Consider the following 53,060-nt stretch of genomic DNA (forward strand, 5'->3'; position numbering starts at 1 on the left):
CCTTGCGGCCGCCGGGACCGAAATGGGTGATCTCGAAGGCGGCGTCGAGGATTTTCTTCGGGTCGTCGTTGCGCTTGAAGACGGTGATGGCCATCGAGCAGCAGATGTCGGCCGAATGGAAGCCGGGATGGATGGCGTTCCTGGTCGCCACGACGCCGCCTACCGGAATGGTGCCGGCCGGACATGCGTCAGGCATGACGACACCTGACACTACGGTCGGCGTACGCAGAAGCGCGTCCATCGCTTCCACGACCAGCCCAAGATTGTCTCGCTCGACATCATTTTCGGGTTCGAGGAAAACGCCGAACGGCAGCGCGTTGGTGCGCGGCATCATCTCGACCGGCATGAGCGTCTGGAGATGGGCGAATATCTCGTCCTGCGACCTGCCCTCGCCCTCCATGCGCTGGGCATCGGCGATCGCCCCGGGAAACCATTTCCCAGGCTTGAAACCCCACTGGATGAGATCCTTGCCGGTAATCACGGCCGTTCCCCGTCGCCAAAAAGGCGCGGTGAATACCACATCGCGCCGGCGCGAACCAGCCGGCACAATCGCCACCGCGCCGTAACGCGGCGATGCCATGATCAGATGACGACGCCGACGCGATCAGTTCGATGGAGATTTTTCGCGCGCGCGATCCAACTCTGCGCGCGCCTCCTCTTTCTGCTTCTCGGCATCGGCCTTGCGCTTCGGGCAGTCCTCGAAATTGTGGTCGCGGCCGCCGCAATAGGAGCAGCATTTCGCGGGCGCTTCCGGGTGGAGCATCCAAGCCATTCCCAAGAATGCACGAAAAGCTTTCCGGTTGCAGCAATTCGTGATGCGCCCGCAGCCGCCGGTTCAGCCAATGCTCCGATATTGCTGGAATTGCTTCTCTTTCACGCAATTCCGGACGGAAAACCGCTGCACACTTTTCCTGGAATTGCTTCTCTTTCACGCAATTCCAGACGGAAAACCGCTGCACACTTTTCCTGGAATTGCTTCTCTTTCACGCAATTCCAGACGGAAAACCGCTGCACACTTTTCCTGGAATTGCTTCTCTCTCATGCAATTCCAGACGGAAAACCGCTGCACACTTTTCCTGGAATTGCTTTAAGGAGCTCGCCGCTTGCGCGGCGGGCTCCCAGTTAATCACCCGTCACGCATGCGCGTGCGGATGATGGACATCCCAGACCGCCCAGGCCGATACGGCAACCACCAGAATGCCGAGGATAACATGGGTCGCCATCGCGTTGGCGTTTGCCATGAAGCCCAGCAGCCAGGGTGAAACGATCAGCCAAAGCCCGAGGACGAGATTGACCCATTCCTCCCACTCCGCGAACACCGAAAGCGTCGCCAAAGCCAACGCGCCGAGCGCAACGCCAACAATCCAGGCGTTCCACGCGGGCATCGTCTCAGCGGCGAAGCCGATGATCCAGGGGAGATGAACAGGCAGATCGCAAGGACCAGATTGATCCAATCCTGGCCCCTCTTTCCTTCCATCATCATTGCCATAGACAACCTCCATGAAGATGAAGCTTGACCAAAGCACTACGTTTCGCGTGCAGAGCACGCTTAGTCATTGATATAATTACGTTTCAAAATCCTTCAAGGTTCAGGCCACTTTACCGGCCCGCTGCCTCCATGCGACCGGGCCGCTGGCGGCAGCCATCTCTCCCCGGCGCCGGGCGCCGAGATGCGTCGCTTTTTCCAGGGAACCCCCGGGGCATCGGCGCGTTCGCCTAGGAACAGCTCGGCAAATAGCAGAAATTTGCCTTGGCAAACAAAGTTGCCATATTAGCTGACTAAACGAATTGTGGTGCCGTGAACCGATGGCCAAGAAGAAATCGAGACCTATGCTTTCCGCGATCTCGCCCGCCTCCGCGGCCGAGGCCTATGAGGCTGCCTACTTCGCCCGCAAATGCGGCCTGACCCGCGACGAAGCGCTGAAGATGATGCGCGAGGCGCAGGCCGGCGTGAGGGCCCCGTCCGAAGGCAAGCGCAAGGGTTAGGCCCCCTACCCCCACCTCTGGCAAGCCTCCTCTCAATAGCCGCCGACAATCGGCAGGATCTCGCCGGTGATGTAGCTGGAGCATTGCGGCGAAGCGAGGAACACATAGGCCGGCGCGATCTCTTCCGGTTGCGCCGGCCGCTTCATCGGCGTCTTGGCGCCGAACTGGGAAACGTCCTCGGCCTCCTTTTCCGACGGATTGAGCGGCGTCCAGACCGGGCCCGGCGCCACCGCGTTGACGCGGATGCCCTTGCCGATCAGGTTGCCCGACAGAGCGCGCGTGAAGGCGTGGATGCCGCCCTTGGTCATCGAATAGTCGACCAGATGCTTCGAACCCTCGATGCCGGTGACCGAACCGGTGTTGATGATGGCCGAGCCCGGCTTCATGTGCGGCACGGCTGCCTGCGCCATATGGAAATAGCCGTAGAGATTGGTCTTCAGCGTGGTGTCGAAATGCTCCTCGGTGAGGTCGGTGAAATCGGTCGAATGGATCTGGAAGGCGGCGTTGTTGACCAGCACATCGAGGCCACCCAATGCCTTCACCGTCTGCTCGACCGCCTTGCGGCAGAAGGCGCGCCTGGCGACATCGCCGCGCAGCGCCAGGCAGCGCCTGCCCTCGGCCTCGACTGCGCGCTTGGTCGTCTCGGCGTCGCGATCCTCACTGAGATAGGCGATGGCGATATCGGCGCCCTCGCGCGCGAACAGCACCGCCACGGCACGACCGATGCCGGAATCGCCGCCGGTGATCAGCGCCACCTTGCCGTCGAGCTTCTTCGAGCCCTGCCAGAACGGCGCGTCGTAGAGCGGCGCCGGCTCGATCGCCCACTCCTCGCCGGGTTTTGGATGATGCTGCTTCGGGAAAGGCGGCACGGGATATTCGCGCGCCCCGGCCTGCATGGCACCCGGCTCTTTCGCCTTGGCCTTGCGGCGGTCATCGGCGTCGACCTTGCGCTGCACGCGGCGCTGCCTGCCTGCCGCCTTCGATGTGTCGGATTTCGTCAGCATCGCTTCGTCTCCTGGTTTCGATAAGGACAACGTCTGCCGCTCGAAAAGGTTGGCAAAGTCGAAACACCGGACCGGCCGCCCGCGGGCCTCGGCGCCGGTCGCGGCATATCAAAGTTAAATGCGACGACCGGCGCGCGATGGTAGTCGATGCAATGAGGGACCTTGTGGAGGCATCTGATGAAACCGGTTCTTGCGAGCAGTCCCCTTCTGGCCCTGGGCGTCGTCGCCTTCACGATCGCGCCCTTCGCCGGATTGCTATGGCGAACCCGGGAGTGGTTCGCCTGGTGACCGGCCGTGAGTCTGTTCCTGCCCCTGACGATCCGGTTCGCCGATGGCGGCTCGATGGTCGTGTCGTCCATCGCCGATGCCAAGAAGGCGCTCGCCAGGACATGGAAGGATAAGGACGCCGCGACCTATGTCGTGGCGGTCCGCCTGGTGGACGACGCACTCGCAGGGATCTGCCGACCCGCTGTTGCCTTCGACGCGTTCAAGACGGCCGCGGCGGAGCAAGGGCTGCTGAGGCCCGGCGACCGGAGCGCCGCGCTCGTCATGCTCGACGAGCTGTGGGCGCCGGGCAGCGCCAAGTCGGCGGCCCCCAGAAAACCCGGCTGATCGCCCATGGCCTGGAACGTCAGCATCGGCGACGAGGTGATCGTGAACGCCACCATCCTGAAGCTGCTCGGCAGCGGCCGCGCGCGGGTGCGGATCCCGACCCACAACTATCCTTTCGCCATCGACCCGCCGGCCGGGGCCAAGGCCGGCGACCCGATAATGATCGCCGGTCACATTACCGAAGTCGACCAGGACAGAGGCCGGGTTACGTTCAAGGCCGGCGGCCTGGTCACCGTCGACATAGCGTCGGTCGCCGCCTGGAAGTCGGTGCTTCGCGATCCGCCGTGACGCCTATCTCGGTTCCCGGTTCATGCTGAGATAGGTGGGGTCGAACTCAGCCAACTCCACCAGCAGATCCCAGTCGAGGATGGTCACGGTATAGCTCGACCAGCTGACCAGGCCGATGTTGCGCAGCATGCCGATGACCCTGTTCATATGGACGACCGACAGCCCGAGCACATCGGCAAGCTCCGCTTGCGACAAGGGAAGCTGGAAGCTCATCCCGCTGGTGCGCTTGACCACCTGGAGGCGGACGAACAGCTCGCAAATGAGATGGGCGAGGTGCGATGTCTTGGAACGCCGGCCCATGGCCACGATCCACTCCCGGTGGATGGCGCCGTCGACGAGCGTGTCCAGCCACAAAAGCCGCGTCAGATGCGGCGCCTGCTCGGTAATGGCGCGCAGCTTGCCGTGCTCGGCGGCGGCCACGCGGCATGGCGACAGCGCGATGATGCCGTGGTCCATCGTCTTCAGGAGAAAGGCGTGAAGGTCGACGAAGTCACCCGGAACCTGCAAGGACGTGAACTGCCGGCCGCCATCCTCGAGCACCTTGTAGCGCGCGGCAATGCCGTCGAGGATCAGGGTGCTGTGGGTCGGTCTCGAGCCTTCCGAAACGATGTCCTGCCCCGTGGCGACATGCCTTTCGGTCGAGATGGCACCCGCCAGCAATTCCTTTTCCGCCTCCGAGAGGTCGTCGTGCTGGCCAAGGTTCAGATACAGGGATTCGAGCATTCGGTTCCGATCCTGCGTGCACCGCCAAGAGCAAACGCCGCAGCCGGCGTCCGGTTGCAGCCGGGCTGACTAGGCATGCGCGTCGGGAGACTTGCCGACAGGAGAGCCGTCCCGGCGATCCCGCGCGCCGCGCGCCGTCCACGACTTGGGTTCACGAAATATTTCGCAGGGAACATCCGTTCCCGGCCACGCTTATCGTGATGCAAGGAAGCGGCGCTTGCGATTTCACGGGCGCCGTTTCCTTTGCACCCTCAAGGCGCATCAACCGATGGAGCAAAGTGATGGCAAGGAAGAATTCGTCAGGCGCGGCGAACGGCCTGGAGAGCCTGTTCGTGGACGGCCTGAAGGACATTTACTATGCGGAAAAGAAGATCCTGAAGACGTTGCCCAAGCTGGCGAAGGCAGCCCAGTCAAAGGAACTGAGCGCGGCCTTCGAGAAGCATCGCATGGAAACGGAGGGACAGGTCGAGCGCCTGGAACAGGTGTTCGAACTGATGGGCAAGGCCGCAAGGGGCAAGACCTGTCCGGCGATCGACGGCATCCTTGAAGAAGGGTCGGAAATCCTCGAGGAGTACGAGGACGAGCCGGCGCTGGACGCGGGCCTGGTGGCGGCTGCCCAGGCCGTCGAGCATTATGAAATAGCCCGCTACGGCACGCTGGTCGCCTGGGCGGAGCAACTGGGCCTCAAGGACGCGGTGCCGTTGCTGCGCGAAACGCTGGCGCAGGAGTCCGCCACCGACGAGGCGCTGAGCGCGCTGGGCGAAAGTGGCGCGAACCAGCGGGCGTTGCAGGCGGCAGCCTGAGCCGCCGGGCACCCGCTCTGGTCGCCCGCAACCGCGGTCCCGGTCGAGGCCGGGGCCGCGCGCGATCACAAGGATTCCCCGAACAAAACAAACGGGCGTCTCGGCCGCAACACGCTGCCGACGGCTCTGGCTTTGGCACGACGCCATGGAGCATGGCGCATCAGGCGGAGGATTAGGGGTTGGAACGAATATTCAACCGTGTCGCGGAGGCGGTCGCCCATGCCGCGGGCCGCCCTTGGGCTTTCGTCTCATGCTTGGCCTGCGTGGTCGTCTGGGCCTTGTCCGGTCCGGTGTTCGCCTTTTCGGAGACCTGGCAACTCGTCATCAACACCGGGACCACAATCATCACCTTTCTGATGGTGTTCCTGATCCAGAACACCCAGAACCGCGACGGTGCGGCCATACAGGCGAAGCTCGACGAACTCATACGGTCCGGACAGGGAAAGAACGACTTCATCGGCATCGAGCATCTCACGGAAGCCGAGGTGCAGGAGTTCAGAAATCGGTGCGCCGAGGCCAAGCAGGCTCAACTGCGCCCGCAGCGCGCCTACTGATTTCTGGACGCTGCAGTCGACGGCGGGTTGGCGGGGTTCCCAGTCCTGAAACAAAACGCGGGCGGTTTGCACTTTGCCAGGGGCCACAGCCCTGGCTACTCCAGTAAGGCCTCTCCCGCTGGCTCCGGCCGGCGGGCTTTTTAGCAATCACTAACGGAACCGAAGCGACCATGCGATATTGAATCAAAGTTTCGCATGGGGAGTTCCAATGCCTAGGCTTGCCGGCGGCGACCGGTTGTCATTTATCGAGCCGTTGATGCCGACGCTCGTCGACAAGCCACCGGAAGGCGATGGCTGGATTCATGAAGTTAAATTCGACGGCTACCGCTCCCAAATTGTTCGGGACGTGGACGGTGTGCGCATTTTCAGCCGCCGCGGGCTCGACTGGACTGCAAAATATCGCGACCTTGCCAACGCCGCGAGCGAGCTCGAGGCCGAGGACGCGATCATCGACGGCGAAGTGATCGTCACGAATGAGGCTGGGCTGTCCGACTTCAAGGCGCTGCGTAAGGCCATTACCAGTCGGCAACAGGACCTCTATTTCGTCGCCTTCGATCTTCTCCACCTCAATGGCCACGACCTCCGCGACATCGCGCTGGAGGACCGGCGCGAGATTCTGGCCGAGATGATCCCGTCTGGCGGGCGCATCCAGTTCAGTCAAGCGTTGCCGGGCGATGCCAAGTCCATCTTTCATCTCATCGAGCAAGCCGGGCTTGAAGGCATGGTTTCGAAGCGCAAGGACAGCAAATATCGCTCCGGCAATTCTACGGCCTGGCTCAAGGCCAAGTGCTACACGATCGACGAATACGAGCTGCTCGGCGTCGAGCGCGAGGCGGGCAAGCCTGCCTTCGCCCTCATGGCCGAGCGCGGCACCGGGCGCTATGTCGGCAGCGCCTTCATCACTCTAAACCGCGAAATGCGAGAACGCTTGTGGCAGCGCGTCCAGGAGCACGCAGGCACGGCGCCGAACGGCATGAGGCGGGCGGCGACGCAATGGGTAAGGCCAGGGCTGATTGGCCGTGTAAAGCACCTCCGTGGCGAGGAAGACCTGCGCCACGCGTCCTTGCAGGACTTCCGCGAGGAAGGGTCACCCTGGAGGCGGTCATAGGGGAATAGGCTCTGAAGTATGGTGAGGCGACGTTGACCGCCGCCTCACCCGCCTAGACGTGCGAAGGCCGCGCCTTCCAATAAGGCGGCGGCATATTTCCTTCCTCGATAAGGATGTCCTTCTTCCGGGCAAAGGCGGCAAAGATTCCCCTGGCCGTCTCCGCGTCGATGTCTCCGACCAGTGCCGCCTTGCACGCGCGGATGGCAGCTTTCTGCTCGGGACTGTTGCCGCACCAATCGGTGGCAAACTGGTATGCGTCAACCACGGTGTTGAGCTGACGGGGAAAACCCATTCCAACCCAAACTCGGATCGGCTTTTCGAATGGCTTTGAGAGCATCGCGACCTCCATCGCGAGACTTCAAGCGGCTAGCCCACCGCGGCCGCCGACCCTGGCCATCCATGGCGGCGGTGCGCTCAGTTCTTCAAGAACCTTGGCTGATTTTGCGAAACCGCAGAAGGCCTCCCTTGCGGCGTTTCGCGGGTAATCGCTGTCGAATGCCTTTTGGCAGGCTCGCAGCGCAGTGTCGTAAATCGGGCCGCGCCTATTTTTCGGCCATTCGTAGAGAAATTCCAGGGCGTCCTCGATGCATGCGATTTCCTGGATCAGGCTCTTTCCGCTCTTGACGAAAACAGGGCTGTCGAACATCCGGTCGTTCATAAGATCCTCCAAATCGAACGAACAATTGAGTGTCAGGAGGGCCGAGACCTACGGCAGTATCCCTGGCCCAGCGGCGATATGGGTTTGAGGGCTTTTGTCGTCAAGAGTGCTCTGCAACCTCTATGAGCTTGGTGCATGGGCCTCGCCCGAATAAGACAGCCAGTATCACATCTGCCTATCCGCGCCGTTTTCCTATATTCGCCGCTTCTTTGCGCCCATACCGGGGCGAGCCGGCAGACCCGAGCCCAGAACCTGGCCGCCACACACGATCCCTCGGGCTTTTCGGGAACCGTTCGCGTGTTTTCCTCTTTTGGAAATCGAAGGGACCGCCTCGTAAGGAGACAACGATGAACCGGCTACTTTTCGCGTTACCTATCTTGGCCCTGTCCACTGGGCTTGCCATTGCGCAGTCAACCAGCACCACGAGCGGATCTTCCACGACAACCACGACGACGACAACGATGCCGAGCACCACCAATCAGGGTACAGACTCGACCACCACGAGCGACACCAATCCGAATTCGGCGAAGGATTGCGCGCCCGGCCAGCAGACCGGCAGTGCCAAGCAGGCGGCTCCGGGGCAGCAGGATACCGATGCAAAGACGGCTGCTCCAGGCCAGTTGAAAACGACGACCGAAGGCTGTTGATGCGAGCGAGGGCCGACGCAGATTGGCCGGCGCCCAAGAGCACAGGCCGATCGCGTTTTCAAACTTAGAGATATCCGCGTCGCCGGCAGTAGCTCGGCGGCGCGGTAGGCCCGGTTCCCGCCGCACCCGACGGAACCAAAGCTACCGAGGGTGGTTGATACCAGTCGTCCGCACCAGGCAGCGGCACGCGGACGCTTGGAAGAGTCCATCGCGCTTTCGCCCCAGGGAAGGAGAGCGTCATGCGCTTTTCAGAACGCGCGCGTCCGTCTGTGGACGCACCAGCTTCCGCCACCTTGCAGCTAGGACAACGGGTAATCCGCAAGGACACTACCGAGCGTGGGATTGTGGTCGCTACCACCGACCAAACAATAAAGGTGAAGTGGGATCGCGGTAGGACCAGCTACTTCCGCCGTGGCGCGGAAGGTAATGTTCTCCACGCGCCGCCCTCAGGATGACGGAGCTCGCGTATGGCTTCCCCGACCTGTGTCAAATCGGATGATCTCGACATGCTGATCCAGGCATTGACGGACCATTGCCACGACTTTGGCATTTCCGCCGACGCCGAACGAGATGATGTCGCGCGGCTTATGGTGGTGCTCTTCGTCAGCGGGATAGATGATGCCGCTGACATGAAGTTGGCTCTGGCCGCGTCTAGGCTTGTCCACTAGTTCACTGGCCTGTCCCCGTGGCGTTCTTACGAGACCGCCCTGATCGCCAGCGCAAAGCAAATCGCCAGTGGAAAGATCAAGCAGACAGCCATTATGACAACCACGACATTGCCAAGGCGCTCCGTTCGCTGCTTGGCAAGGTCAGCGGCATCATCGTCACTCGAAATGAGATCAAGGATCGAAAAATCATCAGGGGTGGGAGCGTCGTTGGCGAGCCGACCTGCGATGTCAGGTAGGTCCGCTCTGCTCTGGACAAGGGTCACATTCGCCTCGCTGTCAAACGCCGCTTGCTGTTGGCAAAGCCAGGCGCCCACCATGTTCGAAAGGTAAGCATGGCAGGCACCCAGGATGACCGACGACGGAGGGGGTCGAAATAATCGGCGGCCCCGCATCAATGTATTGGCAGTTTGTTGGTTGCCGCCTCCAGCCCTTTGCTGTTGTCGCTGCGACTTCAGTCGCAGCAGGCTTGCGACTGCAGTCCGCTGCCGGAACGAAAAGACATCAAGCCTCGTTTGCGGAGCATTCGGAGGATTTGCATCATGAACCGGCGAGGTGTCTCCTCATCCGACTGCGAGGTCCTTCGGTGTGCCTTCGTAAAATCGGTCATCGAAGACGGAATTCCTGAAGATAAATGGGTGGCCCACGCCGCGTTTTTGATCCGCAGGCTTACCGGCAAAAACGATGTCGACCCGCGCGTGCTGGATTGGGTTTTGCGAAGCAGCAGCGTTCCCCAGCCCCGGGCGAAATGGCTCGAGGCTTAGACCTGGCGCTCGGGCCACGGTCGAAGGGTTTCAGAGGGGGTCGAAAAAGCCCGCCAGCAAGACCCAATGTCGGGGAACCGTGCAACGGGTCGTGCGTTTAGTCAGGTCCCAAAATCCCGTTGCCACCCATCCTTCAGATGGCAGCGGGCTTGCTGGATAGCCCGGTTCCCTAAACCCTGTCACTCCGTGCGAAACCGGGCTATTCGGTTCGACGCCGAATCGACTCGCTAACGTGACATTGCAGGAATACAATTAACTTCGTCATCCGCACCCGACCGAGGCAAGCGGATGCTTGAAAGAGCAGATCACGCTTTCGCCCGGGTGGGGGAGGAAAGCGTCATGGCTTTCAAAAAATACAGCAGCATATTCACGCCTGTCGATCTGGAGATCATCCAGAACGTTTTTGACCAGCTTTGCAGCGAGCGCCGTCTGGCCCTTAAGGACCGGGAACAGAGGGAGCAGCTTGCCAACGAAGTCATCCAAGCGTTCGAGAACGGCATCTCAGACGAAGTGGCGTTGCGCCGGTTGTTTTCAAAACGCCGCAGGGCCATGGCCGAGTGAATGCTCGGAGGCGGCGGCGTCACCGACCTCGTCCCGGGCTGGGAGCCAATACGCGTCGCCGCAATAGCTCGGCGGTGCGGTAGGCTCGTACCCGACGCCCCACGGAACCAAAGCCGCCCGCTAGCGGTTAACACCAGTCGTCCGCACCCAACCGAGGCACACGGACGCTTGGAAGAGTAGATCGCGCTTTCCCCCGACTGAGGAAGAAGAGAGTCATGCGCTCACGACACTGGAGTCGCCAGAAGGACGCGCCAGCCTCCACCTCCTTGCAGCCAGGACTGCGGGTAATCCGCAAAAAGGGCGTAGAGAACGGCACGGTCGTCGAGGCTAATCCCGGCCAAATCGACCGAGGCGCGCCGGCTTCCTCGACTTACATCAGTTCGGACGATCGTCACATGCTGACCCAGGCATTGACGAAGCATTGCCACGACTATGGCATTTCCGCCGACGCCGAGCGTAACGATGTCGCCCGGCTGATGATGGTGCTTTTCGTCAGAGGGATCGTCAATGCCGCTGACATGGAAGCGGCTCTGGCCGCTTCGAGGCGGCTCGTTCACTAGGCCTACTTCACCGGCCCCGTCCCGTTCCACCGGATGAACGCCACTTCCTTGCCGGTGACCTCTCGCACGTCTTCAACAGCGCCTCATGCAAAAGCTGGAGCGAGCGGTAGTGATCGCATTGCGGCGAGATCAGCGGGCCGACGATGCTCTTGTGCAGCGCCTCCGCCGCCTGCAGGAAGAGCTCCAAATCCGAACCGGATAGCTGCCTGGGTTTTTTGCGCCTGACCATTGCGATCCCTCCGAGCATCGCCGCATCTAGGATAATAATCCTATATGACTCAATGGCTGTAAAGAGGGCGGATATGGCGGAGCGGTTACGCTGCGGAATGCCCCAGCTCAGGTCGCCCAGCTCGGGCGCAGCCTCGCTGCAGGATTTCAAGGAAGACCATCAGAATTCGCGCTTGAGAAGTTGAAGAAGGGACTCCTCGTCCGATACGCCGCTGGCGAAAATATCCATTATCTGCGCGGCCAAAGTATTCGCCTCGCGGGTGCCCGGCAAAATATCGAGGTCCTGGCAGCTGCGATCATAGACCCTCTGCAGGAGGGCCATATCCTCCGGGTAAGCAACGCCGCTGGTTTTGAACATCGCTCCTCCCGCATGCTGGGGCGGAAGCGCGCTTTTCGCTTACTGTCGGCGATGCCCTTGTCAATTACCGCCGATGATAGAGCATAGGTCGGCTGAGGGCCGCAGCACTACAACAAATGATAGAGCAGACCGGACATCGGCCCTCTGCGCAGTCCGGTCAGACTTCAGTCCAACTTCCGGATTCCCTTGGCCCCGAGTTGCCCCGCTGACCTTGCGCCGGCGATGCCCGTTCTCGAAGGGTTGGCGATCCGGCTGGCAGAGGTCTGTGCAGCCGCGATGGCCGAGCGCAATGCCTCCATGGAACCAGTTCCGTCTCCCTCAGTTCCATTAGGACATCCCTGCGGGTTGGCGGCCAATGGCCTGGCTGTCCAGGATCTGCAGGACAGACTTGCCGGAGGAACCGATGTCGCTGCATAGCCTTCATCCCGAACATGTCGATGAAACCCGCATGAATGCCTATTCGACCTTCGCCCCTGCCCTCCTCAATTCGCTGGCGCAGCGGCTGGCCCGTTGCCAGGGAGCGAAGGAACTGGCGGAAGTGGAGAAGTCGCTCATCCGCCTTGTCGAGGACGCCGCCGTCGCCGCGCCGCAGGCCGAGGCGATGAAGGAGTTCGCGATCGAACTGGTGGTTTCGACGATGAAGAATGTCCGCGACCACCCCGACTCCAAAAGCGATCTTGAGGAGATCGGCGGCCGCCGCACGCAGGGCCGTTCCGAAAATCCGGACACGCTCGACGAGCAGTTGGATGCCGGCTTGGAAGACAGTTTTCCAGCCAGCGATCCGCCGGCCGTGGTCTCAACCGCCATTTCCGGCGGCGCCAAGGAGATCGTCGGCACCGACGAGGTGCTGCGGCGCAAGAAGGAGGCTGCCGCCCGGAAGACGGAGAACAACGAATAGCCTCTCCGGAATTGGGTCAAGACGAAGCGATACGGCGGTTCAGCGTTGCTTGCCGGCTCGGTCGACCTGCCGGGCCTCGTTGCAATAAGCCGGCGCGGGCAAAGTTCCGGGAACCTGACGCTTCGCGAAGGGTTCTCCTCCTAACAGGAAGGAGCACGCAATGAACAAGGACACTCGCGACACTGGCGCCGTTCCGCGGCGGCCCGGCGCGGGCCATGCTCCCGAGGCGACGGCCGGGTTACCCACCAAAGGCGGCGACGACCCACTGGTGCGGTTCCTGGCGGAGAACACCGACCTCTCTCCGAAACAGGCTCGGGAACTCATCCGCGAGCACGGCCACGACCGTGAGCAGCTTCTGAAAATCGCGCGCACGATGAAGGCCGAGGGCTGAGATCGGGCGAGATCAAGCAATGCAAGGAAACACGAAAATGAGCATGCTGTACCGCGCGGCCAGGATCGCGGAAGAGGCGCATCGGTCTCAAACCGACAAGACCGGCCGCCCCTATATCGAGCATTGCCGGCGCGTCGCCGATCAGGTCGAGACGCTCGATCAGAAGATAGTTGCCTATCTGCATGACGTCGTCGAAAAGGGCGAAGGCTGGACCTTCGGCAGGCTGCGGACGGCGGGCTTCGGCCCACCTGTCGTCGCCGCCGTCGATGCCCTGACGCGAAGGCTTGACGAAACAGAGCACGGGTTTCTGTGCCGCGCCGCCTCGAACCGGCTTGCCCTGCCGGTCAAGCGCGCCGACTTGAACGACAATCTCTGGCAAGCGCGCGAAGCCGGTGTCTCGACCGCGAAATATGAAAGCGGCCTGCGCGCGCTCAACCGGCTTCGAACAGGTGAGTCGCCGAGCAGACGTGGCGGGACAAGGGCGACCGCCGCGAGGCACAGCGCCAGCCGTTCCCTTTGACCAACTGCGAATGGAGAAGAAAAATGCCACGCGGAGACAAGTCGAAATACACCGACAAGCAGGAGCGCAAGGCGGATCATATCGCCGAAGGATACGAGCACCGCGGCGTGTCCGAGAAGGAGGCCGAGCGCCGCGCCTGGGCGACCGTCAACAAGGACGATGGCGGCGGCAAGAAGGAAGGCGGCTCGGGGCACGGCAAGCACACCGGCAACCCGGCCGCGCACAAGGGCGGCAGGATGGGCGGCAAGGCCTCGGCCTCACGGTCCGCGGCCAGCCGGTCGGCATCGGCGAAGAAGGCGGCGGCGACCCGCAAGAGCCACACGCATCATTGAGTGACGCGGGCCTCTTCCTTCTCCCCTTGTGGGAGAAGGGGGAGGCACTAAAGCGGCATCTCCGAGGTCTGCTTGATGGTCTGGCTGGGAACCTCGGTCTTGACGTTCTGCACGCCCTTGATGCGGCTCAGATGCTCCGACTGGAAGCGGCGGTATTCGTCGATGCCGGCGGCCACCACGCGCACCATGGCGTCGCAGTCGCCGAGCATCAGATAGCACTCCATCACCTCTGGCAGCTTGGCCGCCTCGGCGGCGAAATGCTCGATCGTGTCCTCGTCCTGCTGCTTCAGCCAGATGCGGGTGAAGAAGGTGTGGCCGCGGCCGACCTTGGCCGGGTTGAGCACGGCAACGTAGCGGTCGATGACGCCGGCCTCTTCCAGAAGCTTGACCCTTCTCAGGCATGGCGACGGCGACAGGCCGATTTCCCGCGCCAGATCGTTGTTGGCCATGCGCCCGTCGCGCTGCAGGGCGCGCAGGATGCGCTTGTCGATCTCATCCAGCTTCATGGCTCAAGATTCCATCTTTCTTTCTGATTTCGATATCCAATGCCAATTTCTCTCAGAAATGGCGAATCTTCGCAACCAAATTGCTTGGCATTTCGCCTATGCTTACCGGCAGATAAGTCATCGACAGCGAATGGTTCGGACGCAGGCGGCCGCAAGGCGCGCCCGACCTCGTTCGCCCAAAGGAGACCCATGAGCATCTCGCAAGCAAGCCTGACCCTGGACGAGGCGCCCTACCGTCGGCCGTCCGAATTCCGGCGTGGCGTGGCCGCGTCGACGCCGGTGCTGCTCGGCATCATTCCCTATGCGTTGGTGCTCGGCGCACAGGCTGCGCAGAAGGGCCTCAGCGTCGTCGAGGTTCCGCTGATGACCGGCATGAACTTCGCCGGCGGCTCCGAGTTCGCGGCGATCCAGCTCTGGACCTCGCCGCCGCACATCCTGTTGATCGCTGCCATCACCCTGCTGGTCAACAGCCGCCATTTCCTGATGGGGGCCGCGCTTGCACCGTTCCTCGGTCACTTGCCGCGGCGCAAGGTGTTTCCGGCGCTGTTCGTGATGTGCGACGAGAGCTGGGCGCTGGGGCTGGCGGATGCGAGGCAACGCGCCGCGGCCGGCCTGAACCCGGCCTTCAGCCTGCCCTATTATGCCGGCGCCGCCCTGCCCTTCTACCTCGCCTGGGTGGTGTTCACCACCGCCGGCGCGGCACTCGGCCCAGTGCTCGGCAATGTCGAGGATTACGGCTTCGCCATGGCCTTCCCGGCCGTTTTCCTGGTGCTGATGCGCGGCATGTGGACGGGTTTTGCCGCGGCGCGGCCGTGGCTGGTCAGCCTGGTGGTGGCCGCCTTGACCTACCTCATCGTTCCCGGCGCCTGGTATGTGGCGGCCGGCGCGCTCTCCGGGCTGGTCTCGGCCTGGCTGTTTTCGGGAGACGAAGCATGATCGATCCGGCAAACGTGTTGGCCATCGTGCTGATGGCCAGCGTCACTTATCTGACCAGGATCGGCGGCTATGTCGTGCTGCGCAACCGAACGCTTAGCCGCCGCGCCACGGCGGTGATGGAAGCCGCGCCCGGCTGCGTGCTTATCTCGGTCATCGCGCCGGACTTCGTCTCCAAAAATCCGGCCGACCTGGCGGCGCTCGCCATCACCGTGCTCGCGGCGACGAGGCTGTCGATGCTGCCGACCGTGGTGATCGGCGTGGCTTCGGCCGGAGTGCTGCGGCATTGGATAGGGTAGGATGGGTGCCGGCGTCGGAGCTGCCGATCTCCCCCGCGCGGGGGAGATCGCGGTGTCAGCGCGGCGGCTCAGTCGTCACCGCCTTCGCCTTCGCCACCGCCATCGCCACCTTCGCCGCCGCCCTCGCCGCCACCGTCACCGCCGCCACTGTCTCCGCCATCATGGTCGCCGCTGCTCGCGCTCTCGTGATCGCCGCTCTCGTGATCACCCTCGCCCCTGCCCTGGTCGCCGTCATGCTCGCCACTGTCGACCCCGTCGCCCTCATGATCACCTTCGTCATTTTCGGCCACATCATGGTCGCGCTCATCGCCGGCGGTGGCGCCCTGGTCGTCATTGTCGGGCAGCGTCGCTGCCACCTCGCCGCCATGGTCCGAGAACTCGCCCGCAAGGCACTGCTGCGTTGCAAGACTGCCGAACAGGCCGACCGAAGCCGCCAGCAGCAGAGGAACAGCCTTCATCGTCGTCTCCCATCCGGCAAGCGGGCCGCCATTGTCGATGGCGGATCATTGTCCGGCCCGATTACGGCGCGCTTAAATGAGTATAAGCAATTTTAGCAGCTGCTTATTTTCGTAACGACCCGACGGGAGCCGGCCCGGGCCTGCCGCTTGCGGCGGTCAGCGGCCGTAAAGCCCGATCTCGTCCGGCTGGATCGGGCCGGCGGCTTTCGACTTGACGTCGTCGCCCAGCTGCTGCTTCAGGGCCGCGTCCAGCCTGTCGCTGTCACTGCCGATCGGATCGATGATCGCATTGACGAACGTATCGAGCGAAACGCCGAGTTGGTCCAACCCCAGCTTCTTCTCGATCGCGATGATCTCGGAAGCAGATCTCTGTTTCAACGCCTCGACCGCGTTCTTGACGGCCGTGCCGTAGGACAACAGCGAAGCGTAGTCGCCCTGGTCGACGCCGAACTCCTTGCCGACGCGCTCCATCAGCCGGACCTTGATGGCCGTGATGTTGAGGCTGTTCACGCTGAACATGGTCCCGGAGATCTTGGCCTGCGCCTGTTTCAGGGGCGAGCCCGAGCCAGCGGGGCTGGAGACGCCATTGGCACTCTCGGCGAGGCTGTCCTCCGCCGCAGGTTGCGGGCGTTGCTGCTGCAGGATCAGCAGGGCGGCGTTGTTCAGTGCGGAGAGTGAAGACATTGCCGGTCTCGCGGGCCGGCCCGCTCGTCATGGAGGGCCGCGCCGGACATTCGAGCCAAGACATCATGCCTTGAGCGCAACAAGTCGGTTCGGCAAAGCGATAACCTGATGTCGATTAAGAATTTCCTAGGCCGATCGGCTCAACCAACGCGCCTGGCCGGCAAGTCAACCTCGCCGACCGCCCTGGCGACGATCGCCTCCAGTGGCTCGGGCCGGTGCAGCAGATAGCCCTGGCCGTAGGCGACGCCCATGTCACTCAGGATATCCAGCGCCACCCGCTGCTCGATCTTTTCGGCCACCACGCCGCAGCCGAGGCTCCTGGCGATGCCGGATATCGCCGAGACGATCTCGCGGTCGAAGCGGCTCTCGGCGATGTGCTCGACGAAGGAGCCGTCTATCTTGATGGCGTCGACGGGAAAGCGCCGCAGATATTCGAACGAGCTCATGCCGGCGCCGAAATCGTCGAGGCTGACACGACAGCGCCGTTCCCGCGCCTTGCGCACGAACGCCTCGGCGGCATCGAAATTGGTGACGGCCGCGGTCTCGGTGATCTCGAAGCCGATGCCGGCGGGCGGCGCGCCGGTCTCGGCGATGACGGTGTCGACGAACTCCCACAGCTGCGGGTCGCTCAGCGTCTGCGCCGACAGGTTGAAGTCGAGCGAGATGGCGCCCGAGCGCATCGCCGCCCCGTGCAGTTCCAGCGCCGCCCTGACGATCCAGCGGTCGAGCCTGGCGGCGATGCCGAAGCGCTCCGCCACGGAGATGAACTCGCCGGGCGGGATCATCTTGCCGTTGCGGGCAGAAAGCCGCGCCAGCACCTCGACCTGGCGGCTGTCGCGCCAAGGCCGGCCGAGCCGGTGGATCTGCTGGCCGAACAGTTTCAGCCTGCCGTCCTCCATGGCATCGACCAGGTCGGCGGCGAGCCGCGCGGCATTGAGGCCGCCGGAACCGGAGGCCGTCTCCACCGAGAACACCGCAAAACGGTTGCGCCCGGCGGCCTTGGCCGCGTAGCAGGCATCGTCGGCGCAGGCCAGCGCATCGGCGACCCTGGTGTCACTGTCGCTGACAAAGGCGATGCCGATGCTGGCCGCGAGCTTTCGCGTCGTCGCCGCCAGCTCGGCATTGCGCACGGCGGCAAGGACGGCGTCGGCAAGGCGCTCGGCCTCGGCCTGACCGCAGTTCGGCACCAGCAGCGCGAATTCGTCGCCGCCAAGCCGCGCCGCGTGCGCCGAGGACGGCAGGCTGGCGAGGATGCCGGCGGCGATGCTTTTCAGCGCGAGGTCGCCGGCGGCATGGCCGGCGAAGTCGTTCAGCGCCTTGAAGTAGTCGAGGTCGACATAGAAGACGGCGAGCGGCAGCCGGCGCTGCGTGGCGATGTGGTCAGCCAGCAGCCGGTCGAAGGCGGCGCGGTTGAGCAGGCCGGTCAGGGCGTCGTGGTTGGCGGCGTAGGTGAGTTCCTGCGAGCGCTTCTTGTCCTCGGTGATGTCGCGCACGGTGCCGAGGATCTGGCCGGCGCCACCGGCGCAGGCAATGAAGCGGACCAGCGATTCCAGATGGCGGATCTCGCCGTCGCGCCTGATGATGCGATATTGCGAGGCGGTTACGGCGTCGGAGCCGGGCGGCGGCAGGTGCGCCCGCTCGGTGGCTTCCTTGTCGTCGGGATGCAGATAGGTGTGCCAGAGGCCGGCCGAAACCTCGTCGGTATCGCTGACCAGGCCGAAGATCTCCCGGCTGCGGGCATCCCAGAAGCTCTTGTTGGTGGCGATGTCATAGTGCCAGATACCGGTGCCGCTGGCGGCGAGCGCCAGGCGGAAGCGCACATTGACCTCATCGAGTGCCGCCTCGGCCTGTTTTCGCCGGGTGATGTCGGTCTGCACGCCCATCAGCCGCAGCGCCCGGCCCTCGGCGTCGCGCTCGACGATGCCGCCGCGGTCGAGCACCCAGACCCAGTGGCCATCCTTGTGCCTGAGGCGCAGCTCCGTCTCGATGGACTCCGTCAGGCCGGCGATGTGGCGCTCGCCGCTGGCCAGTGCCCGCTCGCGGTCGTCGGGATGGGTGAGCGTCAGCCAGAGATCCGCCGTGGCGGCAAGCTCGCCCTCGGCGTAGCCGAGCATCTTCAACCAGGTCGGCGAGTAGTAGCAATCGCCGCTCGCGACGTTCCAGTCCCAGACGCCGAGATGAGCACGTTCCAGCGCCAGCGCCCAGAACTCCCCCTTGCGTGTCTTGTCGTCCGCCATGCCCGGTTTTTGTCCGCCCTGTTGGAGACAGTGTGCACAAAACCAGACAAGAAACCGTTACCGGCGGGTCAGGTGGGGCGCCGCCAGCGATAGGCTTCGTCGACGATGCGAAGCGTGCCGGGCAGGGCCGCAAGCGCCGACAGCAGCGCGCTGTTGTCGAAACCGTAGACGCTGGGCTGCACCAGCACGGCGCGATCGATGCCAAAGGCGTCCATGACCCGGCGGTAGTCCTGGACCGTGACCATGGCCGGCGTGTAGCCGCGCGCCGGGTCGAGCGGACAGGCCGAGGCGAAGACATGGTCATGCGCGTCGCAGCTGCCCTCGGGCAGGCGCAACGCCGTGCGTCGCGCCGGCGCCAGCGGCGGCAGGCACCGCCGGGGCTCCGTTTCCGCCGGGAGGTGCGCCGCGCTCATTGCGCCTCCTCCTTGTCGGCGGCCCCGGAAGCGGTCAGGAAATCGAAGTCGCAGCCCTGGTCGGCCTGCAGCACATGGTCGTAGTAGAGCCGGGCATAGCCTCGCGCCGGCTGCTCCACCGCCGGGCGGGCAATCGCCGCCCGGCGCGCCAGCTCGGCCTCGTCGACCAGCATGTCGATGCGGCGCGCCGGCACATCGAGGCGGATCATGTCGCCGCTCCTCACCAGAGCGAGCGGACCGCCCGCGGCGGCTTCCGGCGAGACATGCAGCACCACCGTGCCGAAGGCGGTGCCGCTCATCCTGGCATCCGACAGGCGCACCATGTCCTTGACGCCGAGCGCGGCCAGCTTCTTCGGGATCGGGATATAGCCGGCCTCGGGCATGCCGGGCGCGCCGCGCGGCCCGGCATTGCGCAGCACCAGCACGTCCTCGGCGCTGACGTCGAGCGCCGGATCGTCGATGCGCATGGCAAGGTCGGCGACGGATTCGAAGACGACGGCGCGCCCGATGTGCCGCATCAGCGCCGGCGAGGCTGCGGAATGCTTGATCACCGCGCCGCGCGGACAGAGATTGCCCGACAGCACGGCCATGGCGCCCTGCCCCGTCACCGGCCGACCGAGCGGCCGGATGACGTCTTGCGCATGCATCTCCTCGGGCTTCATGACGCGGTCGCCGAGCGTGCCGCCGTCGACCACCGGCGTCGTCAGGTCGAGGACACCGGAGAGTTCGGCCAGCAGCCTCGGCACGCCGCCGGCGTGATGGAAATGCTCCATATAGTGTTCGCCCGACGGCTTGAGGTCGACCAGCACCGGCACCTCGCGGCCGATCCTGTCGAACTCGGCGAGGTCGACCGGATGCCCGGCCCGGCCGGCGATCGCGGCGAGATGGATGATGCCGTTGGTCGAGCCACCGATCGACTGCATGACGACCATGGCGTTGCGGATCGATGCCGGCGTGACGATGGCGCCGGGCAGCGGCGCGCCGGAGACTGCAAGCGCGGCGGCGACGCGGCCCGAGGCTTCCGCCGAGCGGACCCGCTCGGCATGGGGCGCCGGGATGGACGCGGCGAACGGCAGCGAGAAACCCATCACCTCGGCAATGATCGCCATGGTGCTGGCGGTGCCCATGACCATGCAGGTGCCGACCGAAGGCGCCAGCCTGCCGTTGACGAGGTCGATCTCGGCGGCATCGATGTCGCCGGCGCGGTGGCTCGACCACAGGCGGCGGCAGTCGGTGCAGGCGCCCAGTGTCTCGCCCTTGTGGTGGCCGACGACCATCGAGCCGACCGGCACAACGACCGTCGGCAGGTCGGCGCTGATGGCGCCCATGATCTGCGCCGGCAATGTCTTGTCGCAGCCGCCGATGACGACCACCGCGTCCATCGGCTGCGCGCGGATCATCTCCTCGGTGTCCATCGCCATCAGATTGCGCAGCACCATCGAGGTCGGGTGGGCGAAGGATTCGTGGATGGAGATGGTCGGGAACACCATCGGCAGCGCGCCCGAGAGCATGACGCCGCGCTTGACCGCCTCGATCAGCTGCGGCGCGTTGCCGTGGCAGGGATTGTAGTCGCTCGCGGTGTCGACAATGCCGACGATCGGCCGCTCCAGCGCATCGTCCGAATAGCCGGCCGCCTTGATGAAGGCCTTGCGCAGGAACAGCGAGAAGGCGGCGTCGCCGTAGCTGGTCAGTCCCTTCCTGAGGCCGCGATACGCCAATCGACACCTTGGGGCTGGATTTCACCCTGACTGCAGGCGCCCTGGTGGAGCAACCGCTGATCGTCACCATAGGCAAATGGCTCAGATTGTCAATAATTCTAATCTGGTTCCAGCAGAAATACCTACAATGTGGCGATCATAACTTGTCACTCATGGTCGTATTATCGATTATCAAGACCATGCGCTGCAGTTGCGGAAAGGCTCTCTCTGCGGCTAGAGTGACCGCAAAGGACGCGGCAAGGACAAGAAAATGCTCCACGTGGCAGACTATGGCGGCAAGGAAGCCGACGTCGTTAAGGCGCTGGAGGAGGACATCATCTTCGGCCGCCTCGCGCCCGGCACACGGCTGGTCGAAGATGTGCTGCTCGGACGCTTCCCGGTGTCGCGCCACACCATCCGCCAGGCGCTCTACCAGCTGGAGAAACTGGGCGTCGTCACCCGCGAACGCAACAAGGGCGCGATGGTGAGAAGGCTGTCACCCGACGAGGTCAGGCAGATCTACGAGGTGCGCGAGCTCTTGCAGCGGCAGGCGGCGCTGATGATCCCGTTGCCGGCCAGCGATGCACTGATTGCGGAGCTGATGGAGATCCAACGGGTCTACAGCGCCCATGTCGACGCCCACTATCTGCGCGGCATCCACGAGGCCAATGACCGTTTCCACCTCACCATGTTCTCGGCCTGCGGCAACGACTACCTGGTGTCGTCGATCGACCACTACATGCGGCTCAGCCTGCCGGTGCGGGCGAACTCACTCGCCGATCCGCAGAAGCTGGAAGTCTCGCGCCAGCACCACTGGTTCATGATCGAGGCGATGAAGCGCCGGGACAACTGGGTGCTGGCGCAGCTCTGCGTCGACCATCTGCAGCCAAGCAAGATGTTCTATCTCGAGGCGATCGAGAAGGCGGGGATGGGGTTTAGGGGCCCTCTTACCCCGCCGCCAGCCGCCGCCGCACCACTGCCGCATGGAACCGCGCGCCATGGACCAGGCCTTCATCATTGAAATCATAGGACGGATTGTGCAGCGGTGCGGAGGCGCCGTTGCCGAGGAAGATGAAGCAGCCCGGCACATGGGCGAGGAAGCGGGCGAAATCCTCCGAGCCGGTCATCGGCTCGGCCGCGACGCCGACGGCATCGCCGGCCAGCACGCTCCGGGCCGCAGCAAAAGCTTCGTCGACCAGGCTTGCGTCGTTGACCAGCGGCACGAACTCGCGCGTGTAAGTGACTTCGGCGGCGACGTCATAGGCCTGCGCCGTGCCCTCGGCGATGCGGCGCATCTCCTTCTCGATCGCGGCACTCACCTCGGGCCGGAAACTCCTGGCGTCGCCGAGGATGCGGGCAAGGCCCGGCAGCGCGTTGCGGGTGCCGTCGGTGATCAGCTCGGTGACCGAAACGACGCCGATATCGGCGGGGCTCAGGCGCCGCGAGACGATGGTCTGCAGGTTGACGACCAGCGCGCAGGCGGCGACCAGCGTCTCCTGGCCGGCATGTGGACGCGCGGCATGGCCGCCGACGCCTTTCAGCACGATCTCGAAATTGTCCTCGGCCGACATGATCGGCCCGACGCGGGTCTCGAAATGGCCAATGGGCAGGCCCGGCATGTTGTGCAGGCCGAATATCTCCTCGAAGGGGAAGCGCTCGAGCAGTCCGTCGTCCAGCATGGCGAGCGCGCCCCTGCCCCATTCCTCGGCCGGCTGGAAGATGAAGCGCACAGTGCCGTCGAAGCCGCCTTCGGCGGCAAGCAGCTTTGCCGCGCCGAGCAGCATCGAGGTGTGGCCGTCATGGCCGCAGGCATGCATGGTGCCGGGTGTCTGGGAGCGGTAGGCCATCGTGCCCTGCTCGGCGATGCGCAGCGCGTCCATGTCGGCGCGCAGTGCGATCGCCCGGTTGCCGCTGCCCCTGGTCAGCGTGCCGACGACGCCGGTGCCGCCGATGCCTTCGGCGACCTCGAGCCCGAACGCGCGGAGTTTTTCGGCAACGAAGGCCGAGGTGCGCTTCTCCTCGAAGCCGAATTCGGGATGGGCGTGGAGATCGTGCCGCCACGCCGTCATCTCGCGGTGCAGTGCCTGCTGGTCGAGTTTGGCCATCGTCGCCCCTAAGCCTCTTCTTTACGCACTCGGACCGAAAGCTACGGCGAAGTCGCCGAGCCTGCTACGGCGAAGTCGCCGAGCCTGCTACGGCCCAAGTCGCCGAGCCTGACCGTCATATACTTTCCGGACTTGTTTCAGGCAGGCTGCATCAGCACGTCGTCCGGCGCCACGCCGACCAGTTCGGCATAGCGGCCGGGGTCGGTCGCCCCCTCGGAGTTGATGACGAGCACGCGCGAATGGGTGTCGAGGTCGAGTGCCGCGCGCATCTGCTTGTCGCCTGCCGCGCGGATCAGTCCGGCGAGCCCCGCACCGCCGCTTTCGCCGGAGATGATTGCCGGATCGTTGCCCAAGGGTCGCGCCAGCCGCTTCATCACGGCGACCGCATCCTCTTCCTCCACCGTCATGAAGGCATCGCCGACGCGCGCCAGCACGCGCCAGGCGACCAGTGACGGTTCAGCGCATTCGAGCATCGCCATCACCGTCGACTGCTGATGCGCGATCGTTGCCGGACGTCCGGCCTCAGCCGAGGCGTAGACGCAGGCCGAGCGCCCCGGCTCGACCACTACGGCCTTCGGCCGCCGCCCGCCGAGCATAATCGCCATATGGCCGGCGATCGCCGCGGCGAAGCCGCCGACGCCGGCCTGCAGGAAGACATGCGTGGGCGGCTCGGCCACCTGCCGCAGCGTCTCGCGCACGATCACCGTGTAGCCCTGCATGACCAGGCCGGGGACGCGCTCATAGCCCGGCCAGGACGTGTTGGAGACGATCTTCCAGCCGCGCTCGGCGCCGACGCGGGCGACTTCGCGCACCGCATGATCGTAGCCGCCCTCGACCTGCACGATCTCGGCGCCGAAGCGGGCGATGGCCGCGACACGCTCACGGCTTACGCCAGCATGGACGAAGATCACCGAGCGCGCGCCGACCAGGCCGGCGCCCTGCGCGACCGAGCGGCCATGATTGCCGTCGGTGGCGCAGACAAAGATCATGCTGGACGCGATCTCGCGCACCTTGGCGTCGTTGATCTCGCCGATATCGACGGTGCGGCCGAGCCACTTGCCTGCCTCCTCCAGCACCAGCCGTATGACCGCATAGGCGCCGCCCAGCGCCTTGAAGGAGCCGAGGCCGAGACGCTGGCCTTCATCTTTGACGTAAAGTGCGGCGATGCCGAGTTCATCGGCCAACGCCGGCAAGGCGTGCAGCGGCGTTTCGACATGGTTGTGCCGCGCCTTGAGATAGTGCTCGGCCCGCTCGCCTCCCGCCATGCCGAGGGACTCGGCATCGGCCGCAACCAACGGCTGGTTGTGTTCGGGACGTTGATTGAGCAGCAGCATGGCATTCTTTCTTCGAGGCACTGAACTTATTGGCGCGCGCGAAAATTCGCCGTCTAAACTCGCTGAATGATTGATTTTTGTTTCGGCCCGATGTCGCCGGATGCCAACCTCTGCAAGACTCGACGCCTTCGACGTGACTATTTTTGGTGGTGTCATGGCTTGGCAACACTGTGCCGCAGAAGCCGGCGATCCGCGTTTTCTGCTGCCGCGGTCAGTCGGCCGCCAATCTCGCGGCGACGCCGAGCAGGATGTTGGCTCCGGCAACCAGTTCGCCGGCGGCGGTGAACTCTGCCGGGTTGTGGCTGATGCCGCCCCGGCTCGGCACGAAGATCATCGCGGACGGCGCGATGCGCGCGATCATCTGAGCGTCGTGGCCGGCGCCCGAGGTGATGCGCCGGCAGGAAAGGCCGGCGGCTCCGGCAACCTCCTCGACCAGCGAGACGATGCGGGCATCGAAGGTTACCGGCTCGAAACGCGCCAGGCTTTCAGCCTGGACGGTGACGCCGGCGCTCGCGGCAAGGTGGTCGAGAAAGGCGGCGAGCGCCGCTTCCTCCTCGCGAAGGTGCGTTTCGTCGGGATCGCGGAGGTCGACGGTGAAGGTCGCCCGCGACGGGATGACGTTGATGGCGTTGGGCTCGAAGGCGATGGTGCCGACGGTGGCGACCGTCGGCGTCGGCGAGGCGCCGGCGCGGTCCGCCAGGAAGCCGATCACCCGCGCGGCGGCGACGCCGGCATCGCGGCGCATCGACATCGGCGTTGTGCCGGCATGGTTGGCCTCGCCCTCGATCGTGATGCGCTGCCAGGAAATGCCCTGCAGGTTTTCGACCGCGCCGACGGCGATGCCCTCGCGTTCCAGCACCGGCCCCTGCTCGACATGCAGTTCGACATAGGCCCGCGGCTTGAGGAAGCCGGGCTCGTGCCTGCCGGCATAGCCGATGCGCTCCAACTCCTTGCCCAGCACCGAGCCGTCGGTGCCGACCGAGGCCAGCGCCTCGTCAAGATCCCGGCCGCCGGCGAAGACCAGCGAGCCCATCATGTCAGGCGAAAACCGCACGCCCTCCTCGTTGGTGAAGGCCGCTACCACAAGCGGGCGCGCCGGCGTAAAGCCGGCCTCCTTCAAACTCTCGATCGCTTCGAGGCCGGCAAGGACGCCATAGCAGCCGTCATAGATGCCAGCGTCGATCACTGTGTCGATATGCGAGCCGAGCATGACCGACGGCTGGCCGGCATTGGCATCATCCTGCCAGATGCCGAAGATGTTGCCGATGCGGTCGACGGCGACTGCGAGCCCTGCGTCCTGCAGCCAGCTGACGAGGCGGTCGCGGCCGAGCTTGTCCATGTCGGAAGCGGCGACACGCACCAGCCTGCCCTGCGCATCGCGGCCAAGGCTGCCGAGCTCTTCGATGCGGCCAAGAAGACGGTCGGCGTTGATCGTCAGATTGCTCATGCCGGCTGCCTCGCCCGCGCAACCTCTTGCGGCGCCATCCCGACCAGGTCGGCATAGCGGCCGGGATCGGTCGCGCCTTCGGAGTTGATGATGAGCACGCGCGAATGGCTATCGAGGTGAAGCGCCGCCCGCATCTTGCTGTCACCGGCAGCGCGGATCAACCCGGCGAGCCCCGCCCCGCCGCTCTCGCCGGAGACGATCGCCGGATCATCGCCTGAAGGCCGGGCCAGGCGGTTCATCACCGAAACCGCGTCTTCCTCGTCCACAGTCATGAAAGCATCGCCGATCCGCGACAGCACGCGCCAGGCGACGAGCGAGGGCTCGTAGCATTCGAGCATCGCCATCACCGTGGGCTTGGTGTGCGCAATCGCGACCGGCCGTCCGGCCTTTGCGGTGGCGTAGACGCAGGCCGCCCGCGCGGGCTCGACAACGACTACCCTCGGGCGATGCTCGCCAAGCACGATGGCGAGATGGCCGGCCACCGCCGCCGCAAAGCCGCCGACGCCGGCCTGCAGGAAGACATGGGTGGGCGACTTGGGCAAGCGCCTCAGCGCTTCGCGCACGATCACGGTGTAGCCCTGCATCACCAGCCCCGGTATCCGTTCGTAGCCCGGCCAGGACGTGTCGGAGACGACGGACCAGCCGCGCTCGGCGGCGACGCGCGCGGCTTCCCTGACCGACTGGTCGTAGTCGCCGGCGATGCGCACGATCTCGGCGCCGAAGCGGGCGATGGCCGCCACGCGTTCGTTGCTGACACCTGAATGGACGAAGATGACGGACCGCGCGCCGACAAGGCCGGCGCCCTGCGCCACCGAACGTCCGTGATTGCCGTCGGTCGCGCAGGCGAAAGTCATGCCGGCGGCAATCGCCTTGACGTCAGCGCCATGCAGTTCGGCGACATCGACCGAACGGCCGAGCCGGTTGCCGGCCTCCTCCAGCACCAGATGCATGACGGCATAGGCGCCACCCAGCGCCTTGAAGCTGCCGAGGCCGAGGCGCTTGCCCTCATCCTTGATGTGGAGCGCACCAATGCCGAGTTCGCCCGCCAGCGCCGGCAGGGCGTGCAGCGGCGTCTCGGCCTGGCTGTCACGCGCGGCAAGGAAGCGCTCGGCCGCCTCGACGCCGGCGAGCCCAAGCATAGCGGCATCCTGCGGGGTCAGCGGATGGCGATGGTCCGGGTGGCGGTTGAGCAGGAACATGGATCGGCGTTTCTCCGTCTTGATGGCTGAAATTTATTGCAAAGCCGAGCGAGAAAGGCGCTCTATTTTGCCGCTTTAGATGCAAGTTTGTTTCGTTTTGGACCTCGCTATGTCCGTTTTGCCCGACCTCGACGCTTTCGACCGCGCCATCCTGGCCATCCTGCAGAAGGACAACACCACGCCGCAGCGGGTCATCGGCGCGACGGTCAACCTGTCGGCGCCGGCCGTGCAGCGACGCATCAAGCGCATGGAGGAGACCGGCGTCATCCGCGCCAATGTCGCGCTGGTCGACCCGGCCAAGGTCGGCCACCCGATCACGATCTTCGTCGAGGTGGAGGTCGAGAGCGAGCGCGCCGAGCTGATCGACGCCGCCAAGCGCGGCTTCGCCGAGGTGCCTGAAGTGCAGCAGTGCTATTACGTGACCGGCGAGGCCGACTTCATCCTGGTCGTCACCGTGGCGACGATGGCCGACTACGAGGCGCTGACGAGAAAACTGTTCTTCGAGAACAACAACGTCAAGCGCTTCCGCACGTTCGTCGCCATGGATCGGGTGAAGGTGGGGCTGGAGGTGCCGGTGGGGTGAGCAGATCCGCTCACCACGGCAGCCTTTTGACGTTGCGGAACAAGCCGCCGGTCGGGCCATCGTCCGGCAAGGTCGCGGCCCAGACGATGCCGGCCGCCCCTGGCGCGACCGGGCGGCCGTCAGGCTTGCCCTTGTCGGCCTCCACCCAGTCAGGGCTGATGGCGTTGACCAGGACACCGGCGCCGCGCAGTTCGGCCGCGAGGATGCGGGTGAGCGCATTGAGCGTCGCCCTTCCGGTCGCGTAGGCCGGCGCGCCGGCGTTCATCGAGGCCAGCGAACCAGCCTCGGGAGAAACGATGACCAGCCGGCCATGACCGGAGGCGCTGAGCAGCGGCACGAAGGCGAAGGCCATCCGCCAGGCGCCCACGACATAGGTCTCGAAGGTCTTGCCGCCCAACGTGCGGTCAGGCCTCAGCGCCCGAGCGGATAGGGCGTAATGGACGGCGCCGTTGTTGACGAGTACGTCGAGCCGACCGAAACGGCGCTCCACCTCGGCTGCGGCGAGGGCCGGTCCATCAGGCGCGGCGAGATCCAGCGCGATGGCTTCGACATTGCCGCCGAGCTTCCTCGCCGCCGCCTCGCCCTTGGCGAGGTCGCGCACACCGACGAGTACGGTGAAGCCGAGCGCCGCGAGCCGGCGGGCTGTCTCAAACGCGATGCGGCCGTTGCCGCCGGTGACGAGGGCGACCTTGCCGGAGTGATCTGTCGTGCCGGTCATGTTGTTCTCTCAAGCTCTTCGCAATCAGAATGCGACATTCCCTCTGCCGCGCCCAGTCGATTTGCTGGAATAGAATCCTTTCGTTGCACGATGCGGCACAGGAATGGACCCGCCAGTTCCCTTTGGGCGGCCCGGAACACCGCAGCCAGCAACGGCCCTCCCCGCCAGACACAATCCAGAAACAAGATTCAACAGTCGGGAAAAACTCGCGAAAAGACCGGGTGGCATAACCCGTTCCCGAAGCAGCCGAGTGCGGCCAGCGACAACCCGATATCGATCTTCGAAAAAGGAAATGCCGATTTTGAAAAAGACCCTCCTCTCCGTTCTCGGCCTGGCCGTCGCGCTCGCTTTCGCGGTGCCGGCACTCGGCACCACCGAAGCCAGCGCCGCTGCGACCACGGCTGCCGCAACCACCACGACCGCTGCTCCGGCCGCGGCCACCGCGACGGCGAAGCCCGCAGCCAAGGTCGCTCATCACAAGAAGCACAAGAAGCACCACAAGCATCACGCCCGCAAGCATCACCTGAAGAAGCACCGCAAGCATCACGTCAAGAAGCATCACGTGAAGAAGCACGTCGCCAAGAAGGCGGCCTAAGTCCCGACCCCTCCCATCGGGATGGTTTCTTCATGCCGGATGATCCCGCTCCCCTCGGGATCATCCCTCCCCCGGAAACGCCGCCCCTCACCGGGCGGCGTTTTCGTTGGTTCGCTCGACACGGGCTGCTGCCGGCCTCAGCAGCAGCCTGGCCAAGAAAGGCACTCATCAGATGATGCGATGATCCGATTGATACTTATCAGGCACGCTTTAGTGTCGCTCGACGCCCTTTGCCGCCAGGATGCCATCGACGGCTGGCGACATCAGAAATTCCGACAGTTGCCTGGCAGCTTCTGCGTCCGTTGAATGGGCGCTGATGCCGATGGCGAAATCAATGTAACTTTGGAGTTCTGCCGGAAACCGCCCGACAAGCATGACCTCGGGAGCGGCGGCGAGAATCGAAGTCACAGGCACCACCCCCAGCTCGGCTTCCCCTCGGCCTACGGCCGGCGCTGTCTGCCCTCCTGGTATGGCCACCAACTTGGGCTTCACCTCATCGGATATTCCCAAGCGTTCCAGCAGACCGGAGAAGTAGCCACCGCTGGTCCCGTCACTGGCGTAAGCGATTGATCTGGCGCTCTTCAACGCATGTCCGAATGCTTGCACGGACCCAATATCGAGCGCTCGACTGCCTGCCTTGGCCGCCACCCCCATTGCTATCCGGCCAAACGCGACCTGGCTTCCCGCCCTGACCTTTCCCAGGGCGATCAGATCCTCAACCAGGTGCGGATTGGTGATGACGAGGTCAAAAGGCTCCCCCGCCTCAATCTGCTTCTTTACCGTCGGATTGAGTTCCCACTTGACTGCAACGTTGAATCCTGTGGCCGTTTCGAACCGGGATATGAGAGAAAGGACGGCGGGGCGAACCGCAATTGCGCCAAAAAGCCGGATGTCCTGGTTCATGGCCTAACCTGAAATCGCTCGAGACGACCTTCCTTATAGTACGCATCCAAGCCTGCGCTCCAGGATCCGGCAATTCCATGCTCTGCCTTCGTGCCGACCTCCACTTTGGCGTGACGCGCTCTAAGCCCGCTTTTGCGGATGGATCGTCTCGCCGCGCTTCAGCATCTCGACGAGGTCGGCGATTTTCTTCCGGCGGCCGGCCTCGGTCTTCATGTTGTGGGTCCGGAAGGTGAGCGCGAAGCGGTTCTGGGCGCTGAGCCCAGCCAGCATCGCCTTCGCCTTCGGCTCGGCGTCGATGGCGGCCTGCAGATCCGGCGGGATGGTCATTTCCTTGGCCGAATAGGCGCGCGCCCAGCGGCCGTCGGCCTTGGCCGCCTCGACTTGCCTTAGCCCATGTTCGGTCATGCGGCCCTCCTCGACCAGGCGGGCGACATTGTCGACGTTGATCCTGCTCCAGGTGCTCTTTTTGCCGCGCGGCGTATAGCGCTGCAGGTAGCTCTTGTCGTCCAGGCTCTTGCGCACCGCGTCGATCCAGCCGAAGCACAGCACGACGTCGATGGCCTGCTTCGGCGTGATCGAGGGCAGGCCGGAACCGACCTTGTGTATCTTGATCCAGACCTCGGTCTCGCTGGCGTGGTGACGGGCGAGCCAGGCACGGAAGCGCTCGGGATCGGCGAATTCATGCACCTTGCCGGGATCGACTTTCACGGGCGGCATCAGACGGATCCTCGTTGCGCAGCGCCGAAACTGCCGATCTCCCCCCTTCTGGAGGAGATCGGCAGCTTCAACCTCACTGCAGATGCGGCTTCCTGAGAAAGCTGTTGCGGTCGGCGGATTTCACGCGGAGCCAGGTTTCGCGGCCGTCGCGCACCACCCTGAGCGGGATTTCGGAGCCGGCCGGGTTCTGCCAGAGCTTGCGGTAGAAGTCTGCCAGCCCGTCGACCTCGCCGTCCCTGACATCGGAGATGATGTCGCCCTGGCGCAGGCCGGCCTCGGCGGCGGGGCCGCCTTCGGTGACGCTCATCACCACCACCACGCCATTCGACTCAGCCGAGAAGGCGCCAAGCCACGGGCGCGGCGGTTTCGCCACCTGGCCGCGGGTCAGGAGATCGTCGAGGATCGGCGGCAGAAGGTTTATCGGCACGATCATGTTGATGTCGGCAACCTCGCCGGCACGGCTCATCTGCAGGCGCAGCGACCCGACCCCGAGCAGGTTGCCGACCTTGTCGAACAGCGCCGCCCCGCCCCAGGAAGGATGAGCCGGCGCGATGAAGATCGCCTCGTCGAGCAGGTATTCCCAATAGCCGGCGAATTCCTGCTTGGTGACGATATGGGCGCGCACGCTCTGGCCGATGCCGTCGACCAGCGACACGGCATCGCCAACGCTGGCCTTGTGGGCATCGCCCAACGCCACCGCAGGCAGGCCGAGCGGCGACAGCGCCTGCACCAGGCCGAAACCCGATTCCTGGTCGTAGGCTAGCGCATGCGCGGGCACGACGCGGCCGTCCTGGTCGGTCAGCCAGACCTCCTCGGCCTCAGTGATGAGATAGCCGATGGTCAGCACCAGCCCATCGTCGCGGATGACGACGCCGCTGCCCTCGCGGCGCGTGCCCAGCGTGTTGGCGGTGAAGGCATCGTCCGGAACCGTGGCGCGGACGGCCACGACGGAGCGCGAGATTTGTTCGAGGGTCATCGGTTCATCCTGGGGGGCGGTTTCTTCTATAGGTATGGCGGATGGGGTGAGGCGCAAGGGTTGCCTTTCCCTCTTCCCTTGCGAGGGAAGAGCTCAGCAGCGCTGGCCCAGATAATAGTTCAACAAATTTTGGACTTCCCTATTTGACGCGCGCCCGGTCGCACCTAAGTTTAGCTCGAACCGACCGATCAACCCGCGCCCCCGCCAAACCCTCAAGGCTCCCCCATGAACCAATACACCCCGCCGAAAGTCTGGACCTGGAACAAGCCGAATGGCGGCACTTTCGCCAGCATCAACCGGCCAATCGCCGGCCCGACGCATGACAAGGAACTGCCGGTCGGCAAGCACCCTCTGCAGCTCTATTCGCTGGCCACGCCCAACGGCCAGAAGGTGACGATCATGCTGGAGGAGCTTCTGGCGCTTGGCCACAAGGGTGCCGAGTACGACGCCTGGCTGATCCGGATCAACGAAGGCGACCAGTTCGCCAGCGGCTTCGTCGAGGTCAATCCCAACTCCAAGATCCCGGCGCTGATGGACCGCAGCGGCGAGAAGCCGATCCGTGTCTTCGAATCCGGCTCGATCCTGACCTATCTGGCGGAAAAGTTTGGCGCATTCTTACCGAAGGATCCGGCGGCACGGGCCGAAACCTTCTCCTGGCTGTTCTGGCAGATGGGCTCGGCGCCCTACCTCGGCGGCGGCTTCGGCCATTTCTACGCCTATGCGCCGGAAAAGATCGAGTATGCGATCGACCGCTTCGCTATGGAGACCAAGCGGCAGATGGACGTGCTCGACCGCAGGCTGGCGGAGAGCGAGTACCTCGCCGGACCGGACTACACGATTGCCGACATGGCGGTGTGGCCCTGGTATGGCGGGCTCGCCAAGGGCCGCATTTACAACGATTCCGGGGAGTTCCTGGCCGTGCAGGAATACAAGCACGTCCAGCGCTGGGCCGACGCCATCGACGCCAGGCCGGCGGTGAAGCGCGGCCGTATGGTCAACCGCCTCTCCGGCGACCCGGCCTACCAGCTGCACGAGCGCCACGACGCCAGCGACTTCGAGACGAAGACGCAGGACAAGCTGCTGGCGGCGGAATAGCTGAAGCTGCCGATCTCCCCGCGAGGGGGAGATCGGCAGCCTCTAGCGCTCATATGTATAGGTCACCGTTGCCGTGCCGAGCGACTGCGCCTTCGCGGCGGCCGCCACCGTCGCGGGAGAAGCGCTCGCCTTGGCGTGGAGCTTCGCCGCCTTGAGGGCATAGAGCGTGAAGACATAATGATGCGCGCCGCTGCCGGGCGGCGGGCACGGGCCGAAATAGCCGGCGCGGCCGATGTCGCCCTTGCCGAGCATGGCGCCCTTGGGTAAGCCCTTGCCGCCCTTCGAGCCGGCGCCTTCGGGCAATCCATTGGCGCTCGCCGGAATGTTCCAGGCCAGCCAGTGCCACCAGCCCTTGCCGCCGCCGGCATCGGGGTCGAACATGGTGAGCGCGTAGCTTTTGGTGCCGGCCGGCGGATCCTTCCAGTTCAAGGCGATCGAGACGCTGCCGCCAGTGCATCCGCCGGCGCTGTCGCCGATGTATCTGTTGTCCCACTTGCCGTCCGAGACGGATGAGCTGGAAATCTCGAAAGCCGATGCCTGGCTGGCGAAGCCTGACAGGGCAAGGGCGATGAGGCCAAAGCGTAGGGTCATGGCTTTCCTCTCCTTCTGGCTGATCCGCCCGCATTTTAGCCGAGAGGATCGGCTGAAGGCGTGCAACTTTGCGTGACGAGGATGGTGAATCGCCGAAGCTGCCGATCTCGGCGGCTTTGTCCTAGCGGCGATGGAGTTGGCGGCTTAAAGCACTGCCGCCGACAACAGCATGACGACGCCCACGCCTATCATCAGCAGGCCCGGCCAGTTCGGCGATAAGCCAAGGAAGCCCATCCCGCGCCGTCGCGGTTCGAGCGTCGGTCCAGGCGTTGCCAACCTTGAGGCGGAGCGGTCGGCGGGGGTGCCGAGCGGCGCCGGTTCGCTGAGCCGACCACGCCAGAGCGCCGCGCCAGCCATATAGACAACGCCGGCGACAACGAGCAACGCGCCGATGAGAATGACAGCCATCTCACCTCCAACTGTTTGAACGCTCTGCAATGAAACGGCCGGCATGCCCGGCGGGTTCCGGCGGCGGCATCCGAGCGCCCCTTCGTGGGAGATAGCGAGGCGTGCTACCCCAGCAGCTTCGCCAGCCTCGGGATCCCCTCGCCGACGGCGCGGCTGTCGGCCAGGGTGAAGCTCAACCGCAGTGTGTTGCGGCCGGTGCCGTCGGCATGGAAAGCATTGCCCGGCACGAAGGCGACGCGCGCTTCCCTGACCGAGCGGGCAAGCAGCGCCGTGGCGTCAGCGCCCTCGGGCAGCGTCACCCAGACGAACATGCCGCCATCCGGCCGGCTCCAGGTCACGCCCTCCGGCATGTTGGCCTCGAGCGCGCCGAGCAGGCCGTCGCGGCGGGCGCGGTAGGCGCCGATCAACTTTTCCACCTGCTGGTCGAAGATCGCCTCGGCGGCGCGATGCATGGCCACCTGGTTGATCGAGGGGCTGTGCAGGTCGGAGGCCTGCTTCATCAGCACCAGGCGCTCCACCACGCGGCGCGGCGCGCAGACCCAGCCGACGCGCATGCCCGGCGACAGGATCTTCGAGAAGGAGCCGCAATAAAGGGTGCGGGCATTGTCGATGCCGCCGGAGCGCTGGCAGTCCAGCGCCAGGATCGGCGGCACGCTTTCGCCGTCATAGCGCAGCGCGCGGTAGGCCGCGTCCTCGATGATCGCGATGTCGAGATCACCGGCAAGGTCGAGCACCGCCTCGCGCTGCTTGACACCCAGCGTCTCGCCGGTCGGGTTGGCGAAATCCGGCACCAGATAGGCGAATTTGACCCGCCCGCCGGCGGCCGCCGCGGCTGCGTGATAGGCCGCCGGCGTCATGTTGCCGCCGTCCGGCGTCAGCCGATCGTAGCGTGGCTCATAGGCGTTGAAGGCCTGCAGCGCACCAAGATAAGTCGGCCAGGTGACGAGTGCCGTGTCGCCCGGCGAGAGAAAGAGCTTGCCGAGATAGTCCAGCGCCTGCTGAGAGCCGGAGGTGATGAAGATGTTGCCCTCGTCGCAGGCGACGCCGAGCTTGCCCATCTGGCCGGCCAGCCATTTCCTGAGCGGCAGGTAGCCCTCGCTGACCTGGTACTGCAGGGCCGCGCCCGCCTCCGCGCCGCCGAGCACCGAGGCATAGGCTGCACTGATGGCGTCCGCCGGAAACAGCGCGGGGTCCGGAATGCCGCCGGCAAAGGAGATGATGTCCGGCTGGTCGAGCAGTTTCAGCAGCTCGCGGATTTCCGACGCCTTCATACGCGAAGCGCGCGACGCCAACAGGTTCATCAGGGTCAAGGCCCACCTCCCCGTGGATGGTCAATCTTGCTCGGGCACGATCTCGTCCAAAAGCGGTTCACGCTTTGCGAGATCATGCGCATTTAGGTCAATGTGGCTGACCTATTATCAGGCTCCCTCGCCGGTTGGAATAGCCAGAATGCCATTCCGCCAGGGAGAAAAGCACATTTTGGCGACCGCCGATGGAAGACTGTTGTGCCGCATGAGGCCCATTGCAACCGCGTCCACGGCGGGATTGTCGTCATATTAGAATAGGCGCATATTACTGCAACCGAAGCGAAGCTCCGGTTATGCACCGCCGTTGGCCTTGGCTGCCCAAGGCGGTCCACGGGCCACGTCAAATGTCAGTGAAAGGACAAGCAACCCGGTGCTGCTCAAACGATTGAGCGGCCCGAGACATTGTTATCTGGAGGAGATTCCCATGAAGGTCACCGTGTTGGCAAATTATGCACCCCACGCCGCCAAAGGACTGATGCAGGGCTCGGACCGGCAAGCTGCAGTCAATGCGCTGTTTGAAAGCGTCGGCGGCAAGATGACCGGCTTGATGTTCACGCGTGGCGCTTATGACGTCGTCGTCAATGGTGAGGTGCCGGACCAGGCTGCCGGGATGGGCATAGCCCTTGCGGTGCGGGCAAGCGGTTCGTTGAGCGACTTTGTCATCCTCGAAGAACTCGACATGAAGGCCGTGCTCGCGGCCGCCAACAAGGCCGCGGGCGTCTACAAGCCCGCCGGCTGATCGCAAACCGATCGGAGGAAACCATGACCGCCTACAATGTCGTGCGCTTTCGCACCAAGCCAGGCAAGGAACAGGCCTTCGTCGAGAAGCACAAGACCATCGCGCTCAACGCCGCGGGCTTTCGCAAGGGCGCCCTCATCAAGACCGGCGAGCGCACATTCTGCTTTGTCGGCGAGTGGAACGACATGGACAGCCTCGCCGCCGCGCGGCCGTCGATGATCGGCATTCTCGACGGGTTCCGCGACATGCTTGAAGATCTCGGCGGCGATCTCGGCGTGACCGACCCTGTATCGGGGGAAGTTGTTGCGGACATAAGCTAGGACGCCGCCAGATCGGCGATGGCCGGGCCGCCAGGCGCCCCGCCGGCATCGTTCGGCTGGACGCGCGGCGGCATGTCGTTCGCTGCGCGTAGACCTCGCAGCCTTAGAGCGGTTCAGCCTTTTGCTGCAACCACCGAACCGCTCCAAGCATTTGTTCTCACGGACGGTAGACCGCTGTTCCTGGAACTGCTTCAGAAGGGCAACCGTATCTCGTATGGCTGGACCGGTTCCGGACAGCTTTGGGCCGAGTGCGGCCAGTTGATGTCCTTCCGGGTTTCCGGGGGCAAGTCGTTCAATGCACGCATTGTGTGTTTGTGCCTGGAGGCGCGCTTGAGAGCGGCTACAAGCCTGCGAAGGCTTTTCAACATTGATATCCTCCGTATCGTAGCGGCGGAACGGGCAGTGTTGCCCTGTCACGCGACGCCAGTTTTGCGCCGCATGTGTATCCGACCGATTTCACGAGAACGGTGAAAGGCTTCACAAAAAGGCGCCGAGACGAAACATTTGCATGCAAATTAATTTGCGGCATCCGGCCGCGGCTGGCGTGCCACTTGGGATATCCAACACTTAGGCCGTCGGTTGAAGCGTTGATTCACCTGCTGGCGGGCGCGCCCTCATATCTCCGGTGCCTGCACATCCGAGCCGGTTTGCCGGTGGTCTGGTAGCCAATCATGTTGGCCGGGTTCGGCATGTCGTTTCTTGATGGCGCCGCAACCGGCGATCGCCATTTTCGCGCCAAGGTGGCAACTCTGGAGCTCGAATCCGCAAAATCACGCCAGCCTATTCCGCTATCGCGGAAGTTCCGCTTCGTTGCCGATATGCGATGGTGTTTTCGCGGCGGTACGAGCCGCCCTGGTCGACGCGGGCCCGAAAGCACCCCAACATGCGCCCCCGCGGCCCCGTCGACCACGGCCGGCTCTCTCCAGAACGACCCTGCGCCATCGGCATGGCGCGGTTCGTGAAGGTTTTGGTTGCGCTTGGTTCCCGGAATGTCCACTGGACGTTCCGCAATATTATCCAATTCGAAAATGCCAAGGGCAACAGTGACGGCATTAAGTGGTGGCAGCCCCCCGCTCCGCCGGCTGAGATATTGATAACATGCCCTCAGCCGGCGGAGCCGCCCGTTGCGAAGGAGCCCGTCGTGAAGGCTTGGGCAAACTCGGCCGTCAGTTCGCCATACTCCTCCATCGCAGGCAGCGCCGCGTAGCTGTGCACCGCGGGCGTCTTCGCCCAGGGCAGTTTCTCGCTGGTCCAGGTCTCGACGAAGGGCGTGAACCAGCCTGGATCGTCGAGCATGGTCGGGCGCAGATTGACGAACCAGTCGAGCCCCTCAGGCCGGGTGAACATCCAGCTCATGCAATGCGGGCAGAAATAGTGCCGCGAGGCGATGTGCAGCCCGCCGATCACTGGCTCGCCTTGGGTAACTTCGAAGGCCTCGTCGGGGATCGCCGCGCTCAGCGAATAGGCGCTGGCCGACATACGCTGGCAGCCGGTGCAATGGCAGGCCATGGTCAGCAGCGGCGGCGCGGTGATCTTCAGGCGAACACGACCACAGCGGCATCCACCTACGGCGGGCAGGTTGAGGCTTGGCATGGTGAGGTCTCCCCGGGTTGGCTGAGGGGCGCTTCCCTTCCGGGAGAGGGTTCAGCGTCCGCTCAGCGCCTCCGCCGTCGCCAGTTTCGCGCCGGCCTCTTCGAAAGCCACATTGTGGCGGGCAATGATTTCGGCCGCGCTCTCGGCAGGGGTGTCGAGCGTCGAGTGCGCGTCGGACACCACGGTCACGCCGAGGCCGCGCGCCATCGCGCCCTTCACGGTCGCCGCAACGCAGAAGTCGCTCTGCGCGCCGAGCAGGATGACCGCGCCCGCGCCCTGGCCGGCTACCCATTCGCCAAGCGCGGCATTGGAGAAGGCATCGCCGACCGTCTTGCCGAAGGTCGGTTCGTCGCCGGCCTGGCCGAGCCCCGGCCATACCGGCCAGCCGCTGGCGCCCGGCGCCAGCGGATCGCCTTGCGGGCCGTCATGGCGGATGAAGGCGACCTTGCGGCCGGATTCTCGCGCCCAGTCGATCACCGCGCGGGCGCGGGCGACGATGCCTTCGGCATCATGGATCGGCGGCTCGAAGCGGCCGTCGAACATGCCGGTCTGGAGATCGATGACAATGAGCGGGGCGAGGCTGGATTCTGGCATGGGCGCGAAGATAGCGTGAGGGTTCGGAGGGTCAAGGATGGATGCTTCACCCGAAGGCGGAGATTGGCGAAAGCGGCGGTGCCAACTGATCTCCCCCACAAGGGGGAAGATTGGCAGCTTCAGCCCTCATCCTATCCCGCCGGTCACCGCATGGGCCCCGGCGGTGCGCCCATCCGGCAGCCGCACCACGGCCGTGACGATCGAGCCGTAGGAGCCGCGCCAGACGCTGTGGATACCCTGATGCGTGGCGGCGGGCACGGACACGCGGCCGATGTAACGATTGCCGTCATGCCGCATCGCCACCGGCTCGCCGTTGACGTGAACCTTGACGTTTGCCCCATCGGCAGCGCCGGCATCCAGCGTGACGACGATCTCGTCGGTGTCGCCGGCAGGAATGGTCTCGGCGGTGAGGTTCACGGCGAATGGCGTCTCACCGGGCTGGGCCGAAGCGGCGTTGCCCTTCCCGCCCGCTAAAACATCATCCGCCAGCGCCGGCGTGCGCGGCGGGACGGTGCGGCGCTGCGTGGCGCGCTCGTAGTCGCCGGCCATCGAGAGCAGCGCCACATCGTCATAGGCCTTGCCGGCGAAGGTCAGCCCGACCGGCATGCCGATGTCGGCCATGGTGCCCATCGGCACGGTGACGGTCGGGATGCCGAGATGTCGCCACACCAGATTGCCATTGGCGACCCAGGTGCCGTTGCGCCAGGCCAGCAGCGCAGAGGCTTCGTTGACGTCGGCATCGGCCGGGCCGACATCGGCAGCGGCGGGCAGCACCACGGCGTCGAGGCTGTTGGCGTCCAGCCAGTCCTCGAAATCGACGCACCGCGTTTGCTCCAGCCCCTCGAGGCCGGCCTGCATTGTCGGGATGCGCTCGAACGGCGTCACACCCTGCTTCGCCCGCTCGACATATTCGGCGAGGTCGAAGCCGTCGTCGCCATAGCGGTCGGGCAGCGCGCCCGGCGGCTGCGGGAAGATTTTTGCGCCGTCGACCGAGGCGAGATCGGGAATCGCCGGATCGGCGTTGGCGCGCAAAAAATCGTCCCAGGACCAGATGCAAAGGTCCCAGATCTCGCGGGCGGGGAAATCCTCAGGCACCAGCCCGCGCTCAACCATGGCCTTCGCGCCGGGACGGTCGCGCTCATAGTTGGAGACGACGGGGAAGTCGACCTCGACCACCTCGGCGCCGAGTGCTTCGAGGTCGGCCGCGGCCTGCCGCCAGAGGTCGAGCACCGAGGCGCGCGTCTCGATCGGCTTTGCTGCTTGCGCGTCGCGGCCGACATACATTCTGGGCACGCCGAGCCGCTTGCCCTCGAGCGCACCCGCCAGTGCCAACCCGGCGTAGCTCGCCGGCCTCAGCGCCGAGGCTTTCGGGATCGGCACCCAGGGCTGCATGCGCCAGAGGTCGCCGCGCGTTTCGGCATCGTCGGCGACGATCACGTCGAGCAGTTCCAGCATGTCGGCGACGGAGCGCGTATGCGGCACCACCACGTCCATGGTCGGCACCAATGGCCAGTTGCCGCGCACCGAAATAATGCCGCGCGAGGGCGTGTAGGCGACCAGCGCGTTGTTGGAGGCCGGCGCGCGGCCGGACGACCAGGTTTCCTCGCCGAGGCCGAAAGCGGCGAAGCTGGCGGCCGTCGCTGTGCCCGAGCCATTGGAGGAACCGGAGCCGAAAGCAGCGGTCAGATAATCCGCATTGTAAGGGCTCTCGGCGCGGCCATAGACGCCGCGCTGCATGCCGCCATTGGCCATCGGCGGCATGTTGGTGAGACCGACCAGCACCGCGCCCGCCGCGCGCAGGCGCGCTATGGTGAAGGCGTCTTCATTGGCGACGAGTTGTTCGAAGGCGGGCGAGCCGGCGGCGACCGTCAGGCCCCTCACCTTGTAGCTGTCCTTGGCGGTGTAGGAGATGCCGTCGAGCGGCCCGAGTGTTTTGCCCTCACGCCGCCGTCGGTCGGAAGCCGCCGCGTCCGCGAACAGGTCGGGGTTGAGCACCGGTACGGCGTTGAGCGCGATGCCGTGGCGGTCGTAGCGCGCGATACGCCGCAAGTAAGCGCCGACCAGTTCGACGCTGGTGACGGTGCCGTCCTCCAGCGCGCGGCGCAGGTCGGCGATCGAGGCTTCGACGAGGTGGAGGTCGGGCATGGTGAATTGCGGCTCGTCATGTTCATTGCTGCATAGCAGGCATACATATGCAGGTCGCGTTCCGTCACACCAGAGGGGGTGCCTAGGCGCCGAGCTGCGAAGCGATCACTCCGGCGCGCCCGCGAACAGCACCACCCCCTCGCCGCCGGCCGCCGGCCAGTCGCGGATGGTGCGGTCGTAGCCGCCGGTGAGCAGCGTGCCGTCGGCGGCGAAGGCGACCGCGTAGATCGGGCCGGTGCCGGGGTCGAACTCGGCGATCTGGTCGCCGGTGTCCATGTTCCAGATGCGCGCCGTGCCGTCGAGCGAGACCGATGCAAGCCGCTTGCCGTCGGGGGACAGCGCGATTTCATAGACGGTGCCGGAATGGCCTTCGAAGCGGCGCACTTCCCTGAAGCTGTCGAGGTCCCAGAGCTTGATCGTGTAGTCGCCGCTGCCGGTCACCGCATGGTGCCCGTCAGCGGTGAAGACGGCGCCATAGGCGCCCTGCTCGTGCCCGTGCCAGCTGCGCAGTTGCTTGCCCGAAACAATGTCCCAGAGTTTCAGCTCGCCATCGATGCTGCCCGACAGGGCTTTCGTGCCGTCGGGCGAGACGGCGACCGCGCTCACCGACCAGTCATGGCCGGGCAGTACATGCAGCACACCACCCTTTTCGAGATTCCAGACGATGACGGCACCGGTGTCGTGGCCGCTGACGGCCAGCCTGCCGTCGGAGCTGATCGCCAGGTTCCTGGCACCGCCGTTCTGGCCCGCGGAAAAGACGTGCAGCACAGCGCCGTCGGCAAGCTTCCGCAGCACGATCTCGCCGTCGTCGCTGGCGGTCAGCGCGCTTTTGCCGTCGGGCATGAACAGCGCCGTGCGCGCCATGTCCTTGTGCTCACCCAGATTGCGGATCAGCCGCTTGCCGTCGATGTCCCAGAGCTTGATCATGCGGTCGGTGCTGGCGCTCATGATCTCGCGCCCGTCTTGCGAGACCGCCAGCCAGACAACGGCGTCGCGATGGCCCTCAGCCTGGGTCGGCAGCGGCGGCGGCGCGGGCGGCAGCGGAGCTACGGTCTCGGGCGGCGGGGCCGTCGCGGGTGGCGGTGCCAGTTGCGGTGGCGAAGGAGCCTCGGGTGGGGCGGCGGGAGGCGCCAGCGCGGTCTTCGGCGGCTCGGCCGGCGCGGCAGGCGGCGAAGCCGGCACGGCCGGACTTGCCGGCGTTGGCTCAGCCGCAGGCGGCGTCTTTACCGCCTGCTCCGGTGGCGCCGGCGCTAGAACCAGCTCCGCCGGCGGCGTTGCGAGGGCCGGCGGAGCGCTGGCGACATCCTGTCCGCCCTTCGGTTCGTTCGCCACCTCGCCGCCCCGCCAAGGCTGGTCGGCGAGCAGCGCCAGCACAGTGACCGCCGGCAGGACCTGGAAGACGCGCCTGAGATGCGGCCGGCCCAGATCCCGCACCTCCGCCGCGCGGCCGAACAGCGGCGCTCCGGCCTGATGCGCCGGCCGTCCCGGCAAAAGACCGGCAAGGAACAGCAACGCGCCGACCACCAGAGCGAGCGCCGCCACCAGGAAGCCGGTCAGCCGCATCGAGGCGGAATCGGCCAGCGGATGAGCGAGGCTCTCGGCTCCGGTGGCCAGAAACGGCCAGGCATGCATCACGCAGGCGATGGCCGCCGCCAGTAGGAGGAGCGAGAGCAGCCTGTCGATCGTTCTGTTCATAGGATGCCCCCACCCTTCTTCTCATATCGGTATCCTAGCCCAGCTTCCCGCGCTGGCTAAGTGTCGGAAATCACACGCGCGGGAATAAATCCGTGATCCCCTCGGCAAAGCAGTGCGCTTATCCGGCAGACCTTCGCGCCAGGGATGTGACTATCCGGATGCACGCAGTGTACATCAGCCGTCATGGTTGACAGGAGACGAGGGTCTGACATCATCCTTCGTGGATTAATGGAGAGTTGGATATGAAGAAGACCTACGAGAGGCTGGCCCTGCTCAAGAAGGACAGGCTTTCGGCGGTGACGGCGCGCAACGGCGGATCCACTCCCCTCCCGCGGTGATTTCAGCCCGGCTGGCGCCTTGAGCATCATGGCGTTGGCCGGATTTGACATTGTATCGGAGCCCCTGAAATGAAGAAAACCTATGAGAAGCCGGTTCTGGTGAAGAAGGACAGGCTTTCGGCGATCACCGCCAACGGCGCGGGCTCGAACAACCTGATCTGATCCCTCGCCGGCTCTCCTGGAGCGGTTCAGCGTTTCATGGAATCGCTTAACCGCTCTAGTATTGTTTTGACGCAATTCCGGACGGAAAACCGCTACGCACTTTTCCCGGAATTGCTCCTAGTATTTGTTTTGACGCAATTCCGGACGGAAAACCGCTACGCACTTTTCCTGGAATTGCTCCTAGTATTGTTTTGACGCAATTCCGGACGGAAAACCGCTACGCACTTTTCCTGGAATTGCTCCTAGAGCACCAGCACCAGGTCATCCACCACAAGCTGCCAATGGTGCTTCGTCGACAGGCGAACACGCGTGACGGCCTTCAGCATCGGCGCATAGTGGCACGGCGCCAGCGCCGACAGCGTGATCTCATCGCGCGCGACCGGCACCTCCCCCAGCCAGCTCTCGATCAGCGCGGTCTCTCCCTCCGAGGCCAGCCAGGCCGCGGTCAGCATCATCGAATGCAGCCCGAAAGGCTGGTGCCGGCCGAATTCGGCCGCATGGCCGCTGCTCGTATAGGCGATGTGATCGCCCGAGACATTGCCGTTGACGTAGCCCTCGCTGTTCTTGGTGTGGTCGCCCGCCATGGCGTTGAGATTGCGCCAGGAGAGCCCGGCATGGCCCGTCGGAAGCTTGCGCAGGCCGCGCGTGGTGACGTCGTCGAAGCCGATGACGCTCAGCGCCGCATCGGCCACGATGACGGCGGGCGTCAGCAGGCCAAGATCGGTCGGATAGGCCGACAACGCGAGCTGCCGCTCGAGGCCGCCGCCGGAGATCGCCACCGTGTCGGCCCCTGCGGCGAGAGGAAAGCGGAAGGCGGCGCCCGCGCCAGCGTCCGGCTGTCGAGGATCTGGCCCTTGCCCATCACCGACAGCGTCGCCTCCGTCGCGGCGGGCATCCTGCCGCTCAGGACGCGAACCGGCGCGAGGCCGACCGGTTTCGGCAAGTCCTCCCCGACGAGGCCAGCGACAGAGCCGGGCGCGGCCAGCAAGCGTATCGACTGGTCCTCGTTCCCGCTGCTGGCGCGCCAGCCGGGCGGCACAGAGACCGAAAAGCGGTAGGTGCCGGGCGCGCGTATCCTGGCCCGGCGTCGCCTGGACGACATCGGGAAATTGGCGAAGCCGGCGGAGTTGGTCCGCGCCGCGGCGAGGAAGCCGCCGCGCTCATCGTAGAACCGAACCATGATGCCGGCCATCGGCCGGTCGGCGAGGCCATACACCCCGTCGCCGTCGACATCCATGTAGACATAGGACGAGAAGTTGAGCTTGCCGGCGGTGGGCCGCCAGGACGCGCGCACCGCATAATCATGGGCCGGATCGGCCCGGCGCCGCATCCGCCGGCGCTGGCGCGCCTGCCAGACGAGGAAGGCCAGCAATGCCGCGGCCGCGAGGACGATTGAGGAGACTGCGACGGTCAGGCTGGGCAACGGCGAGCCTCGGCGGGAATGATTGCGACACCCTAGCTTGCGATGTGGTGACTGCACAGAGGGGCGCGAAGGATCGCGGCGGCGAGGTCAGGTCTCCACCTCCACCCACACCGGCGCGTGGTCGCTGGCGTTGTCCTCGCCGCGCACGGCCCGGTCGATGCCGGCCGCTTTCAGCTTGCGGACGAGTGTCTTCGACAAAAGGATGTGGTCGAGCCTGAGGCCCGCGTCGCGCGGCCAGCGATTGCGGCGGTAGTCCCAGAATGTGTAGAGCTTCTCCTCCTTCGGGAAGACCTTGCGCAGCGCATCGGTCCAGCCCCGCTCGACGAGTGCCGCGAAGGCGGCGCGGCTTTGCGGCTGCACCAGCGCGTTGTCGTCATAGGAGCGGGTCGGGTAGATGTCGCGCGGCTCAGGCACGATGTTGAAGTCGCCGGCAAGCGCCACCGGCAGGCCGGTGTCGAGGAGCTGCTTCGCGTGCGCCGCGAAGCGATCGTGCCAGGCGAGCTTGTACTGATATTTGGGCCCGGGCTGCGGGTTGCCGTTGGGCGCATAGAGGCAGGCGATGACAATGCCCGACACCGCCGCCTCGATGTAGCGCGCCTGGCGGTCGGCGTCGTCGCCGGGCAGTACGTCGCGCGTCAGCACGGGTTCTGCGCCCTTTGCCAGAATGGCAACGCCGTTCCAGGTCGGCTCGCCCTTCCACACCGCGCCATAGCCGGCCTTCGCCAGCCGGGTCAGCGGAAACTGCGTGTCGCGCGCCTTCAGTTCCTGCAGGCAGACGACGTCGGGTTTTGCCTCGGCGAGCCAGGCCAGCAGGTTCTCCAGGCGACTGTTGATGTTGTTGATGTTGAAGGTGGCGATTTTCATGTTTGGATGCCGAAAGCGCCCCTCGCTTCGTCATCCTCGGGCTTGACCCGAGGATCCATGCCGTGACCGTCGCCGTGGAACGTGGCGGGGCAGAATTCTGAACCGTTGCAACGCCTTAGCGTCACGGCATGGATTCTAGGGTCTGCGCGCGTCGCTTCGCTCCTTGCTCCGCCCTAGAATGACGAAGCCGACGGCTGCGCGAATTTAGCCGCTGTCGTCTCCGCCACCGTCTTCAGGTGGTCGCCCGTCGAAAACCCCGAGATCGCCTTGCGCGGCTTCAGATCGTGGTCGCCGTCCTCCAGCCAGATCATCTCGATGGCGTTGGAAAGGCCATAGGTCGCAACCTCATCCTTGGTGCCGAATTCGTCGCGCGTGCCCTGGAAGATCAGCGTCGGCGTCTTGAGGCCGAGGAGATGCTTGGTCCTGAGTTGCTCCGGCTTGCCGGGTGGATGGAAGGGATAGCCGAGGCAGACGAGCCCGGCGATCTCGCCTTTGGCAAACATCTCGTCGGCGACCATCGACGCGACCCGTCCGCCCATCGACTTGCCGCCGATGATGAGCTTTCCCGTGACACCCTTGGCGCGAAGGTCGGCGATCGCCTTGATGTATTCAGGGTTCACCGTCTCGGCGCGCGGCGGCGGCTTGCGATGGCCGTAGCGGCGCGCCGCCATGTAGTGGAACTCGAAGCGCGCCACGCGGAAGCCGACCGTGGCGAGCGCCTTGGCGGTGGCGGCCATCGAGGCGGAGTCCATCGGCGCACCGGCGCCATGGGCCAGCAGGATGGTGACGGGGGCGGTTTCGGAGCCGTCGAAGAGGAAGTGGGTCATGGGACTGTGCTCGGCGCGACGACGAAGCAGCTGATCTCCCCCCTTGTGGGGGAGATGGCCGGCAGGCCAGAGGGGGGCGCGAAGGAACGCCGACTTCGACTCTTACAAACCGAAAATCTTAGAGGTCGCCGCCGCCAGCCGTTGAGAGGCTGGCGGGACAGCGCCCCCCTCTGTCCTGCCGGACATCTCCCCACAAGGGGGAGATTGGCTGTCGCGACGGCCTTCGCCAATCATTGTCACCCCGCCGTGCGCGCCATATGCAAATCGACGAACTGTATCCCCTTCTGCGCCAACCTCGCCCATTCGGATTCAGCATCGAGTTCCAGATAGCGCACCCACAGCCGGCGGGCCTCGGCCATATTCCCCCATCGAATTCCAACCGCGCAAGGTTGAACACCGGGTCGGCATAGGTCTTGTCGAGTGCGATCGCCTTCTGCAGGTGGCGGCGGGCGGAGGCCACCTTGCCCTCGGCGCTCATCAGGCCGGCGAGGTTGAACCAGGCTTCGACGAAGCCGGGATCGAGCTTGATCGCACGCGCATAGTCGTGCGCGGCTTCCGCCACGCGGCCGGCGCCGCGCAGGCAGTTGGCGCGGTTGAAGGCGGCAATCGCATCCTTGGCGTCGATCGCGAGGCAACGCTGGTAAAGCGCTGCCGCATCGTCGTGACGCCCCTCCTGTTCCGCGCCTTCCGCCTCGGCGAACAGTTCCTCCAGCGTGTCGTCTCCAGCCATTCCCGAATTTGGTGAACCCAGATCGAACAGCAACTGACCGTCGAGCTCGCTCGCACCATCGTCGAGATAGATCGCGTCGGGGCGGCCGTGCTGCGAGCCGAGATTGAGCGACTTCGCAGTGAGCGAGGCGACCGGGCCGGAGCGATGCACGGAGCGCGCGATCGCGCCCCAGCTGGCGCCGCTGGCGATCAGCCCGGCATATTTTCTGGCCAGGATGAGGTCGCGGAAGGAATAAGGCTCGGCATCGTGCTCGAAGGCGTCGAACAGCGACAGCAGGTCGAGATCGTCGCCGGCAAGTCGCGACTGGTCGATCAGCGATTGCCTCGACAGCGACGACGCCTCCGGCGCCTTCATCAGGCCGAGCAGGCGCAGGAAACCGTTCTCGCTGATCAGCGCGCGGCCGGCGGCGCGCTCGGCCTTCGCGCGCCGTTCGATGTCGGCATCGCCTGTCCTGCTCATCGCGGCTTTCGCCAGCAGCGTGCGGCCGAACACGGCATGGCTGGTGCGGCGGGTGACGCCGCGCCTCAGCTCGGCATGGCGGCGCTCGACCTCGCGCGCGGCCAGCCTCAGCGGAAAGGCGGCCAGCGCGCCGACGACGCCATACACGGCGCCGGGGACGATGACTGACCCTGCCGTCACTTCTTGCTCTTGCCGACGGCCTTCAACAGGTTCGCCTTCAGCGGATTTTCGGGCGCGCCGCCGGCAGCCGCCTTCTTGGCTGGCTTGGCCGGCGCCTCGTCGGCCTTGCTCTTCGACTTGGCTGGCGGCTTGGCCGACTGCGACAGGCTCGCCTTCAGCGCATCCATCAGATTGATGACGTTGCCGCGCTCGGGCGCGGCCGCAATGATCGGCTTGTGGCCCTTCAGCTTCTCGCGGATCATCGCCATCAGCGCCACCTCGTAGCGATCCTCGTAGTTCTTCGGATCGAAGGCGGTTTCCTTCTGCTTGATCAGCGCCTCGGCGAGCTGCAGCATTTCCGGGTCCGGCTTGCCGGCCGGAATGTTGCCGAAATATTCAGCCGTGCCGCGCACTTCGTTGGGATTCCTCAAGGTGCAGACGAACATGCCGTTCTCGCGCGCGCCGATCGTCACCACGCGCTCGCGGCTGGAGAGCACGAGCCTGGCGATCGCCAACTTGCCGGATTTGCGCATCGCCTCGCGCAGCACCGCGAAAGTTTCCTCCGCCATGGCGCCGTCGGGGGCAAGGTAATAGGGTGAGTCCTGATAGATGACGTCGACCTCGCCCTCATCGACGAAGGCCTCGATGTTCATCGTGTGGTTGGATTCGATCCTGACCGCATCGAGGTCGGCGTCATCGATGATGATGTACTGCTTGTCCTCGTACTCGTAGCCCTTGACCAGGTCCGAGCGCTCGACCAGCCCGAGCTCGGGATCCACGGGCTTCATATTGATGCGGTTGTGGGTCTTCTTGTGCAGCTGGTTGAATGTGATGCGTTCGCTCGCGCTGGTGGCCGGATAGAGCCGGACCGGACAGCTGACGAGGCTGAGCTTGAGGTAACCTTTCCAACTTGCCCTGGGCGCCATGATGAACTCCTACGCGGCCATGCACTGACAGTTACTTGCAGCGCTCCCGCTCAAGGACGGTTGGCGCCGTGGAAATCCTACACCGACCCTTGATGGTACTGCCGAATTCCTGACGAAGTGTTTTCTGGGGCGGGTTTGGTGGGAGAATAGTTCAAATTGTAGCAAGCGTCGATGGAGATGGGGTTGAGACGCTGGCGGGACGCTGACGATTGGCCGGAGGCCTCGATGCTTCGTCATCCTAGGGCGGAGCAAGGAGCGAAGCGACGCGCGCAGACCCTAGGATCCATGCCGGAACGTGCGAGCGCCGCAACGGTGCAAAACAAAGAGCTCGAACCATTCCGGATTGGTCTTCTCGATCAAGTCGACCTTCCACTGACGTGGCCAGCGCTTCAACGACTTTTCGCGCTGGATGGCGCCGTCGAATTTTATCTCGTGCAGCCAGAGTTGACCGGTGTGCTCCGCGGGATCATTGCCGCCCGGCGGCTTCGGAACCTGTGTGGCAAGCTGTGGCTCGATGCGGCCAGATGGCGGCGCTTTGACAGCACCGGGCAACGCGTCGGGCTTGAAGGAGCCGGGTTTCGGCGGCAGGCGCTCGCGCTTCTTCGGCGGCGCCACCAGTTCCTCGATGCGGCGGCCGGTTTTCACGCTCTCCGGCCGTTGGCTGAGGATGTCGCGGCTGGTGTCCGAAGCGAGGTCGCGCTCCTTGAACAGGAGCCAGTTCTTCTTTGCCTCGTCCTCGCCGGGCTTCGGCTTCAGCCGCGTCAACATCCAGCCGCCATTCAGCTTCTGGCCGGCCAGCCGGAACTTGAAGGCGCCGGTTCTCAGGCTTTTCTCGACGTCGTCCATCGGCGCCCAGGTGCCGGTGTCCCAGACGATCATCGGCCCGCCGCCATATTCGCCCTCGGGGATGACGCCCTCGAAGTCGATATATTCGACCGGATGGTCCTCGGTCTCGACCGCCAGCCTTTTGTCGGCCGGGTTGAGCGAAGGCCCGCGCGGCACCGCCCAGCTCTTCAGCACGCCGCCGACCTCGAGCCGCAGATCGTAGTGGTCGGCGGTGGCGTGGTGCTTGTGGACGACGAAGCGGTTGCCCTCACTGCTCGCAAGCCCGCCCGCGGGTTCCGGCGTGCGGGAGAATTCGCGCTTGGCGCGGTAGGGTTTGAGTTTGGAGGGAGGCGGCATCGGTCAGGCGCCAAGGCGCAGAGCGGACAATGGCAAAGGCCGCGTTCCTTCGCGCCCCCCTCTGTCCTGCCGGACATCTCCCCCACTTGGGGGAGATTGGCAGTTCGAGCGCCGGTGCTCCCCTTGTAACGTCGGCGATTGGCGAAAGCGGCAACTGCATCTGATCTCCCCCCTTGAGGGGGAGATGGCCGGCAGGCCAGAGGGGGGTGCTGTCCCGCCAGCCTTGCCATGATCATCCGTGAAAACTCAATCGTCGGCGGCCGGCGTGAGCTCGAGCTCAGCCGGGGTCAGCCCTTGCCTGAGCTGGCTCAGCCGGAACTCGTCGACCCAATAGGCCTCGCCGTCGACCAGCACGCGCGCGCTGTATGTGCCGCCGGAGAAGCTCTGCGCGGTGACATAGACCTTGTGGCGCTCGAGCGCCTTCTTCACCGCGGCGCGGCGGGAATTTTCTCTGGCGGCGGAACTGGCCATGGCCTCACTCGAAACACGCTGCCGCAGGGATAGCGGCAGCCCCAAGGATGGCGGAGAGCGGCGGGGGAGTCAATTTGGGGAATGCCTCCCCTCTCCCGCCAGCGGAGCCCCTAATAATCCATACCGCCCCCGGGCGGCATCATGGGACCGGCCTCCTTCTTCGGCTTTTCCGCCACCATCGCCTCGGTGGTAACCAACAGCCCGGCGATGGAGGCGGCGTCCTGCAGGGCGGTGCGCACCACCTTGGCCGGGTCGATCACACCTTGGCCGTAGAGATCGCCATAGTCGCCAGTCTGGGCGTTCCAGCCGAAAGAGAATTGACCGTTCTCACGCAGCTTGCCGACGATGATCGAGCCTTCGGCGCCCGCGTTTTCGGCGATCTGGCGTACCGGCGTTTCCAGCGCGCGGCGCACGATCTCGATGCCGGTCCTCTGGTCGGGATTGTCGACGGCGATGCCGTCAAGCGCCCTTGCCGCTCTCAGCAACGCCACGCCGCCTCCGGGCAGGATGCCCTCCTCGACCGCCGCGCGGGTGGCGTGCAGCGCGTCGTCGACGCGATCCTTGCGCTCCCTGACCTCGACCTCGGTCGAGCCGCCGACGCGGATGACGGCGACGCCGCCGGCGAGCTTGGCCAGCCGTTCCTGCAGCTTCTCGCGATCGTAGTCGGAGGTGGTTTCGCCGATCTGCTGCCTGATCTGGGCAACGCGGCCCTCGATCTCGGGCTTGCCGCCGGCGCCGTCGACGATGGTGGTGTTCTCCTTCTCGACGGTCACTCGCCTGGCGCGGCCGAGCATCGCCAGAGTGATGTTTTCCAGCTTGATGCCGAGATCCTCGGAGATGACCTGGCCGCCGGTGAGGATGGCGATGTCCTCCAGCATCGCCTTGCGGCGGTCGCCGAAGCCCGGTGCCTTGACGGCGGCGACCTTCAGGCCGCCACGCAGCTTGTTGACGACCAGCGTTGCCAGCGCCTCGCCCTCGACATCCTCGGCGATGATCAGCAGCGGCTTCGCCGACTGCACCACCGCCTCGAGGATCGGCAGCAGCGCCTGCAAATTGGTCAGCTTCTTCTCATGGATCAGAAGATAGGGCTCCTCGAGATCGGCGCGCATCTTGTCCTGGTTGGTGATGAAATAAGGGCTGAGATAGCCGCGATCGAACTGAATGCCCTCGACCACTTCGAGCTCGGTCTCGGCGGTCTTGGCCTCCTCGACGGTGATGACGCCCTCATTGCCGACCCTCTGCATCGCCTCGGCCAGGAAGCGGCCGATCTCGGCATCGCCATTGGCCGAGATGGTGCCGACCTGGGCGATCTCGTCGTTGCGGGTCACCTTGCGGGCATTGGCCTTGAGCTCGGCGACGATCACTTCCACGGCCTTGTCGATGCCGCGTTTCAGATCCATCGGGTTCATGCCGGCGGCAACCGCCTTGTTACCTTCCTGGACGATGGACTGGGCAAGCACCGTCGCCGTGGTGGTGCCATCGCCGGCAATGTCGCTGGTCTTCGACGCCACTTCGCGCACCATCTGCGCGCCCATGTTCTCGAACTTGTCCACCAGTTCGATTTCCTTCGCCACTGTCACACCGTCCTTGGTGATGCGCGGCGCGCCGAACGACTTGTCGATGACGACGTTGCGCCCCTTGGGGCCGAGCGTCACCTTCACCGCATCGGCCAGAATATCGACGCCGCGCAGCATCTTGTCGCGGGCCTCGGCGTGGAATTTCACTTCCTTGGCAGCCATTGGAACCCTCCCTCCGCGAGCCTTCCCTTGTCAGGGCTCGCACGCTTATCGAACTAGTCGGGCACCAATGGGTTTCAAGGGCGGCAGCCGAGAATCTTTCAATCTGCCGGTACTGCAACGCCCTGTAATCACGATGTTATTCAGGATCGCGCAAGCGCAGGACGGTCGGTCCCGAGGGCGGAGAGAGCTTGTGCGGCGCAGCATCGGAACAGTTCGCCGCGTCCACCCGTTCGGAAGGGGCCAGCGGCGCTGGCGAGCGGCCTTGCCAGGTGGGCGCTTGGGCTGCAGTAGTTGGCGTGCGCCGCGCCGGCGACAGAGGACGATGGAAATGGTCCAGATCAGGGCAATGACGAAAGGCGACCTGGCTGCAGTGTCGCAGTTGCTCGGCCAATCCTGGCGGCGGACCTATTCGCCGATCATGGGCGCGGAGACCACGGCGCGGCTTTCCGACGACAAGCACGCGCCGGACAAGCTGGCGGCGGAACTTGCAGACGACGACAAGATGTCCTTCGTCGCCGAGCGGCCCGACGGGTCGATCGCCGGCTACGCCATGGCGGCGATGGATGATCGCGGCGACGTCATGCTCGACCGCCTGCATATCGAACCGGAAGAGTACGGCAGCGGGCTGGCGACCGACCTCTTGCACGCCGTGCTCGCCGCCCATGCCGGCATCGCCTCGATCGCGCTCGAAGTGATCGAGGGCAACGACCGGGCGATCGCCTTCTATCGCAAGCACGGTTTCGAGGTGGTCGAGCGGCGACCCGCCGCGCACGGGGTCGGCGGCCATGCCTCGCTGATCATGCGCAGGCCGCTGCCGAGGGCGTGAGGCCCGGCGGGCATTGCCAGCGCGGCGGTGCGGGTGGTTCCTGTAGCGGCCGTCCGGAGTCCTTCGGCCGGAACCACCCGCCCGCCTCGCGTCCCTCCCAAGACAATCGCAGACTACGATCCTTGCCGTCGGGTAGTGTCTCAGTTTGAAATTCAGAGCTTGTATTCGAATTCCCATAGCCCGACCCGCGAAAGCTCACAGGCTATCTCATTCCAGCTATTGCCCTTAGCCGAAGCGCATCGAGCGATGAGAAATTTTTCCAGTTGAAGGTGATCGAACGTCCGCATGAAAATTACGCCTTCACCAGAAAAGGCCGCTTCTGTGTGGGACCGAAGAAACCATGCCGGCGAACACACCGTGGCCGTGAAAGCATCTGAGCCTTCTTTTACCCTCTTCTCCCGCATAGAAATCAATGGTGAGCGAAAAATCAGTTGGATCAGACGGACGCCATGTAGAGAGATCGAACGCGAGCTTATCGGCGTCCACAATCCTATGACCCTTATACTCCGCTTTCATGAAACTCGCTTTCCTGCTTCTTATAGGGACCGCGCTTGCCCGGCTTCGGCGCAACGGCGTCCATCTTCTCGCAAAGGTCTTCCATCGACCAGAGCGTCTGTAGATCGCGACCATGTGGACATGGTTGTCAAACTTCTTTGAGAAGGCATTGGTAAGGCGTGAAGCGACGGTTCGCCATGCGCATCGTGAGATTGGCGCGTTCGATATGCGATGTGCCGGGTTGCCTTCAACGCGCGTCTTGACGGCACCAGTGCAGACGACGGGGCTATAGCGGCTCTCTGGCGACTTGTTGCTTTCCGGCTCGCCAGGTGCCCATCGGTCGTGAGCTGGACGCGGTTGGCAAGGCGGTCTTTCACGTCATCCATGAAGGCCAGCGATATTCGCCGTCACGGCCGCCGACCAGCCATGACACGATGAGGTTGCTATCGCTGTCCAAAGCGGTCCAGGTCCATACGTCGCCAGCGCCTTCGACCGGCTGCTTCATGGT

At 64.8% G+C, this 53,060-nt stretch carries 62 protein-coding genes and 4 pseudogenes (2 of these 66 cut by a window edge); 27 read left to right on the forward strand and 39 right to left on the reverse strand.

Annotation, left to right across the window (positions count from 1 at the left end; all coding sequences use genetic code 11):
- On the reverse strand, positions 1-481 hold the start of the coding sequence (locus EJ073_RS07875; protein ID WP_245455497.1) for an RtcB family protein. Its footprint begins 884 nt before the window's first position; 481 of the gene's 1,365 nt are visible here — the first part of the coding sequence; its start codon is at positions 479-481; its stop codon lies off the left edge, out of view.
- 105 nt (positions 482-586) lie between these two features.
- Between EJ073_RS07875 and EJ073_RS07880 the strand changes: the two genes are divergently transcribed.
- Entirely contained in the window at positions 587-1,126 is a 540-nt protein-coding gene (locus tag EJ073_RS07880) for a hypothetical protein (RefSeq protein WP_126055218.1), read from the forward strand.
- A gap of 7 nt (positions 1,127-1,133) precedes the next feature.
- On the opposite strand, the pseudogene EJ073_RS07885 reads toward EJ073_RS07880, so the two are convergent.
- Positions 1,134-1,489, reverse strand: a pseudogene (locus EJ073_RS07885) (SPW repeat protein).
- 317 nt (positions 1,490-1,806) lie between these two features.
- On the opposite strand from EJ073_RS07885, the gene EJ073_RS07890 reads away from it, so the two are divergent.
- On the forward strand, positions 1,807-1,986 hold the full coding sequence (locus tag EJ073_RS07890; RefSeq protein WP_126055219.1) for a hypothetical protein: 180 nt from the start codon (positions 1,807-1,809) through the stop codon (positions 1,984-1,986).
- A 32-nt stretch (positions 1,987-2,018) separates the two neighbouring features.
- Here EJ073_RS07890 and EJ073_RS07895 read toward each other — a convergent pair whose 3' ends face one another.
- Positions 2,019-2,990 carry an SDR family oxidoreductase gene (locus EJ073_RS07895; protein WP_126055220.1) on the reverse strand — a complete coding sequence of 324 codons (972 nt, stop codon included), beginning with the start codon at positions 2,988-2,990 and terminating at the stop codon, positions 2,019-2,021.
- Positions 2,991-3,284: 294 nt separating this feature from the next.
- Here EJ073_RS07895 and EJ073_RS07900 point away from each other — a divergent pair, with 294 nt between their 5' ends.
- Entirely contained in the window at positions 3,285-3,602 is a 318-nt protein-coding gene (locus EJ073_RS07900) for a DUF982 domain-containing protein (protein ID WP_126055221.1), read from the forward strand.
- A 6-nt stretch (positions 3,603-3,608) separates the two neighbouring features.
- Complete coding sequence (locus EJ073_RS07905) at positions 3,609-3,890, forward strand: hypothetical protein (RefSeq protein ID WP_126055222.1); 282 nt, start codon at positions 3,609-3,611, stop codon at positions 3,888-3,890.
- A gap of 3 nt (positions 3,891-3,893) precedes the next feature.
- Here EJ073_RS07905 and EJ073_RS07910 read toward each other — a convergent pair whose 3' ends face one another.
- On the reverse strand, positions 3,894-4,613 hold the full coding sequence (locus EJ073_RS07910; protein WP_126055223.1) for a Crp/Fnr family transcriptional regulator: 720 nt from the start codon (positions 4,611-4,613) through the stop codon (positions 3,894-3,896).
- Between the two features lie 281 nt (positions 4,614-4,894).
- Here EJ073_RS07910 and EJ073_RS07915 point away from each other — a divergent pair, with 281 nt between their 5' ends.
- The 3 genes from EJ073_RS07915 (at position 4,895) to EJ073_RS07925 (ending at position 7,078) form a co-directional block, all read left to right on the forward strand.
- Positions 4,895-5,416, forward strand: a complete 522-nt coding sequence (locus EJ073_RS07915) for a ferritin-like domain-containing protein (protein ID WP_126055224.1) — start codon at positions 4,895-4,897, stop codon at positions 5,414-5,416.
- Positions 5,417-5,595: 179 nt separating this feature from the next.
- Positions 5,596-5,970 (forward strand): low affinity iron permease family protein, encoded by a 375-nt coding sequence (locus EJ073_RS07920; protein WP_126055225.1) that lies wholly within the window; start codon positions 5,596-5,598, stop codon positions 5,968-5,970.
- 208 nt (positions 5,971-6,178) lie between these two features.
- A complete protein-coding gene (locus EJ073_RS07925) occupies positions 6,179-7,078 on the forward strand; it encodes an ATP-dependent DNA ligase (protein ID WP_126055226.1) in 900 nt (299 codons plus the stop codon).
- A gap of 52 nt (positions 7,079-7,130) precedes the next feature.
- Here EJ073_RS07925 and EJ073_RS07930 read toward each other — a convergent pair whose 3' ends face one another.
- Positions 7,131-7,415, reverse strand: a complete 285-nt coding sequence (locus tag EJ073_RS07930; RefSeq protein ID WP_126055227.1) for a DUF982 domain-containing protein — start codon at positions 7,413-7,415, stop codon at positions 7,131-7,133.
- A gap of 21 nt (positions 7,416-7,436) precedes the next feature.
- A complete protein-coding gene (locus EJ073_RS07935; protein WP_126055228.1) occupies positions 7,437-7,736 on the reverse strand; it encodes a DUF982 domain-containing protein in 300 nt (99 codons plus the stop codon).
- A 347-nt stretch (positions 7,737-8,083) separates the two neighbouring features.
- Between EJ073_RS07935 and EJ073_RS07940 the strand changes: the two genes are divergently transcribed.
- The 5 genes from EJ073_RS07940 (at position 8,084) to EJ073_RS07965 (ending at position 10,933) form a co-directional block, all read left to right on the forward strand.
- Complete coding sequence (locus EJ073_RS07940; protein WP_126055229.1) at positions 8,084-8,383, forward strand: hypothetical protein; 300 nt, start codon at positions 8,084-8,086, stop codon at positions 8,381-8,383.
- 467 nt (positions 8,384-8,850) lie between these two features.
- The gene (locus tag EJ073_RS07950) at positions 8,851-9,051 is read left to right on the forward strand and encodes a hypothetical protein (RefSeq protein ID WP_126055231.1); all 201 of its coding nucleotides are present in this window, start codon (positions 8,851-8,853) and stop codon (positions 9,049-9,051) included.
- 17 nt (positions 9,052-9,068) lie between these two features.
- Positions 9,069-9,287, forward strand: coding sequence for a hypothetical protein (locus EJ073_RS07955; protein WP_126055232.1), 219 nt, complete (start codon positions 9,069-9,071; stop codon positions 9,285-9,287).
- An 864-nt stretch (positions 9,288-10,151) separates the two neighbouring features.
- Positions 10,152-10,373, forward strand: coding sequence for a hypothetical protein (locus EJ073_RS07960; RefSeq protein WP_189347905.1), 222 nt, complete (start codon positions 10,152-10,154; stop codon positions 10,371-10,373).
- A gap of 215 nt (positions 10,374-10,588) precedes the next feature.
- Positions 10,589-10,933: a hypothetical protein gene (locus EJ073_RS07965; RefSeq protein ID WP_126055233.1), complete on the forward strand. Its 345-nt coding sequence runs from the start codon at positions 10,589-10,591 to the stop codon at positions 10,931-10,933.
- A 7-nt stretch (positions 10,934-10,940) separates the two neighbouring features.
- Here the strand turns inward: EJ073_RS07965 and EJ073_RS32900 are convergent, their stop codons facing one another.
- Together EJ073_RS32900 and EJ073_RS07975 are read right to left on the reverse strand one after the other, a co-directional pair.
- Positions 10,941-11,312 carry a hypothetical protein gene (locus tag EJ073_RS32900; protein ID WP_348627245.1) on the reverse strand — a complete coding sequence of 124 codons (372 nt, stop codon included), beginning with the start codon at positions 11,310-11,312 and terminating at the stop codon, positions 10,941-10,943.
- A 9-nt stretch (positions 11,313-11,321) separates the two neighbouring features.
- A complete protein-coding gene (locus EJ073_RS07975) occupies positions 11,322-11,519 on the reverse strand; it encodes a hypothetical protein (RefSeq protein ID WP_126055234.1) in 198 nt (65 codons plus the stop codon).
- Between the two features lie 403 nt (positions 11,520-11,922).
- Between EJ073_RS07975 and EJ073_RS07980 the strand changes: the two genes are divergently transcribed.
- The 4 genes from EJ073_RS07980 to EJ073_RS07995 all read left to right on the forward strand — a co-directional run bounded on the left by EJ073_RS07980 (position 11,923) and on the right by EJ073_RS07995 (position 13,660).
- Positions 11,923-12,417 (forward strand): hypothetical protein, encoded by a 495-nt coding sequence (locus EJ073_RS07980; RefSeq protein WP_126055235.1) that lies wholly within the window; start codon positions 11,923-11,925, stop codon positions 12,415-12,417.
- A 160-nt stretch (positions 12,418-12,577) separates the two neighbouring features.
- Entirely contained in the window at positions 12,578-12,808 is a 231-nt protein-coding gene (locus tag EJ073_RS07985; protein WP_126055236.1) for a hypothetical protein, read from the forward strand.
- 37 nt (positions 12,809-12,845) lie between these two features.
- Positions 12,846-13,328 carry an HD domain-containing protein gene (locus EJ073_RS07990; RefSeq protein ID WP_126055237.1) on the forward strand — a complete coding sequence of 161 codons (483 nt, stop codon included), beginning with the start codon at positions 12,846-12,848 and terminating at the stop codon, positions 13,326-13,328.
- 23 nt (positions 13,329-13,351) lie between these two features.
- Positions 13,352-13,660 (forward strand): plasmid stabilization protein, encoded by a 309-nt coding sequence (locus tag EJ073_RS07995; RefSeq protein ID WP_126055238.1) that lies wholly within the window; start codon positions 13,352-13,354, stop codon positions 13,658-13,660.
- Positions 13,661-13,707: 47 nt separating this feature from the next.
- On the opposite strand, the gene EJ073_RS08000 is transcribed toward EJ073_RS07995, so the two are convergent.
- Positions 13,708-14,166, reverse strand: a complete 459-nt coding sequence (locus EJ073_RS08000) for an Lrp/AsnC family transcriptional regulator (protein WP_126055239.1) — start codon at positions 14,164-14,166, stop codon at positions 13,708-13,710.
- Positions 14,167-14,355: 189 nt separating this feature from the next.
- On the opposite strand from EJ073_RS08000, the gene EJ073_RS08005 reads away from it, so the two are divergent.
- A complete protein-coding gene (locus EJ073_RS08005; protein WP_126055240.1) occupies positions 14,356-15,102 on the forward strand; it encodes an AzlC family ABC transporter permease in 747 nt (248 codons plus the stop codon).
- Positions 15,099-15,398 (forward strand): AzlD family protein, encoded by a 300-nt coding sequence (locus tag EJ073_RS08010; RefSeq protein ID WP_126055241.1) that lies wholly within the window; start codon positions 15,099-15,101, stop codon positions 15,396-15,398. The genes EJ073_RS08005 and EJ073_RS08010 overlap by 4 nt, the downstream gene beginning before the upstream one ends.
- A 68-nt stretch (positions 15,399-15,466) precedes the next feature.
- Here EJ073_RS08010 and EJ073_RS08015 read toward each other — a convergent pair whose 3' ends face one another.
- The 5 genes from EJ073_RS08015 to EJ073_RS08035 form a co-directional block, all read right to left on the reverse strand.
- Positions 15,467-15,856: a hypothetical protein gene (locus tag EJ073_RS08015; protein WP_126055242.1), complete on the reverse strand. Its 390-nt coding sequence runs from the start codon at positions 15,854-15,856 to the stop codon at positions 15,467-15,469.
- A 156-nt stretch (positions 15,857-16,012) separates the two neighbouring features.
- Positions 16,013-16,540, reverse strand: coding sequence for a hypothetical protein (locus EJ073_RS08020; RefSeq protein WP_126055243.1), 528 nt, complete (start codon positions 16,538-16,540; stop codon positions 16,013-16,015).
- Between the two features lie 140 nt (positions 16,541-16,680).
- The gene (locus tag EJ073_RS08025; protein WP_126055244.1) at positions 16,681-18,777 is read right to left on the reverse strand and encodes an EAL domain-containing protein; all 2,097 of its coding nucleotides are present in this window, start codon (positions 18,775-18,777) and stop codon (positions 16,681-16,683) included.
- Between the two features lie 68 nt (positions 18,778-18,845).
- Positions 18,846-19,190: an amidohydrolase family protein gene (locus EJ073_RS08030; RefSeq protein ID WP_126055245.1), complete on the reverse strand. Its 345-nt coding sequence runs from the start codon at positions 19,188-19,190 to the stop codon at positions 18,846-18,848.
- Positions 19,187-20,908 carry an IlvD/Edd family dehydratase gene (locus EJ073_RS08035; RefSeq protein WP_245455498.1) on the reverse strand — a complete coding sequence of 574 codons (1,722 nt, stop codon included), beginning with the start codon at positions 20,906-20,908 and terminating at the stop codon, positions 19,187-19,189. Before EJ073_RS08035 ends, EJ073_RS08030 begins: the two co-directional genes overlap by 4 nt.
- 250 nt (positions 20,909-21,158) lie before the next feature.
- On the opposite strand from EJ073_RS08035, the gene EJ073_RS08040 reads away from it, so the two are divergent.
- Positions 21,159-21,908, forward strand: a complete 750-nt coding sequence (locus tag EJ073_RS08040) for a GntR family transcriptional regulator (protein WP_245455499.1) — start codon at positions 21,159-21,161, stop codon at positions 21,906-21,908.
- Here the strand turns inward: EJ073_RS08040 and EJ073_RS08045 are convergent.
- The 4 genes from EJ073_RS08045 to EJ073_RS08060 form a co-directional block, all read right to left on the reverse strand.
- A complete protein-coding gene (locus EJ073_RS08045) occupies positions 21,835-22,992 on the reverse strand; it encodes a M20 aminoacylase family protein (RefSeq protein ID WP_126055246.1) in 1,158 nt (385 codons plus the stop codon). The two genes, EJ073_RS08040 and EJ073_RS08045, sit on opposite strands and share 74 nt — an antisense overlap.
- Positions 22,993-23,129: 137 nt before the next feature.
- Entirely contained in the window at positions 23,130-24,326 is a 1,197-nt protein-coding gene (locus tag EJ073_RS08050; protein WP_126055247.1) for a diaminopropionate ammonia-lyase, read from the reverse strand.
- Between the two features lie 211 nt (positions 24,327-24,537).
- Positions 24,538-25,773, reverse strand: coding sequence for a Zn-dependent hydrolase (locus tag EJ073_RS08055; protein ID WP_126055248.1), 1,236 nt, complete (start codon positions 25,771-25,773; stop codon positions 24,538-24,540).
- A complete protein-coding gene (locus tag EJ073_RS08060) occupies positions 25,770-26,972 on the reverse strand; it encodes a diaminopropionate ammonia-lyase (protein WP_126055249.1) in 1,203 nt (400 codons plus the stop codon). Before EJ073_RS08060 ends, EJ073_RS08055 begins: the two co-directional genes overlap by 4 nt.
- A gap of 109 nt (positions 26,973-27,081) precedes the next feature.
- Here EJ073_RS08060 and EJ073_RS08065 point away from each other — a divergent pair, with 109 nt between their 5' ends.
- Positions 27,082-27,555 carry an Lrp/AsnC family transcriptional regulator gene (locus EJ073_RS08065; RefSeq protein WP_126055250.1) on the forward strand — a complete coding sequence of 158 codons (474 nt, stop codon included), beginning with the start codon at positions 27,082-27,084 and terminating at the stop codon, positions 27,553-27,555.
- Positions 27,556-27,565: 10 nt separating this feature from the next.
- Here the strand turns inward: EJ073_RS08065 and EJ073_RS08070 are convergent, their stop codons facing one another.
- Positions 27,566-28,273 (reverse strand): SDR family NAD(P)-dependent oxidoreductase, encoded by a 708-nt coding sequence (locus tag EJ073_RS08070; protein ID WP_126055251.1) that lies wholly within the window; start codon positions 28,271-28,273, stop codon positions 27,566-27,568.
- 301 nt (positions 28,274-28,574) lie between these two features.
- Between EJ073_RS08070 and EJ073_RS08075 the strand changes: the two genes are divergently transcribed.
- Positions 28,575-28,868, forward strand: coding sequence for a hypothetical protein (locus EJ073_RS08075; protein WP_126055252.1), 294 nt, complete (start codon positions 28,575-28,577; stop codon positions 28,866-28,868).
- Between the two features lie 210 nt (positions 28,869-29,078).
- Here the strand turns inward: EJ073_RS08075 and modA are convergent, their stop codons facing one another.
- From modA to EJ073_RS08090, 3 genes are all read right to left on the reverse strand, one after another.
- On the reverse strand, positions 29,079-29,771 hold the full coding sequence (modA, locus tag EJ073_RS08080; RefSeq protein ID WP_126055253.1) for a molybdate ABC transporter substrate-binding protein: 693 nt from the start codon (positions 29,769-29,771) through the stop codon (positions 29,079-29,081).
- Between the two features lie 120 nt (positions 29,772-29,891).
- Positions 29,892-30,488, reverse strand: coding sequence for a YdeI/OmpD-associated family protein (locus tag EJ073_RS08085; RefSeq protein WP_126055254.1), 597 nt, complete (start codon positions 30,486-30,488; stop codon positions 29,892-29,894).
- Between the two features lie 73 nt (positions 30,489-30,561).
- Positions 30,562-31,464 (reverse strand): S1C family serine protease, encoded by a 903-nt coding sequence (locus EJ073_RS08090; protein WP_126055255.1) that lies wholly within the window; start codon positions 31,462-31,464, stop codon positions 30,562-30,564.
- 225 nt (positions 31,465-31,689) lie between these two features.
- Between EJ073_RS08090 and yghU the strand changes: the two genes are divergently transcribed.
- Complete coding sequence (yghU, locus tag EJ073_RS08095; protein ID WP_126055256.1) at positions 31,690-32,559, forward strand: glutathione-dependent disulfide-bond oxidoreductase; 870 nt, start codon at positions 31,690-31,692, stop codon at positions 32,557-32,559.
- Between the two features lie 42 nt (positions 32,560-32,601).
- On the opposite strand, the gene EJ073_RS08100 is transcribed toward yghU, so the two are convergent.
- The 3 genes from EJ073_RS08100 to EJ073_RS08110 all read right to left on the reverse strand — a co-directional run bounded on the left by EJ073_RS08100 (position 32,602) and on the right by EJ073_RS08110 (position 34,859).
- Positions 32,602-33,150 carry a YbhB/YbcL family Raf kinase inhibitor-like protein gene (locus tag EJ073_RS08100; RefSeq protein ID WP_126055257.1) on the reverse strand — a complete coding sequence of 183 codons (549 nt, stop codon included), beginning with the start codon at positions 33,148-33,150 and terminating at the stop codon, positions 32,602-32,604.
- Positions 33,151-33,294: 144 nt separating this feature from the next.
- On the reverse strand, positions 33,295-33,558 hold the full coding sequence (locus EJ073_RS08105) for a hypothetical protein (RefSeq protein ID WP_126055258.1): 264 nt from the start codon (positions 33,556-33,558) through the stop codon (positions 33,295-33,297).
- 104 nt (positions 33,559-33,662) lie between these two features.
- Positions 33,663-34,859: a PLP-dependent aminotransferase family protein gene (locus tag EJ073_RS08110; RefSeq protein ID WP_189347788.1), complete on the reverse strand. Its 1,197-nt coding sequence runs from the start codon at positions 34,857-34,859 to the stop codon at positions 33,663-33,665.
- A 430-nt stretch (positions 34,860-35,289) separates the two neighbouring features.
- Here EJ073_RS08110 and EJ073_RS08115 point away from each other — a divergent pair, with 430 nt between their 5' ends.
- Both EJ073_RS08115 and EJ073_RS08120 read left to right on the forward strand, forming a co-directional pair.
- Complete coding sequence (locus EJ073_RS08115) at positions 35,290-35,604, forward strand: GYD domain-containing protein (protein WP_126055260.1); 315 nt, start codon at positions 35,290-35,292, stop codon at positions 35,602-35,604.
- 23 nt (positions 35,605-35,627) lie between these two features.
- Positions 35,628-35,924: an antibiotic biosynthesis monooxygenase gene (locus tag EJ073_RS08120; RefSeq protein ID WP_126055261.1), complete on the forward strand. Its 297-nt coding sequence runs from the start codon at positions 35,628-35,630 to the stop codon at positions 35,922-35,924.
- Positions 35,925-37,028: 1,104 nt separating this feature from the next.
- Here EJ073_RS08120 and EJ073_RS08125 read toward each other — a convergent pair.
- The 4 genes from EJ073_RS08125 to EJ073_RS32715 form a co-directional block, all read right to left on the reverse strand.
- The gene (locus tag EJ073_RS08125) at positions 37,029-37,517 is read right to left on the reverse strand and encodes a GFA family protein (RefSeq protein ID WP_126055262.1); all 489 of its coding nucleotides are present in this window, start codon (positions 37,515-37,517) and stop codon (positions 37,029-37,031) included.
- Positions 37,518-37,568: 51 nt separating this feature from the next.
- Positions 37,569-38,111 carry an isochorismatase family protein gene (locus EJ073_RS08130; protein WP_126055263.1) on the reverse strand — a complete coding sequence of 181 codons (543 nt, stop codon included), beginning with the start codon at positions 38,109-38,111 and terminating at the stop codon, positions 37,569-37,571.
- 126 nt (positions 38,112-38,237) lie between these two features.
- On the reverse strand, positions 38,238-40,256 hold the full coding sequence (locus EJ073_RS08135) for an amidase (protein ID WP_126055264.1): 2,019 nt from the start codon (positions 40,254-40,256) through the stop codon (positions 38,238-38,240).
- Between the two features lie 105 nt (positions 40,257-40,361).
- Entirely contained in the window at positions 40,362-41,951 is a 1,590-nt protein-coding gene (locus tag EJ073_RS32715; protein ID WP_126055265.1) for a WD40 repeat domain-containing protein, read from the reverse strand.
- A gap of 242 nt (positions 41,952-42,193) precedes the next feature.
- Here EJ073_RS32715 and EJ073_RS08145 point away from each other — a divergent pair, with 242 nt between their 5' ends.
- Complete coding sequence (locus tag EJ073_RS08145; RefSeq protein WP_126055266.1) at positions 42,194-42,289, forward strand: putative RiPP precursor; 96 nt, start codon at positions 42,194-42,196, stop codon at positions 42,287-42,289.
- 69 nt (positions 42,290-42,358) lie between these two features.
- Positions 42,359-42,451 carry a putative RiPP precursor gene (locus tag EJ073_RS08150; protein WP_126055267.1) on the forward strand — a complete coding sequence of 31 codons (93 nt, stop codon included), beginning with the start codon at positions 42,359-42,361 and terminating at the stop codon, positions 42,449-42,451.
- Positions 42,452-42,693: 242 nt separating this feature from the next.
- On the opposite strand, the gene EJ073_RS32015 is transcribed toward EJ073_RS08150, so the two are convergent.
- The 9 genes and pseudogenes from EJ073_RS32015 to groL all read right to left on the reverse strand — a co-directional run bounded on the left by EJ073_RS32015 (position 42,694) and on the right by groL (position 51,231).
- Positions 42,694-43,230 (reverse strand): hypothetical protein, encoded by a 537-nt coding sequence (locus EJ073_RS32015; protein ID WP_245455500.1) that lies wholly within the window; start codon positions 43,228-43,230, stop codon positions 42,694-42,696.
- Entirely contained in the window at positions 43,158-43,874 is a 717-nt protein-coding gene (locus EJ073_RS32020) for a hypothetical protein (RefSeq protein WP_245455501.1), read from the reverse strand. Before EJ073_RS32020 ends, EJ073_RS32015 begins: the two co-directional genes overlap by 73 nt.
- Before the next feature lie 87 nt (positions 43,875-43,961).
- Positions 43,962-44,738, reverse strand: a complete 777-nt coding sequence (locus tag EJ073_RS08160) for an exodeoxyribonuclease III (RefSeq protein WP_126055268.1) — start codon at positions 44,736-44,738, stop codon at positions 43,962-43,964.
- A gap of 173 nt (positions 44,739-44,911) precedes the next feature.
- On the reverse strand, positions 44,912-45,565 hold the full coding sequence (locus EJ073_RS08165) for an alpha/beta family hydrolase (RefSeq protein WP_126055269.1): 654 nt from the start codon (positions 45,563-45,565) through the stop codon (positions 44,912-44,914).
- Between the two features lie 236 nt (positions 45,566-45,801).
- Positions 45,802-46,934: pseudogene (locus EJ073_RS08170) on the reverse strand (tetratricopeptide repeat protein).
- On the reverse strand, positions 46,931-47,839 hold the full coding sequence (locus EJ073_RS08175) for a Ku protein (protein ID WP_126055270.1): 909 nt from the start codon (positions 47,837-47,839) through the stop codon (positions 46,931-46,933). The pseudogene EJ073_RS08170 and the gene EJ073_RS08175 overlap by 4 nt, the downstream one beginning before the upstream one ends.
- Before the next feature lie 414 nt (positions 47,840-48,253).
- A pseudogene (locus EJ073_RS08180) lies at positions 48,254-49,021 on the reverse strand (DNA polymerase ligase N-terminal domain-containing protein); the annotation flags it as partial.
- A gap of 246 nt (positions 49,022-49,267) precedes the next feature.
- A complete protein-coding gene (locus EJ073_RS08185) occupies positions 49,268-49,492 on the reverse strand; it encodes a hypothetical protein (RefSeq protein WP_126055271.1) in 225 nt (74 codons plus the stop codon).
- 110 nt (positions 49,493-49,602) lie between these two features.
- Positions 49,603-51,231 (reverse strand): chaperonin GroEL, encoded by a 1,629-nt coding sequence (groL, locus tag EJ073_RS08190; RefSeq protein WP_126055272.1) that lies wholly within the window; start codon positions 51,229-51,231, stop codon positions 49,603-49,605.
- Between the two features lie 328 nt (positions 51,232-51,559).
- On the opposite strand from groL, the gene EJ073_RS08195 reads away from it, so the two are divergent.
- A complete protein-coding gene (locus tag EJ073_RS08195) occupies positions 51,560-52,057 on the forward strand; it encodes a GNAT family N-acetyltransferase (protein WP_126055273.1) in 498 nt (165 codons plus the stop codon).
- A gap of 499 nt (positions 52,058-52,556) precedes the next feature.
- Here EJ073_RS08195 and EJ073_RS08205 read toward each other — a convergent pair.
- Positions 52,557-53,060: pseudogene (locus tag EJ073_RS08205) on the reverse strand (IS1 family transposase) (it continues 190 nt past the right edge of the window).

The organism is Mesorhizobium sp. M4B.F.Ca.ET.058.02.1.1 (genome assembly GCF_003952505.1).
GTDB lineage: Bacteria > Pseudomonadota > Alphaproteobacteria > Rhizobiales > Rhizobiaceae > Mesorhizobium.

Excerpts from the sequence above, each read along its gene's own strand:
- EJ073_RS08110 (WP_189347788.1), bottom strand. The coding sequence starts at position 34,859 with ATGAACCTGTTGGCGTCGCGCGCTTCGCGTATGAAGGCGTCGGAAATC.
- EJ073_RS07930 (WP_126055227.1), bottom strand. The coding sequence starts at position 7,415 with ATGCTCTCAAAGCCATTCGAAAAGCCGATCCGAGTTTGGGTTGGAATG.
- EJ073_RS07950 (WP_126055231.1), top strand. The coding sequence starts at position 8,851 with ATGGCTTCCCCGACCTGTGTCAAATCGGATGATCTCGACATGCTGATC.
- EJ073_RS08020 (WP_126055243.1), bottom strand. The coding sequence starts at position 16,540 with ATGTCTTCACTCTCCGCACTGAACAACGCCGCCCTGCTGATCCTGCAG.
- EJ073_RS08045 (WP_126055246.1), bottom strand. The coding sequence starts at position 22,992 with ATGGCCAAACTCGACCAGCAGGCACTGCACCGCGAGATGACGGCGTGG.
- EJ073_RS08060 (WP_126055249.1), bottom strand. The coding sequence starts at position 26,972 with ATGTTCCTGCTCAACCGCCACCCGGACCATCGCCATCCGCTGACCCCG.
- EJ073_RS07880 (WP_126055218.1), top strand. The coding sequence starts at position 587 with ATGACGACGCCGACGCGATCAGTTCGATGGAGATTTTTCGCGCGCGCG.
- EJ073_RS08100 (WP_126055257.1), bottom strand. The coding sequence starts at position 33,150 with ATGACCCTACGCTTTGGCCTCATCGCCCTTGCCCTGTCAGGCTTCGCC.
- EJ073_RS08185 (WP_126055271.1), bottom strand. The coding sequence starts at position 49,492 with ATGGCCAGTTCCGCCGCCAGAGAAAATTCCCGCCGCGCCGCGGTGAAG.
- EJ073_RS07910 (WP_126055223.1), bottom strand. The coding sequence starts at position 4,613 with ATGCTCGAATCCCTGTATCTGAACCTTGGCCAGCACGACGACCTCTCG.
- EJ073_RS07905 (WP_126055222.1), top strand. The coding sequence starts at position 3,609 with ATGGCCTGGAACGTCAGCATCGGCGACGAGGTGATCGTGAACGCCACC.
- EJ073_RS32715 (WP_126055265.1), bottom strand. The coding sequence starts at position 41,951 with ATGAACAGAACGATCGACAGGCTGCTCTCGCTCCTCCTACTGGCGGCG.
- EJ073_RS08040 (WP_245455499.1), top strand. The coding sequence starts at position 21,159 with ATGCTCCACGTGGCAGACTATGGCGGCAAGGAAGCCGACGTCGTTAAG.
- EJ073_RS08160 (WP_126055268.1), bottom strand. The coding sequence starts at position 44,738 with ATGAAAATCGCCACCTTCAACATCAACAACATCAACAGTCGCCTGGAG.
- EJ073_RS07975 (WP_126055234.1), bottom strand. The coding sequence starts at position 11,519 with ATGTTCAAAACCAGCGGCGTTGCTTACCCGGAGGATATGGCCCTCCTG.
- EJ073_RS08090 (WP_126055255.1), bottom strand. The coding sequence starts at position 31,464 with ATGACCCTCGAACAAATCTCGCGCTCCGTCGTGGCCGTCCGCGCCACG.
- EJ073_RS07895 (WP_126055220.1), bottom strand. The coding sequence starts at position 2,990 with ATGCTGACGAAATCCGACACATCGAAGGCGGCAGGCAGGCAGCGCCGC.
- EJ073_RS08055 (WP_126055248.1), bottom strand. The coding sequence starts at position 25,773 with ATGAGCAATCTGACGATCAACGCCGACCGTCTTCTTGGCCGCATCGAA.
- EJ073_RS08115 (WP_126055260.1), top strand. The coding sequence starts at position 35,290 with ATGAAGGTCACCGTGTTGGCAAATTATGCACCCCACGCCGCCAAAGGA.
- EJ073_RS08025 (WP_126055244.1), bottom strand. The coding sequence starts at position 18,777 with ATGGCGGACGACAAGACACGCAAGGGGGAGTTCTGGGCGCTGGCGCTG.
- EJ073_RS07890 (WP_126055219.1), top strand. The coding sequence starts at position 1,807 with ATGGCCAAGAAGAAATCGAGACCTATGCTTTCCGCGATCTCGCCCGCC.
- EJ073_RS08065 (WP_126055250.1), top strand. The coding sequence starts at position 27,082 with ATGTCCGTTTTGCCCGACCTCGACGCTTTCGACCGCGCCATCCTGGCC.
- EJ073_RS07990 (WP_126055237.1), top strand. The coding sequence starts at position 12,846 with ATGAGCATGCTGTACCGCGCGGCCAGGATCGCGGAAGAGGCGCATCGG.
- EJ073_RS07965 (WP_126055233.1), top strand. The coding sequence starts at position 10,589 with ATGCGCTCACGACACTGGAGTCGCCAGAAGGACGCGCCAGCCTCCACC.
- EJ073_RS08175 (WP_126055270.1), bottom strand. The coding sequence starts at position 47,839 with ATGGCGCCCAGGGCAAGTTGGAAAGGTTACCTCAAGCTCAGCCTCGTC.
- modA (WP_126055253.1), bottom strand. The coding sequence starts at position 29,771 with ATGAACCAGGACATCCGGCTTTTTGGCGCAATTGCGGTTCGCCCCGCC.
- EJ073_RS08005 (WP_126055240.1), top strand. The coding sequence starts at position 14,356 with ATGAGCATCTCGCAAGCAAGCCTGACCCTGGACGAGGCGCCCTACCGT.
- EJ073_RS08165 (WP_126055269.1), bottom strand. The coding sequence starts at position 45,565 with ATGACCCACTTCCTCTTCGACGGCTCCGAAACCGCCCCCGTCACCATC.
- groL (WP_126055272.1), bottom strand. The coding sequence starts at position 51,231 with ATGGCTGCCAAGGAAGTGAAATTCCACGCCGAGGCCCGCGACAAGATG.
- EJ073_RS08130 (WP_126055263.1), bottom strand. The coding sequence starts at position 38,111 with ATGCCAGAATCCAGCCTCGCCCCGCTCATTGTCATCGATCTCCAGACC.
- EJ073_RS08145 (WP_126055266.1), top strand. The coding sequence starts at position 42,194 with ATGAAGAAGACCTACGAGAGGCTGGCCCTGCTCAAGAAGGACAGGCTT.
- EJ073_RS08000 (WP_126055239.1), bottom strand. The coding sequence starts at position 14,166 with ATGAAGCTGGATGAGATCGACAAGCGCATCCTGCGCGCCCTGCAGCGC.
- EJ073_RS08125 (WP_126055262.1), bottom strand. The coding sequence starts at position 37,517 with ATGCCAAGCCTCAACCTGCCCGCCGTAGGTGGATGCCGCTGTGGTCGT.
- EJ073_RS07960 (WP_189347905.1), top strand. The coding sequence starts at position 10,152 with ATGGCTTTCAAAAAATACAGCAGCATATTCACGCCTGTCGATCTGGAG.
- EJ073_RS08195 (WP_126055273.1), top strand. The coding sequence starts at position 51,560 with ATGGTCCAGATCAGGGCAATGACGAAAGGCGACCTGGCTGCAGTGTCG.
- EJ073_RS07980 (WP_126055235.1), top strand. The coding sequence starts at position 11,923 with ATGTCGCTGCATAGCCTTCATCCCGAACATGTCGATGAAACCCGCATG.
- EJ073_RS08105 (WP_126055258.1), bottom strand. The coding sequence starts at position 33,558 with ATGGCTGTCATTCTCATCGGCGCGTTGCTCGTTGTCGCCGGCGTTGTC.
- EJ073_RS08030 (WP_126055245.1), bottom strand. The coding sequence starts at position 19,190 with ATGAGCGCGGCGCACCTCCCGGCGGAAACGGAGCCCCGGCGGTGCCTG.
- EJ073_RS08120 (WP_126055261.1), top strand. The coding sequence starts at position 35,628 with ATGACCGCCTACAATGTCGTGCGCTTTCGCACCAAGCCAGGCAAGGAA.
- EJ073_RS08150 (WP_126055267.1), top strand. The coding sequence starts at position 42,359 with ATGAAGAAAACCTATGAGAAGCCGGTTCTGGTGAAGAAGGACAGGCTT.
- EJ073_RS08070 (WP_126055251.1), bottom strand. The coding sequence starts at position 28,273 with ATGACCGGCACGACAGATCACTCCGGCAAGGTCGCCCTCGTCACCGGC.
- EJ073_RS07915 (WP_126055224.1), top strand. The coding sequence starts at position 4,895 with ATGGCAAGGAAGAATTCGTCAGGCGCGGCGAACGGCCTGGAGAGCCTG.
- EJ073_RS07925 (WP_126055226.1), top strand. The coding sequence starts at position 6,179 with ATGCCTAGGCTTGCCGGCGGCGACCGGTTGTCATTTATCGAGCCGTTG.
- EJ073_RS07995 (WP_126055238.1), top strand. The coding sequence starts at position 13,352 with ATGCCACGCGGAGACAAGTCGAAATACACCGACAAGCAGGAGCGCAAG.
- EJ073_RS08015 (WP_126055242.1), bottom strand. The coding sequence starts at position 15,856 with ATGAAGGCTGTTCCTCTGCTGCTGGCGGCTTCGGTCGGCCTGTTCGGC.
- EJ073_RS07935 (WP_126055228.1), bottom strand. The coding sequence starts at position 7,736 with ATGAACGACCGGATGTTCGACAGCCCTGTTTTCGTCAAGAGCGGAAAG.
- yghU (WP_126055256.1), top strand. The coding sequence starts at position 31,690 with ATGAACCAATACACCCCGCCGAAAGTCTGGACCTGGAACAAGCCGAAT.
- EJ073_RS08085 (WP_126055254.1), bottom strand. The coding sequence starts at position 30,488 with ATGCCGCCCGTGAAAGTCGATCCCGGCAAGGTGCATGAATTCGCCGAT.
- EJ073_RS07940 (WP_126055229.1), top strand. The coding sequence starts at position 8,084 with ATGAACCGGCTACTTTTCGCGTTACCTATCTTGGCCCTGTCCACTGGG.
- EJ073_RS07985 (WP_126055236.1), top strand. The coding sequence starts at position 12,578 with ATGAACAAGGACACTCGCGACACTGGCGCCGTTCCGCGGCGGCCCGGC.
- EJ073_RS08050 (WP_126055247.1), bottom strand. The coding sequence starts at position 24,326 with ATGCTGCTGCTCAATCAACGTCCCGAACACAACCAGCCGTTGGTTGCG.
- EJ073_RS08135 (WP_126055264.1), bottom strand. The coding sequence starts at position 40,256 with ATGCCCGACCTCCACCTCGTCGAAGCCTCGATCGCCGACCTGCGCCGC.
- EJ073_RS08010 (WP_126055241.1), top strand. The coding sequence starts at position 15,099 with ATGATCGATCCGGCAAACGTGTTGGCCATCGTGCTGATGGCCAGCGTC.